This is a genomic window from Micromonospora sp. RHAY321 (genome assembly GCF_023896955.1).
In the GTDB taxonomy this organism is placed as follows: domain Bacteria; phylum Actinomycetota; class Actinomycetes; order Mycobacteriales; family Micromonosporaceae; genus Micromonospora.
On record NZ_JAMHIW010000001.1, the window covers coordinates 512,572 to 567,960 of the forward strand.

The following is a 55,389-nucleotide window of genomic DNA, read 5'->3' on the forward strand; positions in this document are numbered from 1 at the left end:
AGTGCAGGGTCGAGCGGCCGGCTCGGTGGGTGAGGCGGACGTCGAAGTGCGGCCAGCGGCCCAGCGCAAACGCCCTGCCCAGCAGGTCTGCGCGCATCCCTCCTAGCAGGGCTTCGGGGTCGTCGACACCATCGAGGTCGATCACCGGGATGCGCCAGCTCGCCGGCGCGCGGGAGCTGGTGTGAAGCTGCCCGTCGTGGTCAAGCCAGGAACGGGCTGCGTCGCTGGCGCCGATGAGGGCGCGCAGTGCCGACTCCAGCCGATCCTGGTCAGGTACGTCGTCCAGTTCGACGGTCTTGTAGATCTGGCAGCCGTCCCACGCGTCGTGCGGAGCGGCCCGATCAACGAGGTACGACAGTTGCAGCGCGTTGGCCGGCCGACTGCGCGCGACGGCACCGGCCACCGCGAGCGCCCTGATCCCGTTGGTGAACTGGGCCATCAGCGTTGACGCACTGTCGGCGGACAGACGATCCGGCAGGTGGTCCCACCGGATACGGAGGGCGCCGCCTTCCTCCCAGATCTGGTTGTCCAGAACGATGCCGGAAGTGCGAGACACGGCGTGAGCGATGTCAGCGTTGAAGCCGGCGTCGAAGCCGCCTGCGGGTCCGAGGCCCAGCAGGCTGGTGAACACCACCGCCAACTCGTCCGGCCCGGTCTGCCCACCCCGACGCAGTTCACGCAGCACGTCGACGCCGGAGACCGCGGAGTGCTCCAGCGCCGTCCACACCTGCTGGTGCAGATCGGCGGCGAGCTCGCCCAACGGACGCGACGGATCCGGGTCGGCAACGATGACCGCGGAGGAGGTGAACGGTCCCACGACGTGCTCAGCCGAGCGGGGCAACCAGGCCCTGGCACTGGTGGTCGTCACGATCGAGAACGCCCCACCGGCGCCGCCCCGCGCCAGCGTGTCGGCGAAGACCGCCAGGACAAGGGAGGACGGAGAGACGTCACGGGTGGCGGCGTAGGCGCGCACAGCGCTCCAGTCCTCTGCCGCGACCGTGTCGTCCAACGCCGCGCGCGCCCCGGTCAGCATCTGAGGGCCGTCCGGGTGCCGGAGGCTGGGACCGTTCGGCGCCTCACCCAAGCGTTCGACCCAGTACCGCAGATCACGCGATCGCTTCTCATCGCTGACCCCGGAGGTCATGGCCAGCAATCCCGCGCGGGCCGCGAGGCCCGGATCGGGAAGGGGCGCCTGGGGGTTCTGGTAGAGCTGCTCCCACTGCGCAAGTAGCAGAGCGGTGGAGTGGCCGTCGGCGACGAGCCCGTCGATGTCGACGTGCACCACGCCGCTCGCGTCGGGGAGCAGGCTCACCTCGATGGTGAACGGCGGCCACTGCTGGGGATCGCGGTTCCAGGCGGAGATCCGCTCGCGATGCGCGGTGAACGCACCAGGTGGCACGGCATTCAAGTGGTGTACGGGCATGGTCCAGTGCGGCGTGTCGGCCAGAATGCGCTGGTTCCCATCCGGGTCCACCACCGCACGCAGCATCTCGTGATGCTCAATGAGGCGTAACCATGCCGCCTGCAGCCGCTCGACGTCGATGGTGTCGACGGTGAACTCGAGGTACTGGTGGCAGCCCACGGGGTCCGGTGTCAGCTCGGGCACCGTCGCGGTGACGTAGGACTGTTGGATCGACGTCAGCGGGATGGGCGCGTCGGGCACGACGGCGGTCGGCACGGGCGGCTTGGCGGTGTCCACCGGATCGTCGACAGCCGCGGCCAGCAGCCTGGCGCACAGCTCCCGCACGGTGAAGTTGCCACTCAACCAGCTGAACGGGAAGTCGATCCCGCACTCGTCCTGCACCTCCAACCACAGTCGAGCGGCGGCCAGCGAGTCCAAGCCGATGCCGCTCAGGGTCGCCTCCGGCTCAACGACGCGGTCCGTACTTAGCGCCGCCGAGATCAGGCCCATCAGCTTGTGGTCGAGATCATCGATACGCCGGCCGGCGGGGCCTTCTCGCATGTGCCGCCCTCCATCGCGCCTGCCGGAAAGGATCCGTAGGTGACCTCGATCGGCGACATCGCTGGGTGCCGTTGTGCCGTGGAAGTCGCTCAGCAACGTATGGGAGGCGGTATGCCGCCGGCGCACAACTTTGAGCGGACGTCGACACCGTTGCGGATCTTTCATTGCGGGTGCGGCCCGCTGCTGCCGAAGACCCGTATCACCTGCCCGAACCGCCGTGTGGATGGCCCGGCCTTCGAATTGGTGGTGTCGCCCGTTCTGCGTACCTGACAGGAAGGATCCGTCCATGCCGGCGCTGAACAAACTGGTCGCGGTGACCATGGATTGTCCCGACCCCGCGATACTGGCCGACTTCTACAAGGCTGCCATCGGATGGGACCTGATATACAGCGACGAGCACGCCGCATACCTGTCCGACGGTGGGGACGTCCGCGTCGGCTTCCAGCGTGTGGAGGGGTACGCGGCACCGACGTGGCCGGGCCAGGGCGTCCCGCAGCAGATGCATTTCGATATCGCCGTGGACGACATCGAGGAGGCGACGACCCGACTGGTGAACCTCGGCGCCGCACCGGCCGAGGAGCAGCCCGGAGAAACGGCGTGGCGGGTGATGCTCGACCCGGCCGGTCATCCGTTCTGCATCACGACGTCCTACTGACTGGGCAAGCGGCGTGCGGACAGAGCAGAGCGAATCGGCACTGACCGTTGTTCTCGACGGAACTCGCCCCGGCAACGCCCTGACCGCCGAGGGGGTGACGGACCTGCATCGGGTCCTCGACATCGCTGAAGCCGACCGCAGCCTGCGGGTGCTGGTGGTCCGCGCACAGGGCGACGCGTTCTGCACGGGCATGGACCTCGTCCAGGCGGCCGACGACGACGAGGCCGAAGCGGCGCGCGGCGTCGGCAGCTACTTCGATCTGCTGGAGCGCTTCGCCAGCAGTGACCTGCTCGTCGTGTCCGTCGTCGACGGACGGGCGGTCGGCGGCGGAGTCGGTCTGGCCGCCGCGAGCGACGTCGTGCTCGCAACGGCCAGAGCGAACTTCTCCCTGCCGGAGGTGCTGTGGGGACTACTGCCCTGCGCCGTACTACCTTTCCTGGTACGCCGTGTCGGCTTTCAGCGCGCCTACTCGATGACCCTCGGCACGCTGACGGTGCAGGCTGCCAAGGCCGCCGACATTGGTCTGGTCGACGAACTCGTCGATGATCCCGACAGAGTTCTCCGTCGACTACTGGACAGGACCAGCCGGGTTCCGGTCGGCCTGGTCGCCGCCGCCAAACAGTACTGCGGCACCCTTGCCCCATCGCGTGCTGAAACCCGACGGACTGCTGTATCGACCTTTGCCGAACTGTCCGCCGGTGAGGCATTCCGGTCTGCGGTCACTGGCTACACCCACGACGGGCGCTACCCCTGGCAGAAATCGTGACGTTATCGGCTCACGCGCAACATTGACCGTCGCTGCCTTCCATCTGGTCCTACTGTCCACAGGCACTGGCTGACCCTGCAACGAACGGAACGGGAGAGGCATGAGCTTGACAGCAACCGGCGGCAAGGTCCGCTCCGGTTGGCTCACCAGGATCAACGGAGCCGGCCACTACCGCGCCCTCACCATCTACCTCCTGGTCGTGCTGGCCCATTGGATCGAACACTTCGTCCAAGCCGTTCAGATTTACGTGTTCGACGTACCTCGTCCGCAGGCGCGCGGGGTGCTGGGCGAGCCGTTCCCCTTCCTCATCTCCTCGGAACTGCTGCACGTCCTGTACGCCATCTACATGCTGGTGGGGCTGGCCCTGCTGCGTCGGGCCTTCAGTGGCGAGGCGCGAACCTGGTGGACCGCGGCGCTGATCATCCAGGCGTGGCACTTCTTCGAGCATGCCCTGTTGACGGCGCAGGCATGGACAGGGTCCAACCTCGCCGGCAGACCGGTGCCGACGAGCATCCTGCAGCTGGCCATCGCACGGGTCGAGACGCATCTGATCTACAACATCATCGTGCTGATCCCTTTGTTGACCGCGATCAGCCTGCACTGGTTCCGCAGAGACGGGCGAAATGCCGGCACACCACCGTGCACGTGTGCCACGCACTTCGTATCCTCCTGACTCCTACGATCCAGTCAGCAACAAGCCCTCCCGGTCCGCAGGCATCTGGACCGGGAGGGCTCATCGCATTCCGACCACCACTCGTGGCCCGCACATACTGGCGTCCTCGCTGTGACCGCGAATCCTTGCGTCGAGTCGCGAGAAGCACCTACTGCAGGCGGGTGGTTGAGCCGGTGGACCGATCAACAAGCTGCTGATCGGTCCAAGGCCACCCTCTCGCGCAGGTTCTGAGCGCCATCCCGGGCGGACCGACGTCCGGGATGACGTGTCAGTTGGCCAGGAGCCCGCCCTCGATGAGGAGTTCCTGGGCGTTGATACCGCTGTTGCGCAGGAGGAAGTCGGTCGCGTCGACGACCTCGGCCATCGTCACCAGCCGCCCGATCGGGGTCCGGGCGACGTGCGGGTGGTTGGGCATGGCACTCCACTTCGGGCTGTCGCCGACAACGCCGGGGTGCAGGACGTTGACCCGGTGCGGAGCGATCTCGACGGCCAGGGTCTTCACCAGGCCGGTGAGACCCGCGTTGTGCGTCGTCACCATGGTGGACCCGGGGTACGGACGATCCTTGGCCACCCCGCCGAAAAGCACCGCCGACGCGCCGGGGCGGAAGCGGTCGCGCAGCACCCGTACCGTCTCGGCATAGCCGACCAGCTTGATGGTCAGCGCGGTGACCGCCGCATCCACGTCGAAGTCGCCCAGACTGTTGGGCGTTTGGCTCGTGGCGGTGATGACGAGGTGGTCGACCTCCGTGACCTCGCCGAGCGCGGAGGCGATGGTGTTCGGCTGGGATAGGTCGACAGCCAGCCCTCGGGTGGCACCGCCGATTTCCGCGGCCACGGCCTCTGCCCGTGCCTTGTCCCGGCTGGTGATGACGACCGTGTCCCCGCGATCCGCAAGATGCTGAGCGATGACCCGCCCGAGCCCGTTACTGCCTCCAACGACGATCGACGTACTCATTCGGCCTCGTTTCGTCCCACCGGTCATACCTTGATCGGCAACCACCGACAGTAGCGGCGGACCGAACGGCAGTGCTGGAGGGCTGGACAGCCGTTACCTGGCTCTCAGCAGACGTCTGCGCTTATTAGCTTCACTCGCCGTCGGGGTCCTGCCCTTGAGCGATGCGACGAGAGCCTGACCGCCGATACCGCTCGGCGGCCCAGGGCATGAGATGGACCGGATCCGCGCGCCCTGGACCACGCAGCGTCGGACGGTCAGTTTGAAAGGTGCGGAGCATCAGCTAAGGAATTGAGCTGCTGACGCCCTGTGTAGCGTTGCGGCACGGAGTGTCCCGGCTCAGGCCATCAACGTGTCCGGTGTTGGCCGGCGCCCTGGGGCCATGGATCGGCACGCCGACCGCTTCGGTAGCCGCTCAGCGTGCGAACATCGCTCGGTGCCTGAGCTGCCCCCGATCGATACGTTCGAGCGCCTCACCGAGAACATCCGTGACGAGATCGCGGCCATGAACGTCCCGCTGAACCTACAGCTCGACGACCCAACGTTGAGGAACCTCGCGGAGTCCATCGCCATCAACATCACCTACGCATTCGACGTTGAGTGGGCGCCAAAGTGGGTGAAGGCAGGTCAACCGCACAGGTGGCAGAAAGACAACGCGGGCGGCACGACGTATCACGTGGAGTGTCTAGCCTGCGGTGCAGTCTTCCGTGACGCATCGACAGAGGCAGTTGAAGGCTCGTACCGCGGTCTGCAGCAGATCAGGATGGCGGGTTGGACTTGCAGCCAGGATGATCATGGCCATGGGGCACAGGTCTGCCAGGTGGGCATGGTCGAAAGTCGGCACGATTCACGGGGTCCGTGATGGGAACGCCGTCGCGTGTGCCGGCGAGATCTACTCCTACAGATACCGCTTCTATGCGCCCTCCGACAGCCTCTACGAGCGCTGCGTCGGCTTGGCGTGGTGCTCGATCTGCCGCGAGTGCTCCGGCGCCATGGTGTTCGTACCGCGGAACGAACGCCTCCCGGACCTGCTTGCCGATCTGCCGACGCCCGAGCGTGAGAGGCTGGCTCGCAGCGAGGTAAAGCTGCTCGATTACCTTGATCGCCTCGTCGGGCGAGGAATTTGGCCAACACGCCAGCCGTAATCGGCAAGTCGTTAACCAGCCGTGTAGCGACGACCCGCCGAATCCGCCTGCCTGACGGCGGGGCGCGGGAGGTGGGAGCCCGGAGTCGCCGTAGACGGCAACAATGAGCTCGCTCCGATCTGACGCAACGATCGGCACAATTCTCGCTGCACGAAGGCCCGCTATCGGGCTGTCAGGTCCACCGGAGGTCAGGCGCCCGTCTAGTCAGGGAAGACAGCGCAAGTGGTGTGGGCCGGAGTCGGATGCCGAGCCAGATGCCACGAGGCGCCTCCCTTCCGGGGTCTCCGCGACGCGGAAGCGTTTTCCGTGACCGTAGCCTCCCCCACCCGCCACGTCGACCAATTGGTTCGTGAGGCTCCGCTAAGGGACGGCAACTTGTCGTCAGGGACCCGCAGCGCCCATGCACGTGCCTGCGGGCAGCTCCGACGGCTCGGAGCTGCCCGCAAATACCAGCGGCTCTCGCCAGCCTCCTCAGGCGGTGGAAAGCCCGAACCTCTCTCGGGCGCCCTCAGGAGTCGCCGCGAGAACGACTGGCTCGTTCGGCACAGGACCTTCCACCGTGATGGTGCGCATCACCTTGTCCGCGACGGTCTGCCTCTTACGGTCCCACAGCGGCATCAGGAAGCCGATCCCCAGGCTGAACCAGTCGATGAAGTGGCTGTTCTCCCGCACGAAGGCGTTGAACACTCCGATCGGCTTGCCGGTCTTCTCGAACACCAAGTTGGCGTTGATCAGCCGTCGACCGAATGAGTTGCCACGTCGTCCCATCAGGATGCAGCGGTTGTAGAAGCCGACCGCGTACCAGATCACGTAGAGAGCGATGCTGGTCAACAGCGCGACGGTCGAGCTGAACGCGTCGTAGGCGGCATTGCTGCCGACGTAGGCGAGGACCAGGAAGACCATGCTGATGTGCATGTCGATGACCCAGGCGAGAAGTCGCTTCAGCCAACTTGAAGCTACCATTTTTCGTTCCCATCTTCGGTCACGAGACTCCATTTGGTGATGGGAGCATCTGCCGCCCTGGCGTCTGCTGCTGCTCAAAATTGACCCCCGATCGGCCAGCTCGAGGACTACACCGGTAAGTGAGCCGAGGAGGTGCGCATGCCACGGGGTAGGCGGAGCCACTGCGTGATCGTCCGGGTTGCGCTGACCATCGCCGTACTGATGATCGCTACTCTGGGCGCACCGGCGTCGTCCTCGGCGCGAGCGATGACCGTGGACGGTGGTTTGCTGTCCAGCAGCCCGAGCGCCGACGCGGTGCTGACAGCCCCACCGCGGCGCGTCGAGCTGCGATTCCGGGAAGCAGTGCGGACCGACAGCGCTACCGTCACCCTGATCGGACCGACCGGCGATCGCACACCACTGCGGGACATCGGTGGCGCCAGTGCGGTGCTCGACGTGTCCATGCCTGCCGACGCCAGCGGTGACAACGCCGTGGAGTGGCAGGTCACGTCGGTGGCCGGCCAGACCCTGACGGGCCGGTTCGTTTTCACCGTGATCGACGGCGGACTGAAGGGATTCATGGTCGCCCACGCGCTGCACCTGCTCGGTGGCGCGATCATGCTGACGTTTGTCGTCTACTGGATTCGCATGTACCGCAGGCCCGCCTCGTGACGACCGCCTCTCGGCTACGGCCGGGCCGGCGGCCACGGTTACGCGTGGCGTTGCCGCTGGTGGCGCTGGCGTCGCTGGCGATGGCGCTCTTGCTGGGTGGTGGCGCGCCCACGCCGAGTCCTGCCGGGCTCCCCGACCCCGGCCCGGTGACCGGATGGGGTCTACCAGTCGCGCGATTGGTCTTCGACGCCGCCGCGGTGGCGACGACTGGATTGCTGCTGCTGCCGGCTTTGTTTCTCGACCGTAGCTCGCGTGCCACGGGCACATGGAGCGCGGCTCTGAAGGCAGCGAGCACGACAGCCGCCGTCGCGGCGGTCGCGGTTGCCGCGCAGATCATCCTGTGCGCCAGCGACGTCGCCGGGCGACCGATCAGTGGGCTCAGCTCCGCCGACGTGGTGCGGTTCCTGACGACTCTCACCCAAGGGTGGGCGCTGGCGGCGCAGATGGTCATCGCCGTCGGTCTTGCCATGAGCCTGGCGGCGGCGGCTCGACGCGACGGCGCCGGCGAATGGCCGGCCCTGATCACATCACTGGTCCTGGTGAGCCTTCCGGCGCTCGTTGGTCACTCCGCCTCCACGCGCAACCACACGACCGCGGCGATGCTGCTGATGGCACACGTACTCGGGGCTGCCGTCTGGGTCGGCGGCCTGGCAGCGTTGGTCTGGCTTGCCCGACGAGCCCCGGAGCAGCTCGCGTCGGCGGCCACCCGGTTCAGCAGCATGGCCCTGGGCTGCGCCGTCCTGCTCGGTGCCAGCGGGGTGATCGCCGGTCTACTGCACGCCGGGTGGGCGGGGCTCACGTCCTCCGGTTATGGCCTTCTGCTCGGCGCCAAGGCAGTGGCGTTCACCGCCCTGGTCCTGTGCGGCTGGCGGCATCGGCAGGTGACCTTGCCCCAACTGGCCCTCAACGATGCCGAACCCCACCGATGGCGTCGACCGTTCGTCCGCCTGGCATCGACCGAGCTGCTGATCATGAGCCTGGCGCTGGGCACCGCGGTAGCGCTGTCCCGCACGCCGGTGTAGTGCCCGAAAGCCGTTGGGAAACGAGGAGAAGAGCATGCCTCTCGCTGTCGACCAGGCACAGGGATTGGACACGATGCGGATCGGGACCGGCTCGGATGGCCTCACCTACTACCGCGGCGGCGAGCAGGGCTGTCCGCTGGTGCTGGTGAACGCGCTGGGTCAGGACCTGCTGCCGTGGCAACGGTTCGTCGCCACGCTCCTGCCCCGCAGGGTGATCACCTGGGAGCTGCGAGGTCTTGTGCCGCCCGCCGCTCGTCGTCCGTTCGCAGGTCACGTGGACGATCTCGCGCGGGTCCTGCGGGCCGAGGCCGTCACTTCCTGCCATCTGGTCGCCTGGTGCACCGGACCCAAGACCGCATTGCGGTTCAGCCAGCGGTATCCGGGGATGGTGCGTTCGATGGTGTTCCTCAACGCGTCGTTCAAGCACACTGGTCGAGCGCCCGAGCAGGACACCGCCTACGAGCAGAACCTGGAGGTGTTGTGTCGGGCGGTGAACCGCCGGCCGGAGAACGCCAGCCGACTGCGGGAGATGTTTCAGCCCGGGACGGTCACCGCCTCGGGCGCCAACACGGCTGTGCAGGACAACGCGGTACGGCGGGCGTTCGGTTCCGCGGACGCCCTAGTCGCCTACGCTCAGCAGCATCTGGAGTTCTGGGCCGAGGACTTCACGTGGGAGGCGACGGCGGAGGTGCCGGTCCTGTTCGTCTCGGGTGAGCGCGACGAGATCGTCTCGACGGAGGCCACCCGGGCGGCGGCGAAGATGTTTCCCGGCGCGGCGCACGTCGTTCTGCCCGCCGTGGGCCACTTCGCGCTCGTGGACCAAGCCGAGCGGGTCGCTGGCCTCGTCGAGGGTTTCACGCTGGCCGCGGAGCGCTGACACGAGGTTGAAAGACTGGCGTCTTTATCGACAGGTCAGGTGACGGTGCTGCGAGCCGACTGTCGCCCCGGGTCCGGCTGTCGTGCCGGTAGCGGCCGATCGGTCCGGTCAGGAGGGACCCGGCTCCCAGAGCAGGATCTGGCGGTGGTGGCGGAAGCCGTTGCGCAGGTAAAAGTCGACCGCGCGGCGGCCGGAGTGGACGGTTACGTGCAGCAGACCCCGCGTACGGGCCTCGGTCAGAATCGCGGCCATCAGCGCGCCGCCGATACCGCGGTTGCGATACTCCTCGCGGACCTGGACTGACTGGATGTCGCCGTACCACCGGTCCAGCGACTCGTTACTGGGCACCCGTTGTGCGACGAGGAGCCAGGCGGCGCCGACCACGTGCCCGTCCATCTCGGCGATGAACGGGAGGTGTGTGTCCGCGTGGGCGGCCACCCAGTCGCCGTACGCCTTGAGCTTTTCCGCGTCGATGCCGCGTAGTTCCGCAAGCACCGCCACGTCTGCCACGCTGGCCCTCCGCACGATCACCCGGCGGAGTCTAGGCGAGCCGGCCGCCCAGATGCCCACGCTGATCGCCCGGGGCCGGTGGACCTTGGTGCGGTTGCCGGCCAAGGCACCCGACCTCAACCCCGCGGAGGGGCATGATGCAACGTCTGTGGCGCCGGACGGATCGGTCAGGAAGCGCTGGGCTGCCGTTCTGACTCGCCGTCCACGGCCGCCCACAGTGTCGCCACCGTGTCGAAGGTGCCGGCACTGAAGGCACTGTCGGGCAAGGTGACCCCCAGCTCATCCTCCAGGTCGAAGATCAGCGCGACAGCCCCCAGGGAGTCCAGACCCATGTCCGCGAGGACGGTGTCGGGGGTCAGTTCCTGGCCGGCGCCCACAAGTGTCAAGTGCCGCCGGAGGACGGCGACGAAGCTCTCGTTCAGAGTCCTACCCTCTCCGTGAATGCATCGGTTTACCGGTCTAAGCGACCGCGATGCGCTGCAGGGTGAGCCGGCTCGCCGAGATCAGCCGGTCGCCATCGACGACGACCTCCGTGGCGGCCGGATGACCGAGAAAGGCCACCAGGCTGGCTGTCAGTCCGTAGGCACCGACGTTGGGTACCGCGACGAGGTCGCCGCGGCGCAGCGCTGGGAGTGCGACACCGTCGCTCCAGGTATCCAACGGCGTGCACAGCGGCCCGACGAGCACGCAGTCGCGCTCGACGTCACGGATGCCAGCGGTCAGGAGATCGGGTATCACCCGGGGCAGTCGGCGCAGCCCGGACATCCCACCGAGGTGGTGAACGCCGGAGTCCAACACGACGAAGGTGCGGCCCTTGGAAGGCTTGACGTCGAGGACGGTACAGAAAAGGGTGCCGCTCGTGGCGACCAGAAAGCGGCCGGCTTCGAACGACACCAGTGGAGCCGACGACCGCCAGCCTGACAGGTGATCGTCCAACAGCTCAGCCAGCCGATCGGCGAGATCGGGATAGTCCGGCCGGGCGCCCCGGTGCGCGTATGGAGCGGCGAAACCGCCGCCCAGGTCGATCTCCGACACGTCCAGCGCGCCTTTGAGGTCGGCGGCCAGGGCGACGCTCGTACGGAACTGTTCGATCAGGCGGTCGGTATGGGGGATGTTCGTTCCCATGTAGAGGTGAAGTCCGGTCACCTGGGTTCCCGGTGCCCGAAACTCCGCAGGGTTCGCCGCGACCCACGACGCGTCGACGCCGAACTGCGAGGCGCGACCCGTCATCGACAGACCCATCCCGGTGACCACGCGGTCAGCGTTGACGCGTAGGAGACACTGCGCCACCACTCCTGCCCGGGTGGCCGCGAGGCCGATCCGCTGCAGATCGGTCGGTGACTCGGCGGAGAAGCGGTGGACGCCGTGGCGCATGGCGATGTCGAGGGTGCCGTCTGCCTTGCCGGGCCCGGTGACCATGATTCGTTCCGGCTCGAAGCCGGCTTCCAGTGCGGCGGTGAGCTCCCCGCTGGAGCTGACCTCCGCATGGCAGCCGAGTGCCGCGAGCGTGGCGGCGACGTGCGGGTGAGGATTGGCTTTCAGCGAGTAGTAGAGGCGACCTGGCGTCGGTAGCGCCGCGGTCAAGGCGGCGTGGGCTGCCCGGATCTCCGCCTGGTCGTACACGTACAAGGGTGTGCCGAAGCGAGCGGCCAGCGTGGCGTCAGTCATGGCGGTGGCCGTTACGGGTCGTGGCGCCAACAGAGACAGGAGCGTCGAACGTCTCGAGCAGGGCCCTCTTGTCGATCTTCCCGTTGGCACGTACGGGCAGCGTGTCAAGCACCCGGCAATCCTGGGGCAGGCGGGCACGTCCCAGTCGCTCTCGCAGCTCGCTCATGACCGTCTCGGCGTTGAGGCCTCCGGTAACCACGAGCAGGGCGCCTCGGTCGCCGTCGGGTGGCAGCAGGGCAGCGCCGTTGATTCCCGTGATGTCCAGAGCGGCAGCCTCCACCTGCGCGGCGCTTATTCGAATGCCCTGCTGCTTGTACACCTCGTCCTGACGGCCGACGAAGTAGAGATGGCCCTTGGCGTCGATGCGGCACTGGTCGCCGGTGTACAGCGACCGCACACCGAACTCGTCGACGCGGAACCGGCGCGCCGTCTCAGCCGGCGCCCGCCAGTATCCCGACATGACATTGGGCCCGCGAACCACGAGCTGCCCGACTTCCCCCGGCGGCAGCCTGCGGTCATTCTCGTCGACGACGAAGATCTCCGTGTCGGGCAGGGCGGTTCCGGCGGAGCCCGCCGGCACGTCGGCCTCGTCGACCGGTGCGATCGTGACCCGCTTGCACTCGGTGAGGCCAAACATCGGCACCACCTTCGCCTGCGGTAGAAGGGTGCGCAGCTGCTGGGTCAGAGCCGGCGACAGGGCCGCCCCGGTGTTGGTCACCATCCGCAGGTCCGGAGCGGACTTGCCTGAGCGACCCAGCAGCATGACCAGGATGGTGGCCAGGGTGGGAAGGGCAGGCAGGATCGTCGCCCGGTGGTGCAGCAGCGCTGTCAACAGTGGCGGACCTGCGGCGCCCGCGTCGCCGAGCACCAGCGCAGCCCCCGAGACGCATGCGAGATAGGCCTGGTAGAGACCGTAGTCGAAGGACAACGGCAGGCAGCAGAAGACCGTGTCGTCGTTGCGGTATCCGAGGCGGGCCTGGATGGCCCGCACCGAGAAGATGACCTCACGATGGGCGGAGACAACCGCCTTCGGCGCAGCGGTGCTGCCGGAGGTGTAGATGAGGCTCACCGGATCGACGGACAGACACGGTGCAGCGGGAAGCGGCCCATCGTCCGTCAGCGTCCGCCACTCCGGTATCTCGACGCAGTCGCCAAACGCATCCCGTACGCCCGGCGGCGGTGTTCCGTCGACGACGACGAGTCGGGGTTCGCAGTCGTCGGCTATCTGGCGCAGGACAAACGATCCGAGCTTCTCGTCGACGATGACGTACAGCGCGCCGAGTCGCGAGATCGCGTAGACGAGCGCCACCGTATTCGAGGCACGCGATGCTGCGATGACGACCCGATCGCCGCGAGTGACTCCGCGCGACCTCAACCAGTGCGCGTAGACGGTGCTGGCCTGCCTCACCTGCGCATACGTCCAGTTTTCCGGACCGTGGACGACGGCGATGGCATCGGGGGTGAGCGCGGCTCGCTCGTCGAGCAGGTGATGCACCAACGTCGAGCGTGGCGAGTCCATTCCAGCTCCCGTCTGCCGGCGCGGTACGGGCCATCTGCCCGTCATCGACGGTATGCGGGTCCTGTTCGGCACCGTGCTCAACGTTGAGCAGGCCATGATCGCGATGCCCCGAGCGGCCTCGCGCAGGTGTGCCGGCTGACACCGCCTGAACACCTACACCGCCCACTGATGTGGATCTCGGTCTTCGCCGCCGGTGGAAACGGGACGAGCTACTTCCTGCGCGTCCGCTTCGCTCGCCAGAAAAGCCCACCGCCAGCGGCGATCAGAGCCAACAGCGCCAGTCCCACCACACCGGCACCGTCCAGAGCACCCGCAGGCTTGGGCTGATGGGTAGCGCTCGGTGCCGTCGTGGCACCGGTGGCGCTGTCAGTAGGGCCGGGCGTCACGGATTCGGACGTGGCAGGAGACGAGCCGATGACGGCGAACGTGAAGGAACCTGCCACCGGATGCCCGTCGACGGACACCACCCGATAGGCCACCGTGTACGTGCCCACACCCAACCCTGCCCGGAGGGCCTGTTTGGCACGCGTTCCGGTGATGACCGGCGCCCCGCTGACCACCGCCTTCGCCTTGGCGTCGGTCACCCGCACCGACGTGTATCGAGCATCGAGCCGTTCGGCGAAGACCAGCTCGACCTGCGGGGGCGCGGATGTCAGACGGGAGCCCTTCGCGGGGTTGCTCTCCTTCAGCTCGTTGTGCGCCTGCGCTGGGCTCGCGGCCTGAAGGACCACCAGGACCGCGACGATCACGCCTAGACCTGCGGCGCGCATCGAGGCGAGGATCCCGAGCTGACGCCTCATGAAAACCCCCCGGCAACGCGACGAGGCTTCACGGTATCCATCGGAGGCCACGACAAGGACCCCCGCTGGCATCGGTAGCCGAGACCGTTATGCCGATGCGCCTGGCTCTTCGGGGACTCGTGACCGGCGGACGAGGAGGGACAAGAGGGCCGTTCCGACGATAGGCGACACGCAGGGAGTCGACAGCTGCAGTCCCTGTCCCCCGGGCTGCTGCCGGTATGCCCCAGGGCCGCGTGCGTCGCTCGACGTCACATTCCTCATGACCACGCGACGCTCGGGGCCTCGATCATCGAGCCCCGTCGGCAAGTCAAAGGGAATGGTTGACGCTACCGCCGGCTCACCGGGAGCGTGATCAAGACATGTGCGGTCCGCATCCCGTCAACGAACGGGCCTCCACACCGCTCCCCCGTCAGGTTGACGCCCCACGGGACGACTGTCTGTCGAATTCGCCCTCCGAGATCGACTTCAGCCGACGCAGCCCTGCCGGCAGCCCTTTGCGAACTTCACGGCCGAACAGCAGCGCGAACACAGCAGCTAGCTTTCCATCGAACGTGACGCTGTGAGTGACCTCGGTCCTACGCTCGCCGACGGGCTGAAGTTCGTACTTCAGCCGCATCTCACACATCGGCAGTCCGAACTTCGTCGTGAAGGACGCGCCGTCGGTGACCTCGAGCAGCTCCATTTTGGATTTCGGACCATTTTTGGATTTGAGGACGCCACGACCACCGGACTCGAATTTGTCGACGTGCGAGTATTGGATGCTGTGATCCCACTCCCGCCATTTCTCCACCTGAGAGTAGACGTGGAAAATGGTGCTGGGCGCGGATAGAACCTCGATGTGATCGACGAACGTTCGTTGGGCCATGGCTTTCCTTGAGTATCTGTAGGTGGGTCGGGCGCGGTCGGGCGCGAGCCAGCCGCACGGCCGCAGGCAACCCGAGACCGCACGTATCAAACGGAGACTTTCCGGGCGAGGATGCGGGCAGAGGGCATGGAACATCCAGCCATAGCACGCGAACACCACCGGCATCGTCAGAGATCGGGTGAATCCGCATGGTTCCCGGCGTGCGGGCTCAGGGATCCGGTGAGTGCGCCGAGGCGCGGGAACCGCTCGAGAAGCGACGCCGGCCGACAGCTGCGGGACTTGGTGGGCCGAGTCCTTCATCGAGCATGCGTCCAGCCGCGGGCTCCCGCGTTTCATGAGGCGTCAGGACGCGACGCCGCGGCCTGCCATAGCGGCCGTGAGCCAACATCCGCCCTGGCCGGCGAGAGGCGGCCGCACGAACCGGAGGTAGGCCGGTCAGGTTCGACAAATCCATATCCGGCCCGTCAGCTAGCCCTCAATGGGTCGCAAACGGGGCCACAGAAGGTCGACAGGGCCGCGGCGAGCCAGGCCTGGTTTGTGTCACCCTGAGCGGGCGTAGGCGTCCCCTCAGTAGAGGGACTGCCCGGCCGTGTCGACCTTCGTACGAGCCTCGAGGCTCGGCCCTACGTCGAGAGGCGGTCTGGACGACGCCCGTCATGGTGCTGACGCCGCTCATCTATGCCGGTCAAGAGCGAGCACATGCGACGACCCCCCGACCACAAGGTCGGGGGGTCGTCGCGAAGGCTGGCGCTGGGGCGTGTCAGCCCATCGGCAGGGCGATGCAGAACGGGTGACCCGCCGGGTCGAGGAACACCCGCCAGTAGTCGCCACCCGGCTGGTGCTCGGCCTTGGTGGCGCCCAGCTCGACCAACTTCTTCTCCGCCTCGTCGAGGTCGGTTACCTCCAGATCGAGGTGGCTCTGCTGGGGAACCTTGCCGTCCGGCCACACGGGCGCGACGAAGTTCTCCACCTTCTGGAAGCCCAGCCTGGCGCCCGTGCTGCTCGCCAGGTAGGTCGAGCCCTCGTCGCTGTGGACAATGTCCCAGCCCAGAACCTGACCGTAAAAGCCCGCCAGAGCAGTGTGGTCGGCGCAGTCCAGGGTGGTGCCGGTGTACGTGGCGATCATGAAGCGGTGACCTCCTGAGGTCGGTTGTTGAAGGGAGCCGAGAGCAGGATGCGCTCGGAGATCAAGCGCGCTTGGTACGGAGGGCTCTGATCACCTTGCGGTCGCCGTCGGCCTTGAGATAGTCGGTGTACTCAGGCGAGTCCATCGCACAGAGGGCGACGCGCCCATCCTCGTCGAAGACCATCCCCCACCCGTGCGTCCGTGTCAGCGGTGAGGTTCGCAGACAGGGCTGCTCTTTGGAGAAGAACTGCGCGCGCAGGTCAGCCTTCTCCTCCTCACTGACGTCCAACCCCTGGCGGGCGAACCAGGACTCGAACAGCACGTCCTCTTGGGTGTACGTGAAGGGGTGCTCCGACAGCATCTCGTACTGGATCTCGGCCACCGTCTTGGACGACCCGCGGGATGCGGGCACCTTCGCGTGATCGACTTTGCAGTCCTCCGCCACCGCGATGAATGTCTGAATATAATTCACGACGTCTCCTTTGGTGCTGCGTGCATTGCCTGCCTGAACCCCCGCCCCGGGCTCAGTTGCGGCTGACTCTGCCCTTGAGAGCGGTGAGGGCCAGACCGATGCTCAGTATCCCGACGACGCCGATCGCCAGCAAGGCCGGACCGATTGCGGACATGTTCCAGTCCTCGGTGAGCAGGCTGCGCAGGGCTTCCAAAATATAGGTCACGGGGTTGACCGTGGCCACTGCGTCCAAGGTGCCGTTGAGTTGATCCTTCGGAAGGAAGGTGGTGGTGAGGAAGGCGAAGGGGAAGAACAGGATGGTGGCCGAGGCGACCGCAGCCGGGCTTGCGGTCTTGAAGGCGATGGCGTAGGTGAATCCAGGGAACACCATGCCCCACAGTGCGGAGATGCCGACGAAGACCAGGAAGCCGAGCACACCGTTGTGGAACCCGACGCCCACGATGAAGCCGAGGCAGAGAACGGGTAGCGTCATTAGGGCGACCAGGACGAAGTCGGCGGCCATGGTGCCGATCAGCAGCGCCAGGCGCGAAACCGGTGTCATGAGCAACCGGTCGAAGTACCCGGAGTTCAGGTCCGCGACCAATGAAGCGCCGCGACTGATGCCGGTCACCGCGAAAACAATGCCGACGGGCAACTGGAACGCTTTGTAGTCGATGGCGAGAGCCGACTCGGTCAGCTTTTCCAGGGAACCAATGTTCACCGCCATGAAGAAGACCGGAATCAGCAGCGCCGGAAACACGGCCTCGGGTTCGCGGGGCAACTGTCGGATCGAGCGACGGGCGATGATCAGGACGTCTCGGATGAACGACTGGTCGCGCGGCCGCAGCTCCGGGTCCACGCCGAACCGCTCGGCGTCCACGTTGGTCGCGACGCCGGGCGACGCGTCAGCGGACAGGCTCATGCCCAACCTCCTTGTTCATGTGGGCGCCCGTGAGCTCCATGAACACGTCGTCCAAGGTGGGCGTACGCAGCGTGATGTCGTTGAGGGTCAAGCCGGCCTGCTGGATCCCGATCGCTACCGAACCGATGGCCTGGGCGCCGTCGGAGACGCGGGCCTCAATGCGATCGCCGGTGACCGTCAGAGACTTGACACCTCGGATGTCAGCCAAGCGGGATTCCACGGCGACGGCGTCGCCCTGAACGTTCGCTACGACGATGTCGTCGCGGACCAAGCGTTTCAGCTCCCGCGGGCTGCCTTCGGAAACCACACCACCGTCGTTGATGATCCCGATGCGGTGGGCCAGAGAGTCCGCCTCCTCGAGATACTGGGTCGTCAGCAGGATGGTGACGCCCAACTCCTTGTTGAGCCGTCGCACTTCGTCCCACATCTGCTGGCGGCTGCGCGGGTCCAACCCCGTCGTCGGCTCGTCGAGGAACAGCATCGGCGGGCGGTGCAGCATGGCGATGGCAATGTCGAGCCGACGCTTCATACCGCCCGAGTAGGTCGAGACCCGTTTGTCGAAGTCCTTGCCCAGATCTACGAGCGCCTCGAGCTCCGCGATCCGCTTCTGGGCCACCCCCGACGAGATGCCGTACAGCTGTGCCTGCAGCGCCAGCATCTCCCGGCCAGTCTGCAACCCGTCGATGGCGGTCGACTGCAGTGCGGCGCCGATGCGCAGGCGCACGGCCATCGGGTCGGTCGCTACGTCGTAGCCGGCAACGCGCGCACGCCCCTGGGTAGGCATGAGCAGCGTGCACAGGATGCGGACGATGGTCGACTTGCCGGCGCCGTTGGGCCCCAGAAGTCCGTACACCTCTCCGGAAGGGATCTTGAGGTTGACGTTCTTGATGGCGACCTTGTCGCCGAAGGTACGTCCCAGGTTCTCGGCAAGAATGGCCGGAATCGTCATATCGTCCTCGCTGTCGAGGGGAGCCCTGGCTGGCTGGTCGGTCGGGATGTCAGAGCTGGAAGAACAGCCAGTCATTCTGCTTGCCGAGCATCGCCTTGACGGCGGACTCGTAGCGCGTCTGGGAGGCGAAGGCATGCTGGCTGATCGTGTGCGCGTCGCGGAAGTACTTCTCCAACGGGCTGGACTCCTGGAACCCTGTCGACCCGGCGATCTCGTGGACGATCTCGCTGATCTCCCGGGCGGTCTCGATCACGTAGCAGGCAGCGAGCTGCATCGAGATGCCGTGTTCGGTGTTGACGAACTCTCCGGCGAGTTGGTGCTGCCAGAGCTGGTCAACGGTGTCGTAGAGGTAGGCCCGAGACGCCCGGTAGCGCGCCTCGGCCTTGCCGAGCTGGCGCTGGATCGAGGGGCTGTCGCCGAGCACCTCCATCATGAAGTTGCCCTTCTTGGTTCGCACCAGCGACGTGACCTCGTCAAGGCTGGCCCGCGCCACGCCCAGTGCGGTGGCCGCGAACGCCGGGTGTCCTGACCACAGACGCGATCTGTAGAGCGGGCCCGAGAAGTAGCGGTTAGGTTCACCGAGCGTCAGCGGCGCCACCCGGTTATGCGGGACGAATACCTCGTGGTAGGCGTAGTCGTGGCTACCGGTTCCCTTCAGCCCCAACACGTTCCAGTTGTCGACCAGTTCGCAGTCCTCGCGGGCCATTGCGGCGAGCAGCATGACCGGGCCGTGCGGGGTCATCTTCGGCTGGTCGCCCTCGAAGAGCATGGCGTAGGCGGTGACCCAGGTAGCGATGTGCGCGCCGGAGGCGAAGGGAGCGCGCCCGGAGACGAGGTAGCCGCCGGGCGCCTCGACCGCCCGAGCCGGCGGGAAAGCGCCACCGCAGATGACCGCTTTAGGGTCAGCGAACACTTCTTCGACGCCCTCGGCCGACAGAGCCATCATGGCAAACGCCTGGCTGTTCATGTTGCCTACCAGGAACCCGGCGCTGGGGTCGACCTTCGAGATCTCCTCCACGAGCCGTGTCGCCTGGAGGGGATTGAGTTCAAGTCCGCCCAGGGACCTGGGCACTTGAACCTGGAACGCCCCTGCCTCGACGAGGGCCGATGCGGCGTAGTCGGGCAGACGCCGCTGGGCCTCGCCGTCCGCGGTGCGACCGGCCAGCACCGGCACGACGGCCGCGAGCATGTCATCGACGATCTTTTCAGAGGTGTCGACCATGGGGTCGTCGATCGCAGCTGCTGGAGGTCCGAGCATGGTCATGGGTCCTCACTCGCGACTTGTAGGTGTCTGTTGTGGCCGCCACCGTAGAAAGACCTGGCGAGGCTGTGCTGCGCACTATTGAGCCTTTCCGACACAACCGGTCAACACGGGATCCTCTACGGCTGTCGTCTCGGAGGCTTACCGTCCGGATCCGCGCACGGACCCGGCCCACGGCTCACGCCTCGATCGTCCTCGGCGGTGTCGCGGCAGGGTTCTCCTAGTGCCGTTCCACGAACGTTGCCGGTGTTGCAGAGAGGCCCAGCTTGGAGATCCGGGACGTCTCATAGCCGTCAATGGTGGTTTAGGCCAGCGTCGCGAATGCCCCGGCGCCGCATAGGCTTCGGTGCGGCACGGGCGGGCCGATGCCCGATCGGGACGGGGGCCCAGTGCGGGTGGCGAGGTGGACATGCTCCGGCGGTGGGCCGGTGTGCCCGGGTGGGTTCGGGTCGTCGTGACAGGTGCCGTCTGCGTCCTCGCATATGGCGGGATCGTTCACGTTGGCGACCTCCTCGGCGTTCGGCCGGGTGGTCCGAGCCCGTCGACTCCTGCCTGGCTGATGCTGTACTTCACCTCGCTGGTCGTGTTCGACCCGCTCGCGGCGGTGTTGCTCGCGCTGCGACGGATCGAAGGGCTGTTGCTCGGCTGTGCCGTGCTTGCCAGCGATGCGGCGGCGAACGGGTATGCCAACTACGTGTTGGATACCGCACCGGGGATCACGCCCGGCCGAATCGGGCAAGCGGTGATCACGGGGCTCGCGGTCGCCTTGATCGCGGCGGCGCCCAGGGTCGCGCCCTGGATGCACCGGCCGGGATGTGTCGGTTAGTGCGCTTGGGTGAAACGTTCGTCGGGTCTGATCGGTCAGGCGGCCATGATGCGGGGACGGCCCCGGCGGTGTTGACGTTCGCTGCGAACTCGGGCGCGTTCGCGGCGTTGAGGTGCCAGAACGTCGGGGTGACGAGCGTTGGCGTTGCGCCAGCGCAGGTAGTTCTGCAGCTCTCGAGCCAGCACGGTGTGCTTCGGGTGGTTCGAGCCGGCCATGGTGCGTAGCGGCCCGAACCGTGCCTCGATCGGGTTGGCCCAGGACGCGCTGGTCGGGGTGAAACACACTGCGTCGCGGTGCCGAACCCGCACGCGTACCACGCCCGCTTCATGGACGCGGACCTCCTGCTGCCCGGCGCGGGGACCTGTCCGTAAACGCACTCCTGGCGGAACTGGCTCGAGCTGGGAGCCGTCTCCGCTGCGCCTGAGGCTGCCCGCTACCGCAGCCACTGGAGTGCGGCATCAGCCGTGTCCTCCGGGCTGCTGTTGAAGGCGAGAGCCGCGTCGGGGGCGTGCTGCCGGACCAGGTTGACCACCTTCTCGAAGAGCTCGAGCAACGGTTCGTGCTTGCGGATGCCGCCCCCGATGACCACGCACGCGTAGGTCGTGCGGGTCAGTGCCTCAACGATCGCCGCTTCGGGGTTCTCGTCGGGTGCCACCAGGCACAGATCCGCCTCAATGCCATGATCGCCGAAACGGGCCTGACCACGCGCAATCGCGGCCTGGACGGGCTCAGGGTCCCAACCGGGGATCCTGGCAGGATCGAGACCCACCACGAGCACTCGCCCCAGTGCCATGCGTCGTCCTTCCGTAAAGGCGTCTCGGCCCGACGGTCCCGTCGACGTGGCCCCGCATCTCAGCCGCATCTGTGTCACCCGATCCTATGCGGCAGCCGGTCGCGGTAGGTTGCACAGTCATGGCCACGATCGCCGACGTCCGCAGCGAACTCGCCAGCCTCGCCGACCAGCAGCGGGCGGAGGCTGTGAGCCGGTTTCTGCAGATGGTTCCGGGCGGCTACGGCGAGGGCGATCGCGCCATCGGTGTCTCCGTGCCACAGCAGCGCGGGGTGGCCGCCCGGTACTGGCGCGACCTCTCCCTCGCCGAGACCGAGAAGCTGCTGACCAGCAGCGTGCACGAGGAGAGGCTGACCTCGCTGTTCATCCTGGTGCGAAAGTTCGCCAGAGCAGACGAGGCGGAACGGGGCCGGGTCTTCGACGTCATCCTGGCCAATACCGGCCACATCAACAACTGGGACCTGGTGGACTCCTCCGCTCCGTACATCGTCGGCCCCTGGCTGATCGACAAGGACCGCACCGTCCTGGATCGGTTGGCCGGGTCCAGCCTCGTGTGGGACCGGCGCATCGCCATCATGGCCACGTTCGCCTTCATCAAGGCCGGCGACTTCCGTTGGACCTTCCGGCTCAGCGATCGACTCCTGCGTGACCCGCACGACCTGGTACACAAGGCGGTGGGTTGGATGCTGCGCGAGGTCGGCAACCGGGACCGGGCGGCGGAGGAGGAGTTCCTGGCCCGGCGTTACCGGGCCGTGCCGCGAGTGATGCTGCGGTACGCGATCGAGAAGTTCGAACCGCAGCGACGTGGGGAGTACCTGTCCGGCGTGGTCTAGACCGTCGCTGCCCGCGGAGTGGGCTCGTTGGCGGCATGACCAGAGCTCAGTCGGCGGTGGTTTCCGCAGCCTCGACGATCGAGACGGGAGTGCCCAGTTCGACGGTACGGGAGACGGTGCACAACCGTTCGTGCGACTGCTGCAGCGATCGGGGCAGCGCCTCGCGCGCCCTGTCGCCGTCCGCACCCGCCGGGAACGTCACGGTGAACTCGACCGTGAGGTTCTGCATCCGGTTTCCTCCGGCCTCGTCCCGGATCTTGTCGCCGGTGACGGCGACGGAGAACCGGGTCGGCTCGGCTCGGCGGCTGGTGATGTGGTCCACGTCGATCGCGGTGCAGCCGCCGATGGCAGCCAGAAGCAGTTCCACCGGCGTGAAGCTGGCGTCCTCGCCCGTGCCCATCGACATCGACCCGCCGCGGACGTTCCGCGCGACGTAGTTCCCCACGCTGGTGCGCTCGATCTCGACCGAGCGGAAGGTGTCATCACTCATGACAGGGAAACTACCCAGGTCTGCTGGCGCTCGTGGCGCCGGAGCGCCTCCGCAGCCCGACGGGATCAGACGTCGGCTTCGATAGCGAAGGTGTTGCCGTCCGGATCCTGGAACCACGCGATACGTCCACCGCCGGCCCGAGCAGTGATCCCCTTGGCGTCGTGGTCGAACTGGTCGTAGCGGGTGAACTCGACACCGGACGAGGCGAGCTCGTCGACGATCTGGTCGATGTCGTCGACGTACCACGTCGCCAGCGTCGCCGCGGTCTTCCCGGCGGTGACCGACTGGTACACGTTCAGCGCCGGCCCGCCGCCCGAACCGTAGACACGGCTGCCGTCGGCGATGTGGGCGCTCGGGCCGGACCGCAGCACCTGCAGGCCCAGTTTGCCTTCGTAGAAGGCGACCGCCGTCCGAATGTCGGACACGGCGACCGAAGTTCTGAGGTGATACGTACTCAAGGGCATGAACCACTCTGTCACAGGTGACCCACGGGCCGGTTCCGCTCCAGCAGCTCGGCATGGTGGCCGCCGGAACGGGAAGATCAGGGCCGCCAGCGGGACCGACCGAGGAGGATGCGCCATGACGGACACACCGGGCTCCGGGTCTGGTAGCGCCCGGCCGCCGGCCCCCGGCGGCTTCGCAGTCGTGGAGATGTTCACCTCTCAGGGCTGCAACAGCTGCCCTCCCGCCGAGGACGTGTTGTCCGAGATCGACCGCGACGCCCGGGAGCGCGGCCAGCCCGTCTACGCGCTCGGGTTCCATGTCGACTACTGGGACCACCTGGGCTGGGCTGACCCGTTCGGCGCCGAGGCGCACACCCTGCGCCAGGAGGCGTACGCGCGGGCGCTCGGCTCCCGGGGGTTGTACACCCCCCAGATGATCGTCAACGGCGCCGTCGAGTTCGTCGGTTCCGACCGCCGGCTGGCTTCGATGGCGATCAACTCCGCCCTCGCGGAGGCGGTGAACACCACGCCGCTCGCGCTGTCGCTGCGGGAGGCACCCGAGGACGCCGGCGATGGACACCGGGTCGTGGTGGAGTTCGAGGCCGGGCGCCTGCCGCAGCCGGCGGCGTTCAACGTGGCAGTCGTGGAACGTGGCCTGGAGAACGACGTACCCCGGGGCGAGAACGCCGGGCGGCGGCTTCGGCAGGACGGCGTGGTGCGCGCCTTCACGTCGATTCCGATGAATACGGAGCGCGGGCAGGTCGACCTCCAGGTGCCGCCAACTCTCGACCCTCGAAAGGCCTCGGTGGTCGGCTATGTGCAGAACGACGGCGACAAGACCATCGTCGGTGCTGCGTCCGTCGACGTGGCGGCGGGACGACGTACGTGACCGTGCTTTCGAGCACCCGGACGGGAAGGCGGAGCGATGACGGACACGGCTGAGAAGGCGATTCTGGCCGGCGGCTGCTTCTGGGGGATGCAGGACCTCATCCGGAAGCGCCCTGGCGTGCTCACCACCAGAGTGGGCTACACGGGCGGAGACGTGCCGAACGCGACGTACTACAACCACGGGTCCCACGCCGAGGCGATCGAGATCACCTTCGACCCCGCCCAGGTGTCATACCGGGACCTGCTGGAGTTCTTCTTCCAGGTGCACGACCCGACCACCAAGAACCGCCAGGGCAATGACGTGGGAGTCAGCTACCGGTCGGCCATCTTCTACACCGACGACGAGCAGCGGCGGATCGCGGAGGACACGATCGCCGACGTCGACGCGTCGGGCTTGTGGCCGGGCAAGGTGGTCACCGAAGTGAGCCCCGCCGGGCCGTTCTGGGAGGCCGAACCGGAACACCAGGACTACCTGGAGAAGAATCCCGGCGGATACACCTGCCACTTCGTTCGGCCCGACTGGAAGCTCCCCCGCCGAGGCGAAAACGCCGCCTGAGATTCCGCGAGGCCACCCGCCGTCAGAGCGTGCGCTGGTACTCCTCCCAGGTCCGCTTGGGGCTGACCACCGGACCGTCGTCGGCACCCCGGTTGGCCAGGCCGTTGCGACCGAGGTAGTAGTCGCCGGCCTGGTTCTGCGCGCCGGTCGACTGGTCGGTGTCGGAGAGCGCGATAGCGTGGATGTGGTAGCCCCAGTCCCCCTGGGCGGGAGTCCGCAGCCAGGCGGCGAAGCCCACCGTGCGCAGCCGGCGCAACACGTCCGTCCGGGTCGCCGAGGACAGACCGCTGACCGAGAGGTCGAGCGCTCCCCCACCATCATGGGTGCCGGCGGAGGCGCCCACACCGCTGCTGTACGAGCCCTGCGTGATGCTGAGCTGATAGCCCAGCAGGCGTTCGGCCTCGAACAACATCGACCTGGTGCGGGTGTTGACCTGCACCCCGCGCAGGGTCACCACACTGCCCGGCGAGATCGCCTTGACCACGTCGTAACGCCCCTCGCCCAGCGACCGCAGCGACGACGGGCCGGGAAGACCCGTGGCGTCGAGGCCGGAATAGCCGAGCGACCGCTGGTACGCCGCGTACGCGGCGATCGTGCTGGTGCCGAAGTGCCCGTCGACGTACGTCGACGACAGCAAACCCTTGGCCTGGAGGGCGCGCTCCACCAGCAGGACGCTGTCCCTGGCTCCCTCGGTGAGCGCGGTATCCGGCCGGCGCGGGTCGATCTGCGCGGCCTTGATCAGCGCCTCCATGTCCACCTGCGGCAACGCGGCCGTGGCCGGACGGGCCAGCGGCGCGCCGACGACCACCGCCGCGCCGGCAGCGACGAGCAGGCTCCTTCTCGTTAGCACGTGTCCTCCATGAGATTTAGGGAGATCCGGGCCGGCGACGCGTACCGCCATCCCGCCTCCCTGCCCGCACACACAGGTGATCGACTTTCACGAATGCCCCATGGTGCACGACTATCGATGGACGCACAAGCGACCTCAGGACGCTGTCAGTCCCTGTCGTCAGCGGGCGGGATCGACGAGGACGCCGGGGTTGAGGATCCAGGACGGGTCGAGTGCGCTCTTGGCGGCGCGCAGCGCGAGCGCCACCGGCTCCGGACGCTGCCGGTCGTACCACGGTCGGTGGTCGCGGCCGACGGCATGGTGGTGGGTGATCGTGCCGCCGGCGGCGAGCAGCGCGTCGGAGACGGCATGCTTGATCTGGTCCCACTGGGCGAGGGTGGCGCCCCAGCGGCCGGTCGCGTACACACCGAAGTAGGGGGCCGGGCCGTCCGGGTAGACATGCGTGAATCGGCAGGTCACCACGCCGGTCGCGGCGACGGCGCGGAGCGCGTCGTCGGCCGCGTCGAGCACGGCGGCACGCAGGGCGGGGAACCGGTCCCAGGTGCAGGCGGTCTCTAACGTCTCCACGATCATCGAGCGGGCGGCGAGCGCGTCACGCTGGTACGGCATCCGCAGGAACGCTGACCGCCAGGCGTCGGCGGCGGTCCGCTGGTGTGGGCCGGGCGAGTCGTCGCTGCGGGGTGGCTCCGGCAGGGTTCCTCCGTGGTCGCGGCACAGCTCGACGGCGCGGGCCAGCCACGGTGTGACCGGGTGGTCGGCGGACTCGAATCCCAGGACGAGCACGCCGCCGGTGGTGGCGGTCCCGGCGTTGAGGAGCGCCTCCGCCGGGTCGAGCAGTCGGCAGTTGCTCGGGTACAGACCGGACTGGGCGATGGCCCGGGTCGCGGTGACCGCTTGGTCGTAGTCGGTGAAGTGCACGGAAGCGCCCGCCCGCCAGCGGGGCCGGCCCTGCAGCCGCATCCACGCCTCGGTGATGACGCCGAGTGCCCCTTCCGAGCCGAGGAACAGCCGGTCCGGGGACGGGCCGGCGCCGGAGCCGGGCAGCCGGCGTGACTGGCTGGTGCCCGCCGGGGTGACGACCCGCATCGACTCCACCAGGTCGTCGATGTGGGTGAGGACGGTGGCGTAGTGACCGCCGGCGCGGGTGGCCAACCAACCGCCCAGGGTGGAGAACTCGAACGACTGCGGGAAGTGCCGCAGTGTGAGGTCGTACCTCCGGAGTTGGTCCTCCAGCGCCGGGCCGAACACGCCGGCCTGGATGCGGGCCGCCCGGCTGGTCCGGTCCACCTCCACCACCCGATCCAGGCGGCCGAGGTCGAGACTGACCGCCGCGGGATAGGCGTCACCCAGCCTCGGCTCCACGCCGCCGACCACCGACGAGCCGCCGCCATAAGGGATCACCGCGATGTCCCGGCTCGCGCACCAGTCCAGCACGTCGACGACGTCCTGCTCGGTCACCGGCCGGACCACCAGGTCCGGCGGGTCGTGGACGTCCCCGTGCAGATTGCGGACGACGTCCCGGAACGCCTTGCCGTGGGTGTGCGCCGCCCGGTCGGCCAGGTCCGTCGAGCACAGCCGGGCGAGTGATGGTGGCGGATCGACCCGCGATGGGCGCAGGCCGAGTTCGGTCACCGGCGGCGCGACGTGCTCGGTCAGGTCGACGCCGGGAAGCAGGGTACGGACCCGGTCTGTCAACGCCGTGGCCTCCGCGCCGGTCACCGCGTCCTCGACGTGGCCCCAGCCCCACCACGAACGGTGTTTCCCGGCCACACGGCCTCCCGTCCACCATCGCCAGACCGACTCGCCGGTAACCTACTCGGCGGTCGGCACACTGTCGATGTCGTCGTCCCGGGCCTGGGGCTGGCCTGGACGCGATCCGCTCAGGGCTCCCGCCGAGTCGAGCAGCGGTCTGAGACTTACGAGGCCAACCGCGAAGGTGCGTTGCGACCAGAGCCGGTCGGTACGACGACACGTTCGGGTTGGTTGATCTCGGCCCACACCGCGTCGAGGGAGAGGCCGAGGACGTCGGCGATCGCCGCGATGGTCGGGAAGGCGGGGGTCGCCACGCGACCGGACTCGATCTTGCGAAGGGTCTCCGGTGAGACACGGGCGTCGAGCGCGGTCTCGAGCATCGAGCGCTGGCCCCTGGCGCGACGCAGCAGGGCACCGAGGCGCTGCCCGCGCTCGAGCTCCGCGGGTGTGAGCGGCAACCTGACCATGCCCCCGATTCTAGTACCGGGATAGTATGGCCGGGATAGTTATTGGTTACGGAGGAAGGCGCCGCATGATCGAGATCCTGGACCCCACCGACCTGCCCCGAGCGAGGGAGGCCGGTGCCCTGGTCGCCGACATCTTGCAGACGCTGAAGAGCCGCACCGCGGTAGGTACCAACCTCCTGGACATCGACCGGTGGGCCCAAAGCATGATCGCCGAGGCGGGAGCGCTGTCCTGCTACGTCGACTACGAGCCCTCCTTCGGACGCGGGCCGTTCGGCCACTACATCTGCACGTCGGTCAACGACGCCGTGCTCCACGGGCTGCCCCACGACTACACGCTTGTCGACGGCGATCTGCTGTCGCTCGACCTCGCCGTCTCCGCAGGCGGAGTCGTTGCGGACTCGGCCATCAGCTTCATCGTGGGCGACTCGAACCCCCCGGAGAGCGTCGCGCTGATCAGCGCGACGGAACGGGCACTGCGCGCGGGGATCGCTGCTGCCGGGCCCGGGGCTCGCATCGGTGACATCTCCCATGCCATCGGCACGGTCCTGAGCAGTGCGGGTTACTCGATCAACACCGAGTTCGGCGGTCACGGCGTCGGATCGACGATGCACCAGGACCCGCACGTGTCGAACACCGGACGGGCCGGTCGTGGATACAAACTGCGCCCCGGGTTGCTGCTGGCACTGGAGCCGTGGGTCATGGCGGACACCGCTGACCTCGTCACCGATGCCGACGGGTGGACGCTCCGAAGCGCCACCGGCTGCCGGACGGCACACAGTGAGCACACGATCGCCATCACCAGCGACGGAGCTGAGATCCTCACCTTGCCGAAGCAGGCACGCTCGTGAGGTCGGCCTCAGATCAGCGGCGCATACCACTGGGCGCCGGTCACGCGGATCCGCTTGGACTGCTCGCGGTTCCACTCGACCCGCATGCCGTACCTGCGAAGCACCGGAAAGGCGATCTCGTCCAGTAGCCGTTCCAGGTCGGCCTGGTAGCGGGCCTGCTGTTGGGCCTCCGACAGGGCGGCATAGGCGGCCTCGTCGAAGTCCGCGGGCGGATAGGCGCCGTAGCCGAGGTAGACCTCGCCGTCCTCGCTCGCCAGCAGAGACTCGGTGTCCTGCTGGTGGTACCAGAGGTATCCGTGCCAGTGCCGGGAGTCGTCGCGCTCGTCGTGGATCTCAGCGGCCGCGCAGGTGCCACAGCAGCTGAAATTCTCCCGGGCCAACACGCCCATGCCGTTGAGTTCGGCGAAGGCGCGGGTGAGGTTGCTCCGGACCTCACCCCATTCGCGCTGCTGCCCCCGCCGAACAGCCAATGCCTTCTGGTACGCCGCCCTGAGCTCATCGTCGGTGGCGCCATGGCGCTGGTCGTCCTCGTCGAAGTAGTCCACGAACTCGTCGGCGTCGTCCTCGCCACGCACGACCCAGTCCCAGATCTCGTCCTCGATCTCCCCACGGCCCGGCTCCGCGACCCGCTCGGCCAGGAACCTGGCACCCTCAGGCCGATCGTTGTAGATCCATCCACTCACGGCGACGATCTTCACACGAGCCTGTGACAGCCTGAGCCGGGCCATGACCGGCACCGCCCGGCGTGACCAGCGCCGGGCGGTGCCTCAGAGCGCCGACCGACGGGCGCGACCCGGCGGTCCTTCCCACGAAGGCGGGCTACTCCCCTGCGGGGACCTGGTCCTTGATCTCGTCGTACCCGGCCTTGGCCGGCGCCGGACCTGGCGCGTAGATCACCCGGATCACGCCCGTCGGAAACACCTCCGTGGCCGTCACACTCAGGTGGTACGGCGAGTCGCCCTCGTCGAACAGCTTGCGGCCCTTACGTGCCGCCACCGGATGCACCAGCAGGCGCAGCTCGTCGACCAGCCCTGCGGCGAGCAGCTGCTGCACCACGGAGATCGACCCTGGAATGAGGATGCCCCTGATCCCGGCATCGGCCTTCAGCGCGGTGACGGCACCGACAAGGTCGCCCTCGATCAGCTCGGAGTTGCGCCAGGAGAACTCCAACGACTGGCGTGAGACGACCACCTTGCGCACGTCGCCCAGTTGCTTGGCGAACGACGCGTCTTCCCCGCCCGCGGTCTCACGCTCGGGCCAGGCCCCCGCGAAGCTGTCGTAGGTCTCGCGGCCGATGAGCAGCACGTCAGCGGCGTCATAGTCCTCGCCGACGGCCCGACCCATGTTCTCGTCGAAGTACGGGAAGTGCCAGTCGGGGTCGATCTCAGCCACACCGTCGGCCGAGATGAACAGCGTGGAGATGACCTTTGCCATCAGGGTGATCCCTTCGAGTCAGGTGATGTCGGTAGGTAGACCGGCGCATCATCCCAAACTCATCGACCAGCCACCGGTCCCTGACGACGAAGAGTTCGGCATGTCGAGCGAGGACTGTCGCGTCAGCGGCGATCGTCGGCGAAGGCCGCCTGCGGGTCGAGGAGCTGACCTCGCGCGTACTCCTCGCCGAAGGCGGCCGGGCCGAGCACCTGGGTCGCGGCGGCGCGCGCCTTCGCGAGGTCGGCCGCGTCGTCAGGATCCGGGACCTGGCCGAGAGACGCGAACGCCGCGTCCGCGACGCCGATCATCCGTGCTGCTCGGAGGTGGTCCCCTTCGACCGAGGCGAGCGCCGCGCCCGCCACGCAGACGTACGGCACGAAGTCGGCCCAGCCGTTGCGGAACACCCGCTCGCGGCCCTCAGCGAACAACTGCCTCGCCGCGTCGAGGTTGCCCAGACCCAGTTCGCAGAACGCGAGGTTGTGATACTCGGAGTTGACCGTCTCGGGGTGGTCCAGTGCCTGGTTGAGGGCGATGCTCTCCCGGTACAGATCCCGGGCCTTCAGCAGGTCGCCCGACATGCGCGCCACAGCGGCCAGGACGTGCCTCGGCCGTTCCTCGAGGCTCCGCTGGCCCGACCGCACCGCGACCTCGAGAGCCTCCCGGGCACGGGCCTCTCCGCCCGGCAGGTCACCGCCGCGGATGGCGACCCTGGCCAGGCTGTACCGGGCCACCACCTCGCCCGCCGGGTCGCCGGCTGCCCGCGCCCGCTGGATCTCGGCCTCGCTCATGCGCACCACGGCGTCGGTTTCCCCGCGGCGGAAGGCCGAGCGGACGTTTTCACTGAAGTTCAACGGTTCTCCCCCACACGCGCGTCATGATGCCCGGTCAGATGGGTCTGGTGCTCGACGTCAGCGTGCTTGGAACACCGTCCAGTTCTCCACGAGACGGAAGCCCATCGACTCGTACAGCGGGCGGCCCATCGCGCTGGATTGCAGGTAGGCCGCGTCCGCGCCGGCTGCGATGCCGTCCAGCAGCACCGTCTCGGTGATCGTCCGTCCCAGGCCACGACCTCGGGCGGCGGGAACGACGGCGATGTTGAACACGCCGATCACGCTTGCGGTCCGCATCCCGAGCCCGGTGCCGGCGGGCCGACCGGAGTCCTCGGCCAGATAGCCGGTGATGGAGTCGGCGTCGAGTACGCCACCGTCCATCAGGGAGCCGAACGCACCGTCGGGAGCTTCGAAGCTCTCCGTGAGAGTCCTGGTGTAGAGGTCGTTCTCGGCCGCGCCGACCCGGCGCACCGACGTCCGTTGTGCCGCGCCGGACCGGAACACGATGTCATCCGCCGTGCACGCGAGCAACGGCAGATCACTGCGTTCCACCAGCCCGTGCCGGGCGGCGAGATCGGCGACCTCGTCGCCCGCCTCGCCACGAGCCATGATCGACCAGTGCGGGGCCTGCCTGCCGACCTCCGTCGCCATCGCGTCGAGCGCCCCGAGATCCGGTTCCGGCGTCGTGTCGTAGGCCACGTTCAGCCCCGCGATGGCGGCGTGCGTCACCGCTGCCCGGGCCGTGCCCCGCTCGGCGTACCAGCCCTTCGGGGTCACCCCGCAGAGAACCTCGATCGCGTCGAAGTACGCCGCCGCCATCCGATCAGCGGTGTTGCTCATGCCTGTCTCGCTCCTCGCCGCGAACGCGGGCCGCTACGAATGGTCCTGGATCCCCTGAAGAAGAACGGCCGTTCTTTCGCGCTGCACAAGGTAGCCGCGCCTCCTGCCATCCGCCAAATCACCGAACCTCAAAGAGGTGAACGATCGGTTATCAGGATGTGTGCTGGTGGGGACCACGCGATTGCGCCGACACGGAGCATGATGCCCCGGTCCCGCCCGAGTTCACCTGTGTGTCCGAGCGAGCACCTAGCAACGACCGCGGGTGCTGATCGCGGAAGAGGCCGGCCGTCTGAGGAGGCAGTCAAGTCGGCGGGAGTGCAGCGTCAAACTCGAGCACGGCCGGACTGTCGGAGAAATACCAGCTCGGAGTGTTCCGGGAGCCCCACGACGAGCCCAGGGCGACCACCGCCGGACTTGTCGCCGACCAGGCCGTTGACCGCGTTCGGCATGATCGTTCCTCGATCGCCAGTCGTCCATATGGTATGCATGCTTGCTGACCGAGACCTGCCCGTCCAACTCATGCCATCCCACCCATTTGCCGGGTAACGCTGGCCGGATCGGAGTGACGTGGGCTGTTCACACGCTCAGGACTGCCCCCTCTTCCCGCTGCTCAACGCGAGCTTGCGCGTCTGGCGTAACCACTACTGCGACAGTGCGCAGGGCTGGCTGACCTGTGCTCGGTACCAGCTGTACAGGACAGGCCAGCTTGTGCCGATCACGCTCCTGCCGAATGGAGTCGACGCGTTCAGGCCCGCGCCTGCGGCAGTACCCAGGTCCAATCAACCGGTGAACGCAGGCCGCCCGGGCACGTCAGCAACATCGCGAGAGGTATCGGATGGATTACCGGCTGCGGACAGCACAGGTACTGCGGAGCCGACTCCACCGGTCAACCACCCGGATCGCTCAGGTGTGGGAGACATGGTCAGCGATGCATGGGTGCTTGCCGTCGCCGATGATGCGAGATGCCGCGGCGGTGAACGGCTGCACGTGTGGGTGACGAGCCAGGAGAAGCCGTGGGCTGCTCCTTCTCCCATCCCGCAGCGAGGGGAGCCTTCTCACGCCGACGGACCGGCGGTCGTCGCCGTCGCCTGGTTCGAACCAGCCAGCGCCGCGTGGACGGAAACCCTCACTGGCTCGCGGTGCGAGGCGCAGGTGGAGGCGGCGGTCTTGTTGGGCCTGCCGCGCTGGCCATCGGCGACACCTCCGGCGAGGGTGACCACCTGGGGTGTGAGCCTGGGCGCTGCGGGCCTCGCGTTGCATGACCCGACCGGTCATGTTTTCGCCAACGGCGTCGCCGAGATACCGTCCACTTGGACGACCGCCGCAAGGGCGCTGGGCGCCGTCGCCGTCGTCTACGGAGTTGGTCCCCTGCAGCAGGCAGTGCACCCCGAGCCGCCTCCGGCTCAACGGCTCACCGAGGCGCGACGCGACGGGACCGTCGCCGCAGCATGGGTACCACTGCTCGAGTGACAGGCCGAGGCCGCCTCCTTACCCCGGGCTTGCTGGGTGTTCCAGGCCGCGGCCGTACGACCGCGACCAGGCCGTAGTAGGGCGTGACCGGGCCGCTGATCAAAGCGGCGGCCGACATGATCGCTCCTCGATCGCCAGTCGTCCATATGGTGGGTATGCTGGCTGACCGAGACCTGCCCCTCCAACTCATGCCATCCCACCCAATCGCCGGGTGACGCTGGCCGGATCGGAGTGACATGGACTGCTCACACACTCAGGACCGCCCCCTCTTCCCCCTGCTCAACGCGAGCAGGTCGTACCGATCACGCTCCCGCCGAATGGAGCCGACGCGCTGTATCTGGGGCGCCTACCCGCCGGCGCAGCGGTTCGAGCCGGTGCTGGCCCGGGAGCTCAACCCGGTACCGGCACCCGCTCAAGGCTTCAACACCCGGCCACCCGCAGAGGGTCCGCACCCCTCCAGAACCCCATCGACCCCACCGACGCCGCCAGGGGCCCGGTGGTGGACCCGACTCGCAGAGTGGATTGCAGGTCCCGCATGACTGAATACTGGCCCTGGTGGGCGGGGGCTGCCGGGCTCGCCCTCACCACCATCAACTACGCCGTCACGACCGATCGATCCTTCGGCGTGTCCGGTGCGTGGGACCGCGTGCTGCACTGGCGCGCCGAACGCCGTGTCGAACGGGTGAACGCCCGGTTCGCTGACGAACGTGTCCTCACCGCGGCTCTCGCCGCGGCCACCGCCGACCAGTTCGGGGTCGGTTCGGCTGCACCTGCTGCGCATCCCACCCCGCACGGCGACGCGCCGGCACCGCGACAGGACGGGCGACCACCTGCCGCGCCGAACTCCTCACTGGCGAGCCTGCTCCCGGCGCCCTTGGTCAGCCAGGTCGCCCTGCTCCTGTCGATTTTCGTCGGCGGGTGGGTAGCGGCGGTTACCGCCGGCCGATTCCAGCTCCGCCTCGACATGGGCGACGCCTTCGGCCAGATCGTGACCGACAAACCGATCGCAATGATCGGCGCGCTCTTCATCGGCGGTGTACTCGTCGGCTTCGGCACCCGTCTCGCCGGAGGGTGCAGCAGCGGTCACGGACTCAATGGCTGTGGGCGGCTACAGCCGGTCAGCATCGTCGCGACTGCCATCTTCTTCGGCACCGGCGTCCTCGTGTCGTTCCTGCTGTGGAAGGTGATCTGATGCGTACCCGGGACGGGATACTCGTCGCAAACGTCATCGCTGGGCTGGCTCTCGGCTACACCGTCGCGAACATCGGGTTCGGTGACTACGCCGAACTGAACCGTATGTTCACCTTCCAGGAGCTTCGCATGCTCCTGGCCTTCGCCGGCGCCGTAGCGATCATCGTCGTGGTATTCGCCGTATTGCGCGTCCGCCGCACCTCAGGTCGCATCCACGCCGGCGTAATCCCGGGCGCAATCTTGTTTGGCTCGGGCTGGGCGATCTCGGGTGGTTGCCCGGCGATCCCCATCGTGCAGGTCGCCAGCGGGTACCTCCCCGCCTTGGTCACGATCGCCGGCATAGTCGTCGGCGTTCGGCTCTGCCGCTGGGCCAACACGAGGTACTTCCACCTCGACAGCGGATCCTGCGGGCGGTAGCCGAACGCGAGCGACTCGGACGACACGTCTCCGCGATGGCGAACCCCGATTTACCCGACTTGACGCACGGTCCGCTGATGTAGTGGCGCTGCGAGGTCCTTCGCGTGTATCGGGCGTGGCATGATCCTGTGGTGGCCACCTATGAGGTCGCGCTCTTGCTGCATTCGCCGGCTTCTCCGGTGAGACCCTCCACGGAGTGCTGACCGAGCCGCTCGACAAGATCCGTGCCGGGCTACTGACGCCCGAGTCCGTTGCCGTTCGCATCCTGCTGTCGGACACGAGAGAGCCCATGGCCCTGCCGTGCCTGGCCGAGACGCAGGCCGACGATCCCGGCGTACGCGAGCGCGCCGAGCGCATCACCCGCCGGCACACGGACGCCATTGTCGAGGCGGTGCGCGAACTTGGGGACCTTGGCTTTGTCAAAGACGCTGTGGCAGAGGTGCGTGTGCACCGCGCAGCGCCGCTGTTCAAGCTCTACATTCTCAACGGCGAGGAAGCCTTCTTCGGCTTCTACCCGGTCGTAGAGCACACCGTCATGATCCAAGGCCAGCCCACGGGCCATCTACGACCCGATGGGCAAGGACGCGATCCTCTTCCACCGGGCGATGAGCGACGACGAGGCTTCCGACGCGTCCCAGTACGTCGACCAGGCCCGCACCTGGTTCGACTCAATGTGGTCAACCATCGCGCACGACTACACGCCCTGAACCCGCGATACAGCGTCGCTCAGGTCCTCAGCGACAACGGGCCGGTCCTGCTCGACTTCGACGGGCCGGTCTGCGCCGTCTTCGCCACCCTCGCGGACGCCACCGTCGCGGCCGAGCTGCGCCGCGTCATCGAGGAGCACAACGTCGAGGTACCGGCGCACATCCGAGCCAGCGACGACCCGCTCGAAGTGCTCCGCTTCACCGCGACCACCGACACGCCATGGCTGGTCGTACGAGTTGAGAACGCGTTGTGCCGAGCCGAGCTAACCGCGGTCGACGGCGCCACGCCAACGCCCTGCGCGCGGGAAGTCATCGTCGCAGCCCATGAGGCCGGGCGGCCAATCGCCATCGTCAGCAACAACTCAGCCCTCGCCATCGAGCGTTACCTGACCGCTCACCGACTTACCAGGTACATCACGACCACCGTTGGCCGAGCACACGCCGACCCAAGCCTCATGGAGCCGAACCCGGCACCAACCCGACGCGCCGCCCTGGCGGTTGATGCCGACCCGACCAGGTGCGTCCTCGTAGGCGACTCCACCTCTGACATCGAAGGCAGACGCGCTGCCGATGTTCGCACGATCGGGTTCGCCAACAAGCTCGGCAAGCGCGCTCGCCTACTGAGGGCAGGAGCGGACGCCATCACCGAAGGCACAGACGGCATGGGCGAGATGGCAGGGCTCTACACCAGAGTGAGCCCAACAGCTGATGTGCGACGCAACTCTGCCAGGTGATGCGCGACAGGTCCCAGAGGTCTAGGGGCGGCAGGAGCCGCCGACGAAACGTCCTGTCATGCCGATGAGCGGATGGTTCGTCGATACCGGCAGTGACATGATCAACCTATGGGTCTTCCTGGTCCGCCTCGCAAGACCCTGACCGCCTGCCTCGACCCCCAGGGAAGATAGTCGATGGGCTATCTTCCCTAGCTAGCCGCGATCCGCCGGCCCTCCCTCCCGTCGGTAGATGTCCCGAAGGTCGTCCTTGGCTGGGCGTCGAGGCGTGGCCGATCGGCAGTACATAGATCGTCAAGCTGAGCATAGGAGCAAAAGGGTGCACTTGAGGCAGACCATGATCCCCTCCATCGCGGTCGCGGTGGCCATGACAGTGGCGGGATGCGGAGGAGCCACCGAGTCCACCGCGGCGAGCGCTCCGAGCCAAAGCGCCAGCGCGGTCCCATCGACCCCGCCGCCCTCGGCACCCGCAGGGAACAAGCTTGGCGATGCGATTCCCTTTGACGAGAACACCTCGACCATCACGTTCTACGGTTACAAGCACAACGCCACGCAATTCGGAAAGCCATCAGACAGTGCCTATGTCTATGGCGCGATCGACCTCAAATACTGCCTCAAAAAACTACCCAAGGGATACTCCGCTGTCTCGATTGGCACCTCAAACTGGGTATTGAAATTCGGGGACGCTTCAATCAAGAGCACTGGCCACGCTGGCGGCAACGGCATGAAGCCCGAGTATCCCGACCGGAAGGAAATCAAGGTCGGGACCTGCGTTCGTGGTTGGCTTGAGTTCAAGGTACCCAAGGACGGAAAGCCGACTGCGGTGGAATATACGCCAGCAGGGGCTCCCGAACCAATCACTTGGACTCCGTGACCTTACCGTTCCAGCACCTGCGGCTGAGAGCCGGCCGAGGCACCCGGCCCGACACGGGCGCGAATCATCGACCTGACCCGGACGACCCCACCTTGAGATTGTTTACTTGGGGCAGGTGTGTCATCTGCACTTCCCCGGTCGCGTGCACGTGCCGCAGTATGGCACGGCATCGCCGCAAGTCGCGCGTCGCCCAGCGTGACAGCGATGGCCGCCCGAAGCGTCGGGAACCTGCCGGGTGAAGCCCATGGTCCACCACATCAGACAGCTATCCGGCATCTGGGTTGCACCCGCGGAGCGGATAGCCTTCCTGGCCCTACTACGGCGACTCAGTATCCGGATCTGCCGCATTCCGCGCGCCGACTGTGGCGGATCAGTTGGCGGACGCGTGCCGCACGTCAGTCGACGGAGGGACAGGCTCGACCGCGGCTCGACCGCGTCGCGTTGCCGAATTGACCTCTTAAGGATCAAGGCGGCCGAACAGACCTGTCCCCCCGGTGTCAACACAACGATCCACCGTGTTGACACCGGGGGGACAGGCCCGTCCCACGATGTGCGGACTCACGGCGGAGATGGGCTTAAGGCGCTTGTCGGCCACCTGCGCCTAAGCTTTTGCCGTGACAGAGCCAGATCCGCCACTACGGCACCTGAGCGCGAACGAGGCCGGCGTCCTGGAAGCACTTCTCCGCCACAACTTCGCAGGCGTCGAGGAGCTCCGGGTGCAAGCGCGAGACGTCATGGCCCGCCCCGGATGCGGATGTGGATGCGGGACCATCCACCTCTTCCCACAAGGCAGGAGACTTCCCGCCTCACCGGCACAGACTCCGGTTCGCGTGCGAGGACAGTTTCCCGATCAACAAGGGCAGTGGTTCGGAGGCATCTTGCTCTTCCTTGCCAACGGGCAGCTCGCGGAGCTGGAGGTCCACTCGTTCGGTGACCCGCTGCCCATGCCAGCACCCGATCAGGTGCTCTGGTTGCTGAGAACCGGCGAAAGCACCTGCACTCCTCTGCCCGGCCAGCCGGAGCGAGGGCCGGCAGGAGATCAGTGATCCGAGAGGCGCGTACAGCAGGAGAGCCAGCAATGCAGGCGACCACTAGGGAGCGGGGCGTGCCCGCTCCGTGCCCGATGGGACGGGAGCCGAGGGTCAACGGCGGTCAGCTCCTGGACGTGGCCGAGGGTATGGCCGCGCAGGCCAAGCCAGGTCACTGCCGAGCCGCGTCCGCCCGTGGCCACACTTCCTAAACCGTGTGGCTGTACAGCCATTCGTACAGCCAAGCCAGCAGACCAGCCCGGTCATGAGCCGACGCGAGTCGACAGGACGAGCAGGTCAGCGGCAGTAGTCTTGATCTTTGCAAGGCAGGGTTTAGAGCTTTCCGTATGGTCGGACGGTCCGGTGGCCCAGCCGGTAGGACACGGCGGCAACGAAGCCGGGGTCGAGCGTGGGCCAGTTCCAGAACTCGAATCCCAGGTAGCCGAAGCCCCAGGGCGGGCTCCACCCCCACTCGTTGATGCCGACAGGCTTGCCACAGTGCCTGCATGCATGCACGCCGCTCCCACCCATGTACCACTCGTCGATGACCGGTGAGAAGTCGCTCCAAGAGTCTTGGTCCTGATCGTCCACCACAACTGCTTTGCAGTGTGGGCAGGCGACCTGGACGACGCCCATCGAGTAGAACACTGACTGCCCCGTGACCACGCGGAACCCGTTAGTGGCGAATTCGTGTAGGTCATCCCATGGTTCGACGGTCGCGGCGGCGTAGTTCGGCCCGGGGCGGTGCCCTCGGTTGCCGAGGATGCAGTCCGTCGGTTCGGCCATGACGATGCCCTGCTCAACCAGCCATGACAGCACCTCGGCCCCCAGATGGTCAGCCTCTTCGGGGGTTGCCTCGACGTCGGCAATAGTCTCGAACCATTCGCCCACCGCTCGCTCCCTCCGCCTACCGTCCGGCGGACATCCTGGCAGCCACAGGCTCGGACTCGACAGGACGCCGCAGGACGCCAACCGGCGTGAGACGAGGGCGCAGGCCGTCATCCGGACGAATCCGGACCGCCTCGCCGAGGCTACGGATCAGATGATCGTGAGCGTGCCTCGCCTCAGTCCTCATCCAGTCCTCAAGGTTGATCACGCCGCCGCCGACGTGCCGGTCCTTTTTAGTCTCAGCGCCGCCAGAACTGGCGCGGCGCAAAACCTTCACGTGGCAGCCAGTGCTCTGTATAGACAATCCGCTGCGGGAGCAGGACGCCCCGCTCGGCTGCGGGGGTGAGTTGATTACGGCTGGCCCGCTGATCCACCTGAAGGGTGTGGCATGGTGCCAGGGTGTTCGACAGTCGTGGGGCGTTGCAGGCCGTGGTCCGGCATGCCGTGGAGCTCGAAGATGATTACGAGGACATCGCGTCGACCCTCGCCGCCCTGTCGGCCTGCGGGGACGCCACGCTGTTACCGCTGCTACGGGACGCCCTCGACCGGTTTCTCGACGACGAGAACTTTTACGGCCGCGACCTGATCGCCGGCGTTCTGGCCGGCATCGAGGGGGTGGCAGCGCTGCCGGTGCTGTTGATCGCCTCGGCGCGCGATCTCGGAGATGACCAGGACAGCCTGCAGACCGAGATTATCGAGCTGCTGCGCGCAGACCGGGCAGCCAGCCGGCGTGTGGTGCGTGAGTTGGCAACGAACGACGCGCCCGAGTTGCGTCGCGTGGCGCTGTGGGCGTTGGAGTTCGTGGTCGAGGCACACGAGGTCGAGCTGCTGGCTGCGGCCGTGACCGATGCCGACGCGAAGGTCAGGTCCATCGCGGTCGGCTCCATCCCCGACCCGGCCAACGACGACCGGGCCTTTCGTGCGCTCGTCCTGGCGCTGGGTGATGCGGACGAGCAGGTCCGGTCAGCGGCGGCGAGCAGGCTTGGCTCCACCGGTCGAGCTGACGCGCTGTCGCCACTCGTCGCCCTCGCCGCCGACCGGGTGTCGCAGGTGCGGTCCACGGCCGTGTACGCGCTGGGACGACTCGGCAGGCGCGAGGCGACCCCGACGTTGCAGCGACTTCTTCAGGACCCCGACCGGCACGTCCGCGAGCGTGCCGGGGAGGCCCTCGGCTCGGTCGGCGGCCCGGCGGCGGTCACCGCGCTGCTGGCGCTGGCTGGCGACAAGGACCCACAGCTGCGGGTCCACGCCGCCAAAGCGCTCGCGAAGGCAGTCGGGTCGGATCCCCGGGTGCGGCCGCAGCTCATCCTGCTGGCACGGGACGACGAGCCGACGGTCCGGGCGGCGACCATCAGCGGACTCGCCAGCGCCGGTGACGACCCATCGCAGTGGGGGCAGCTCCTGGCCAGCCTGGTGGACGACCCTGTTCCGATGGTCCGTCAGCGGGTCGCGGTTCTGGCGCGCCACCTCGCGCCCGAAGCCGCGCCGGAGATCCTGCACCGATACGCCAGCGACCCCGATCAGACCCTGCGCCGGCTCGCCGCCACCGAACTTGACCGACTGACAGGCCCCACCCGCTGATCCGACAACATCGTCGACAGTCCGGGCCGTCACTGTGGCTGGCCGATCACACACGAGACTCGGGCCGCTCCTCGACCGAGATGTGCGCGGACAGCGCGCGGAGAAAGTCCGGCGCGTCGAAGATCTCACCGGCGGAGGCGACGCCGCTCGTCCTCGTCTGACCGGCGAGGATACGACGGACCGCTTCGACCGCCAGGGGTGCGCTGATGGCGTAGATGTCCTGGCCGCTGGCGACCACGCGTCGTTGCGTGTCGCCGGAGCGCACGATCACGTCGACGGTGAACGTCTGCGCGGAACGGCCGCGCTCGTCGACCGCGCTCGGGGCGGCTGCGTCGGGAGCGGCCAGGTCGTTGGCCGCGTCGGTGGTCATGTAGGTACGCACCTCGGGGATGGACAGGTGGCTGGGGACGGTGACGACGTCGGCCATCGTGAAGTCGCCGAGGACGGTCCGGGTGCCGACCGGGGTGGGAAAGTCCCACGTCAGGGTCGGCAGGTCCCGCTCGTCGACGTAGTAGTCCAACCGGCCATCGGTGTAGCGGACACGGTGCCCGTCGCGCCGGTCCCGTGAGACGGTGCCGGAGGCGAGGGTCCCGGCGGTGGGGTGCCAACTACTGAGCCCGTACGCGATGTGCGCCTCGTCGGCCGCCGCCCAGTCGGCCATCGCCGTCGTGACCAGCAGGTCGCCGAGTCCGCCGAAGAAGGCCATCGCCGGGACGACCGCGACCCCTGCGTTGCGCGCGTGGTCGGTGAAGTGCGTGAACGTGTCGACGTTGGCCTCGATCTCGGCCGCCACATCCACGTACGGGATCCTGGCGCGCACGGCGGCCTCGATCACGGGTGCCGCGGTCGAGGCGAACGGGCCGGCAGAGTTGATGACGGCGGCCGCGCCCTTCAACGCCTGGTCGAGCGAGGCAGGGTCGTCGACCGACGCCACCCGGTGTTCGAGGCCTGGATGCGACGCGGCCAGGGCCTGGAGCCTGCCTGCGTCGCGTCCGATGAGAAGCGGGACGAACCCACGATCGCGCAGCTCCGTCACCACGAACCGCCCGGTGTGCCCGTACGCACCGAACACCGCCACCGTCCGACCTGAACTCATCTGCGGTTTCCCCTGTTCTTGGAAGATCGACTAAGAAGATCCTCTCCGAGGCGGCCGGCGTGAGCCAGTGTCTGGAACGCCACGGCCCATACACTTTCGGACATGGCCACTGTTGCGCTCGCCGCCACCGACGGAATGCTGCACTTCGAGCTCGCCATGGCCTGCGAGGTCTTCGTCCGCGACCCCACCGGCCTGGCAGACCCGTGGTACGACCTCGTGGTTTGCGGTCCGGGCCCGGTCGGGATCGGCAGGTTCCGCATGGAACCCGACGACGGGCTGGACCGGCTCGCCCGCGCCGACACCGTGATCATCCCTGCGGTGGAAGACATCGACGCCGACGTGCCACCCGACCTGCTCGACGCCGTCCGCGCGGCCCACGAGGCGGGCGCTCGGATGGTGTCGCTGTGCACCGGTGCGTTCGTGCTGGCCGCCGCGGGGGTGCTGGACGGGCTGCACGCGACCACGCACTGGGCGCACACCGACGCGCTGGCCGCCCGCTATCCCCGGGTGACGGTCGACCCGGACGTGCTCTACGTCGACAACGGCAGCGTGCTCGCCTCTGCCGGCAAAGCGGCCGCGATCGACCTGTGCCTGCACCTGATCCGCCGCGACCACGGCTCGACGGTCGCCAACGCCGTCGCCCGCCGCCTGGTCGTGCCGCCGCACCGCGCCGGCGGGCAGGCCCAGTTCGTCACCACCCCGGTGCCCGCCCGCGACGACCATCCCCTCGCCAACCTGTTCCCCTGGGCGATGCAACGGCTGGACCGCCCGCTGACCGTGGAGGACCTGGCCCGTCAGGCGAACATGAGCTCCCGCAACCTGGCCCGCCACTTCAGGTCGGTCACCGGCACCACTCCCCTGCAGTGGCTGTCGACGCAGCGGATCCGCCGTGCCCAGGAGCTGCTGGAGAACACCGACAACAGCATCGACGCCATCGCGCAGGCGGCTGGCATGGGAACCGCGACCACGATGCGCCGACACTTCCACCGCACCGTCGGCGTGCCTCCGGACGCCTACCGTCGCACCTTCCGCAGCGCCCGACCCGCATCAGATTCATGACCACCACCCGGTTCACGACGATCATCCGGTCGGGCTCAGCCGAGGCGGGTACGCACCACCAGGTCGTGCAGGGCGTTCACGGCTTCCGGGTCTGCGTGGTCGGGCAGCGTCGACGCGTCCCGCGCAGCCTCCAGCTCGGCGCGCAGGCGCGGCACGTCGGTGGCGAGCCGCTCCGCGGTGCCCGCGGGGAGCGGTCCGTGCTCGGCCTCCCGCTTGGCGGCGATGAGGTCCGGCACGTACGACAACGTCGTCGCGAGCACCCCGAGATTCGTCTCCAGACGGCCGGTGCGCATCAGGTGGATCCCGGTGAGCAGGACCCGCAGCGTGTACAGCGCGGGCTTGAGCTTCCCGGTTGTGGCGTACAGCTTTTCCTGGGTGGCGGCGAATCCGAGGTAGTGGTGCGCGTGGTGACGGGTGATCAGGTGCGGCGCCAGAGACGTGAGTTCGGCGTGCACCTCCGTAGTGACGACCACCAGCGGTGACAGCAGCTGCTCCAGGACGTACCCGTTGCGGCTGGTCAACAGCTTGGCGAACTTCAACAGATCGTGGCTGACCACGTCCAACTCGACGCCGTCGCGTACCCCGGCGTGCTGCAACGTCTGCGGTCCGGTGCGCAACCCGACCACCTCTTCCGCTGACAGCAGGTGCGCGGCCCGCAGGTCCAGGTCGGAGTCGACCGACGCGAACCCGTACAGGTGTGCGCCGCTGACGGTGGCGAACAGCAGCGGACGGGGCAGAGCGCGGGCGGCGTCGGCAGCCCACGGCGGCACCTCGGTGGTCACTGCAGGTTCCTTTCCCGTACGTCGAGGAGCAGCCGATCCACGGCTTCCCGGTCGGGCCGTTCCGGCAGGGCGGTGGTGGCGGCGGCGTCGGCGAGCTCGGCGAGCAGGTCCGCCGCCCACGCGGCGACCGCGTCCCAGGGCAGCTCGCCGCCGCGCACCGCGAGCAGCCGGTCGCGCAGGTGCCGCACGTCGACCAGGACCTCACCGGTACGCAGCACGTGCGCCCCGGCGATCAGCAGCCGGATCATGTGCATCGCCTGTTTGTGGTTCGTCTCGCCGGTGCGCTCGCGGCGGGCCGCCACCCGGTTGAGCTGATCCCGGGCGTAGCTGCCGTAGGTCTCGGCCACCCGCCTCGACAGGAACGCCCGCCGCGCGGCCAGCAACCGTTCTCCGTCCTCGGTGATCGTCTCGATCAGCGGAGACCAGAGCACCTCCAGAACGGTCGGGTTGCCCTGCAGGGCCAGCACGCAGAAGCGTTCGAACTCCCAGGAGAACTGCTCCGCCGTCGGACCGTCGAGGTGGGTCGGCGGCTTGTCCAGGTGCCAGAACGCGCGGGTCGGTGCCACGTACACACCGCGCCGGTCGTAGTCGGAGCCCGGGCCGTACAGACCGTACGCCCGCGACCCGACCACGACGGCGAGGACGGTGCGCTCCTCGACAAGCTTGATCACGACCGGCACGCTACCCAAGCGCCATCCGGCACGCGTGATCTTTTCCAGCGGTCGTCGGCCAACTGTTCACTTCAAGATCGCTTTCTCTCATCCAGGTTCGACCGGTGAGTTCGTGAAGCTGCGGAAAGGTGCTGGCCGGTCACGCCCGCCGGTGTGCCACAGCACCTGTAGACCGGAGCGTTCACCGTGCCCTCATCCGGACGTGCGCCGCGCCGCCGCGCGGCGAGCCTCCTCTCGTTGGTGGCGTCCAGCCTGATCCTGTTCGCCCCCTCCCCCGCGGCAGCGCACCCGTTCGGGGACCCGCAGACCGTGACCGTCTCCGCCGACCCGCAGCGCGACGGGGTGGTGCACGTGCGGTGGAAGGTCGGCGGCACCGACGACCTCACCCTGCTCGGCGTCCACCTCGGAGTGCTGCCGCAGGACCGCGTCATGCTCGACGGCGCGGTCTTCTTCGAGCCCTCGGACGCGGTCGCCCTCGGGCCGTCCGAGCAGTTCGCGCGCTACCTGCGCGAGCAGATCACCGTGACCAGTGACGGGGACGCGTGCGCCGGCACGGTCACCCCGCCGAGCGATCTCGTGGCCGCTGGCGTGACCGTCGACTACGCGTGTCCGGGTCCGATCGGCACGGTCGCCGTCGGGGTACGGATGCTCATCGACCTCAATCCCGCGTACCAGACGTTGGCCAGCGGGCCGAACGGCGAGCGGGCGGTGTACGGGTCCGGCCGGTACGCCCACGACTGGGTGCTCGGCGACGCGCCGGCGAGGAGCGGTACGGACATCGGGCGTAGCGCCGCCGTGCAGATCGCCGCCGTCGTCGGCGGTCTGGTGTTCGTCGCGCTCGCGGTGCTGGTGCTGCGCCGCTGGCGCCGCCGGTCGGCCGCCGTATGACGACGGCGGCGGTCGTTCTCCACGCCGCCTCCCTCCCGGACCGGTTGCAGGGCTACCTGCACGCGCCCGGCGTGGCGCCGCTGGCGTTCGTGTTCGCGTTCCTCGCCGGGGCAGGGCACGCGGTGGCGCCTGGGCACGGCAAGAGCCTGGCCGCGGCGTATCTCGTCGGTTCACGGGGCCGGATCCGCGACGCCGTCTGGCTGGGCGGCTCGGTCGCCGTCATGCACACCCTCTCCGTCCTGGCGATCGGCGTGGCGTGGACCTTCCTGTCCCTCTCGGACGTCATCGCGATGCGCCAGCTCACCGGCGCGCTGCAGGTCGGTGCGGGCCTGCTCGCCGTGGCCACCGGCCTCTGGCTGGCCCGCCGACACCTGCGCGGCCACGGGCGCCCGCACAGCCACTCACACGACCACGGGCACGGGCATGGCGACGGTCAGCGGCCGGGGCTGTTCATGCTCGGTGCCTCCGGCGGCCTCACCCCGTCCCCGGCCGCGTTTCTCGTGCTGGTCACCGGGCTGTTCATCGGGCGTGCCGGCTTCGCCCTGCTGCTGGTCCTGGCCTTCGGCATCGGCATGGCGGTGGTGCTCTTCGGAGTCGGCCTGCTGGCGCTCGCGGGCAGCTCCGTCATCGTCCGCGGCGCGGACTCGCACGCCGTCCTGAGACGGGCCGCCCGGATGGCCCCCCTGCTCGCCGCTGCCGGCATCACGGTGCTCGGCGTCGGCGTCACCGCAGTCGCTGCGGTTCGCCTCGTCACCTAAGGAGAAACCTCGCCATGACGCACGACCCACGTGCGCGTCGAAAGCGAACGCGCGGGCTCTTGTCCGCGGTCGCGCTCGTCCTCGTCGCCGGTCCGGCAACGGCCCTCGCCCCCGCGGTGGCGGTCGCGCAGACCGTCCCGGCCAGCGGCAACACGCCAGTGATCAACCTGGACGCGGGCCAGAACCTGGAGGGCACGGTCCCCGTCACCGTCGAGCCCGTCACAGAGAACGACTCCGTGACCACGCTCGCGGTCGACGGCGACAAGATTGACGCCGCCAAGACGGCCGGCACCGCCCACTTCGCCTTCGAAATGGGCGGCAACGGCACCGAGGCCCGCTACCGCAACCACATCACCGTCAACGGTCACACCCTCGAGGCGGAACGGATCTACCTCCCGAACATCCCGGGCGGGCAGGTCGGCACCCTCGACTTCCCGGGTGACTGGCTGCACTCCGGGGTGAACACGATCACCGTCCACACCGGGGCCAACTGGGTCGACACGACCACCAAGACCGCCGTCGGCTACGAGGAACTGCCGAACGGTGAGGGTGGCCGCTGCCCCAACTACGACGACTACGCGCTGAGCAGCATCAGCCTCAGCCTGCTCGGCGTGGTCGCCGACGGCGAGCAGAACCTGTTCAGCTACAGCTTCGGCGACGGCACCTGCGGCACCTCGACGAAGCTGCTCGACCAGGACCTCACCTTCGTCATCTCCGGCGAGCCGGGCAGCACGTCCGGCCTGCGCACGGACCTGGACACCAGCAAGCTGAGCAACGGTACGCACACCGTCAGCGCGACCACCCAGTCGGGCGCGAAGGCGAGCGTCACGGTCGACGTCAACAACGCCCCCGCCGGCGCGGCGGTGGTCACCCCCGGCGACGGCGCCCGGGTACGCGGTACCCGGCCGGTCATCGCCGCGGTGCCCAACGGCGGCAGGGACCGCGTCGAGTCGCTGGCCATCGACGACAAGCCCGCCGAGAACGCGGAGACCCTCGCCGCTGGCACCGCCACCCTGGGCCTCACGGTCGAGGCCGGCAACTCGGTCGAGGCGCGGTACCAGAACTACGCGCTGGTCAACGGCTACCGGGTCGACCTCGGCGGCGACTACGGCACCACCGGGGCGGAGGCCGTCACCCTGCCGTTTCCGGCCCGGTTCCTGCACCTCGGTAACAACGTCGTCGAGATCCGGACCGGTGACTACAACGGCACCGTGAGCGGGGCGACCTGCGCCAACCACGACGACTTCACGCTCACCCGGGCCACGACCAGCCTCACGCTGAGCACGGCGGGCACGGTCACGGCCGGCACCACGTACATCGTCACCACCAACGGTACGACCGTGACGAAGGCCGAGACGACGGCCCCCTCGCTGACGCTCGGCGACGGCACATGCGCGGCCAACAAGGACGCCGAACTTCACTTCACCATCGCCGGCGCGCCGACGACGCGCACCGTCGACACCGTCGGCAGCGGGGGCGACGCGCACCTGAAGGTGTTCGTTGGCGGCAACGGCAGCGACAACGGCTACGACAACAAGGTGCTGGTCAACGGCATCGCGCTGGACCTCGGCATGTGGGAGAAGGAGGTCGCGGACCTCACCTTCCCGAACGAGTGGCTGGTGCCGGGCGTCAACGCCCTGCAGTTCGTCGCTGGCAACGACCACGGCAGCGCCAAGCCGGGCGGCTGCGACAACTACGACGACTTCACGTTGCGGGACTTCCAGCTGCTGCCGGCGGGTGCGAAGGCGACCCAGCTGACCCGGGAGATCGCGCAGTCGACGGTCACCATCGGCTCGGCGACCTACCCGGCGGGCTCCCAGGTGACCACGTACCTCGGTGACGGCACCTGCGGCAACAGCCACAACGCGGTGCGGGACAAGACGATCCTGTTCGACGTCACCGCGCAGGACGGCTCGGCGTTGCCGGCGCTGGGCATGCGCGCCGACGTCGACACCACCTCGATCGCGGACGGCGCGCACACCATCACGGCCGTCGTCGGCGACAAGACCTCGACGCGGCGCTTCACCATCGACAACACCGCCCCGGAGATCGAGAGCAGCGTCCCGGCCCCCGGGCAGCGGCTGACCTCGACCGTCGCGCTCACCGTCAAGGTCAAGGACGCGACCGGGGTGGCTGGCACGCCGACCATCACGCTGGACGGCGCGCCCGTCAAGCAGGGTGACCAGATCGGCCACGGCCTTCCGGCCGGCGAGCACACCATCGCCGTGGCGGCGACCGACGCGCTGGGCAACACGGCCACCCGCGAGGTGCGCTTCAGCAGTGCGAGCATCCCGGACGTCCCGACCGGGCTCAACGCGACCGTGCGGGACACCGACCCGCTCTCGGCCGAACTCTCCGCCCGGATCCCCGGCGCCAACGGCGTCGGGCTGACCGCCACCTTCACCAAGGCGGACGTGGTCCTGCCCACCAACGCCTACCAGGGCGAGGCGGCCGACGTGCCGACCACGCTCGACGTCCAGCACGACAGGACCGTCGACGTCACCTCCCTGCGTCCACTCGACGGCGCGACGATCGACACCCCGTCCAGCCGCGCGGTGGTCTTCCAGCGGTACGACCTGCCGCTGGGGGCGACCAGACAGCAGCCGACGTTGCGCTGGTCGGGCACGATCGACCCGGCGCGGATCGTGGCGCTGCGGGCGTGGAACCCGGCCACCGGCAAGTGGGTCGTGCTGACCAGCTCGCGCGGCCAGGCCGAGCAGGACACCGTCCTGACCGCGCCGGTGGAGGCCGGCTACCGGGACGGCGGCGTCGTCCACGTGCTGGTCACCGGCGAGGACCCGTTCGCCGACGACCTGTCACCGCACGACGAGTCCGCGCAGAACGACAAGGATCGCTTCGAGGACCCCGACACGTACGACTTCTCGCTGGCACACTTCACCGACACCCAGTACATCACCGAGGGCGCGGCCGGAGGCACGTACGACGACTGGGACGGCAAGGCCGAGCCCTCGGACGTCGAGACGGCCGAGGAGCAGGCGATCTGGTCGGCGGCGTACCGCGACCAGATGCAGTGGATCGCCGACAACTCCGCCAGCCGCAAGATCGCCTACGCCGCGCACACCGGCGACGTCATCGAGAACGACTACTACGACCCGCTTGCCAAGAACCCGGACGGCTCGCTGAAGCGGCCCGGGCTCCACGAGCAGGTCGAGAAGGAACTCGCCGCCGCCTCCGGTTTCCAGAAGATCCTCGACGACAACGGCGTCGTGAACCAGGTCATCGCGGGCAACCACGACGACCAGCTGGGTGCCGAGACGGGCCCGACGTCCCGGTTCAGCCGGACCTTCAGCGCCGACCGCTACTACGCAACGGCGAAGTCCTGGCCAAAGGGCACCGAGTACCACGCATGGGACGAGGTCACCAACGCCGACGGGTCCGTCACGCCGGGCCGGGACAACCAGAACAACTACCTGCTCTTCTCCGCCGGTGGTCTGGACTTCGTCGCGGTCGGCCTGTCGTACGGCGTTACGCCGGCGGAGGCCAGGTGGGCCGACTCGATCTTCAAGCGGTACAAGGACCGCAACGGGATCCTGCTCTCCCACGACTACCTGAAGCCCTCGGCCAACCCGGACGGGCGGGGGACGGACTTCTCCGCACCGGACGGCTCACCGCTGTTCAAGCAGGTCGTCGAGGCCAACGCGAACGTCTTCCTGGTCCTCGCCGGTCACGAGCACGGCGTCGGCACCAACCTGAAGTCGAAGATCGGTGTGACCGTCAGCCACGACGTCGTCGAGCTGCTGGCGGACTACCAGTTCTACACGGTCACCGCCGCGGAACTCTGGCCGAAGCAGGTCGCCGCCGACGGGACCATCGACGTCAACGGCGACGGCAAGCCGGACCACAAGGCCACCGACCGGCTGCAGTTCGGTGCGAGCTTCCTGCGCCTGCTGCAGTTCGACGTCAAGCGCGCCGAGATGCACATCGACACGTACTCGCCGTTCCTGAAGAACTTCGGGGCCACCGAGTACGACATCCGCCAGGACGGCAGCCAGCCCAAGCCGCGCTACAACGGCTCGGAGGACAACCTGACCCTCCCGGTGGATCTCACCACCCGTAAGACGTCGTTCACCACCGACTCGCTGGCCGCGTACGTGCCGTCGGGCACGGTCGGCACGGACGACGTGACCGCGAACGGCACCGCCACGGTCACCTGGGACAAGCTCCTGCCGGGCACCTCGTACGGCTGGATCGTCTCCGCGAAGAGCGCCGACGGCGGCGAGGCGGTGGCCCAGCCGGCCGTGTTCCGTACCGCCAAACGGGTCCCGACGATGACCGTCACCGCCGCCCCGACCACCTGGGGCACCGCCGCGACGGCGACCGTCACGGTCGCGGCCGGCAGCACGCCGGTCGCCGGCACGGTGGAGCTGCGCGAGGGTACGACCATCCGCGGCTCGGCCACGCTGACCAACGGTGCCGCCTCGTTCACCCTCCCGGTGGGCCTCGCGGGCGGCCAGCACACGCTGACCGCGTCCTACGAGGGCAGCGAACAGCTCACCCCGGTACAGGCCACCGCCACCCTGACGGTGAACCTGCCGGCGGCGTGGAACTCCTCGACGGTCTACAACGACGGAGACAGGGCCACTTACCAGGGCAGGGTCTTCCGGGCCTCCTGGTACAGCAGGAACCAGAAACCGGGTGACCCCAACGGCGCATGGCAGGAGATCGCCATGACCGAGGACGGCACCGCGATCTGGACCGCGTCGCGGATCTTCAACTCCGGTGACGTCGCCATGCACGACGGCAGGACGTGGCGGGCCCAGTGGTACACCCGCAACCAGAAGCCGGGTGACCGCAACGGCCCCTGGGAGGAGATCGCCCCCACCCCGCCCGACAGCACTCCGGCGGCCTGGACGTCCACGCGGGTGTACACCACCGGTGACCGGGTGTCCTTCCACGGCCACGTCTACGAGGCGAAGTGGTGGACTCGCGGCCAGGAGCCGGGCGACCAGAACGGCCCCTGGAAGTTGATCAGCTAGCTGAGGCTCACGACACACCGGCCCGGGACCGCTACGGCCCGGGCCGGTGTGCCGTCCGCTCGACGGCGACCCAGCGGCTCGTCAGCTCCGCTGGTTCGCCTCCCGGTAGTGCTCGTCGGTGACGGGTTCGAGCCAGCTGGTCGGGTCTCCGCCGTCGGGCAGGGCTTCGAGCATGGCCAGGTGACTCATGAACGTGTCGGCGGCGGCGCCGTGCCAGTGCTCCTCGCCCGGTGGGCAGACGATGGTGTCCCCGGCGCGTACGCGCAGCACCGATCCGTCACGGATGCCGACCAGGCCGACGCCCTCGGTGACGTGGAGGGTCTGACCGACGGCGTGGGAGTGCCAGTTGGTGTGGGCGCCGGGCGTGAAGCGTACGAGTGCGACGGTCATCCGCGACGGCGGCGTTCCTGTGTGGATGGGCGTCAGGTAGACGTCACCGGTGAACGCCTCCGCGGGCGTCTTCACGGTGGGACTGACGGGCTTGAGGTCCATGCGGTCTGTTGCTCCTGTGGCTTCGTTCGTGTGAACAGGGCCCAGATGTGCGTGACTTCTGGGCCCGAGTCGGGCGGTTTCCCTTGATCAATGTCGCTGGCCTTGGTAGTTGACGGTTGGACGGCCGCCAGCGGATGATCCAGCGATGTGTCGCTCGGATTAGCGAGCCGGGACGCTGGTCCTCATGGGCAACGTGATCGCCGTTCTGCGGTGGCTTCAGGAGAGCGGGATTTCATGAAGTTCCTTCTCACCTCGTCGGGCATCTGTAACCCGAGCATCTCCGACGCGCTCGTCGACCTGCTGGGCAAACCGATCGCCGAGTCCACGGCCCTGTTCATCCCCACCGCTGTCTACCCCTTCTCCGGCGGAGGCGAGAGGGCGTGGAAGGCGATCCACGGCCAGCCTCACATCCCGCTGTCCCAGCTGGGTTGGAAATCCCTGGGAATGTTGGAGCTCACCGCGCTGCCGACCATTCGAGAAGAGAACTGGGTCCCTGCGGTCCGGGAGGCCGATGCCCTCCTCGTCTGGGGCGGCGACGTGCTGTACCTGACCTACTGGCTGCGCCAGTCGGGCCTGGCCGACCTCCTGCCGTCGCTGAGTGACACGGTGTATGTGGGGGTCAGCGCCGGGAGCATCGCGGTCACCCCGTACAACTGCGACGCCGAATTCGACCTTGAATTCGTCCCTGACGGCAGCGACATGGCGCAGGGCGCCGACCGGGCGCTGGGGCTGGTGGATTTCACGCTGTACCCCCACCTCAATCATCCGGACATGGAGGACACCGACCTGTCCACCATCCAGAAGTGGGCGTCCGGAATCCCGGTCCCGACTTACGCCATCGACGACAACACCGCCATCAAGGTGGTCGATGGCACCGTTGACGTCATCTCCGAAGGCGACTGGAGACTGATCAACCCCTGACCCAGACGTCCCCTCAGCCGAGCCAGCCCTGTCACGGACGCAGCAGCGCCTTGATCGCGCGGCGCTCGTCCATCGCCCGGTAGCCCTCGGCGGCCTGCTCCAGTGGCAGGGTGAGGTCGAAGACCCTGCCCGGGTCGATGACTCGATTCTGGATGAGGTCGATCAGGTCGGGCAGGAAACGGCGAACCGGGGCGGGGCCGCCGTGCAGGTGCACGCCGGAGAAGAACAGCTCCTGCCCGGGCAGGTCGACGCCATGGGCGACGCCGACGTAGCCCACGTGCCCGCCGGCCCGGGTCGACCGGATGGCCTGCATCATGGATTCCTGGGTGCCGACGGCCTCGATGACCGAGTGCGCACCGAGCCCGCCGGTGAGGTCCTTGACCCGGGCGACGCCGTCGTCGCCGCGCTCGGTGACGATGTCGGTGGCCCCGAAGTCGAGGGCGAGCTTCTGCCGGGTCTCGTGGCGGCTCATCGCGATGATCCGCTCGGCGCCCAGCCGCTTGGCGGCGAGGACACCGAGCAGGCCGACCGCGCCGTCACCGACGACCGCGACCGTCTTGCCGGGCCCGACCTGGGCGGCGACGGCACCGAACCAGCCGGTACCCAGCACGTCAGAGGCCGCCAGCAGGCCGGGGACCAGGTCGTCGGCGGGCATGTCCGGGGTGGCGACGAGGGTGCCGTCGGCCAGCGTGATCCGGGCGTACTGGGCCTGCGCGCCGCCCGGACTGGCGGACTCACGGTGCACACAGTGCGTCTGGTAACCGGCTCGGCAGATCTCGCAGGTGTTGTCGGAGGCGAAGAACGAACCGACCACGAACTGCCCGGGCCGCACGGTGCGGACCTCGCTGCCGACCTCCTCCACGATGCCGACGTACTCGTGGCCCATCGGCCGCGGGCCGTCGAGCGCCTCGATGCCGCGGTAGGGCCAGAGGTCCGAGCCGCAGACACAGGTGGCCGCCAGGCGGATGACGGCGTCGGTCGGCTGCTCGATCCTCGGGTCGGGACGGTCCTCCACGCGGACGTCGCCCGCGGCGTATAGCACTGCTCCGCGCATGGCGGTGGTTCCTTTCGACTGGTGTGGCATGGGCCGCGCCCGGACCGGTTCCGTTGTCGCGGGCACGGCTGTCACAGTCCAGGGAACTCCCCAACTCCGGCGGGTGGGAGGGCTTGTCGAAGCAGGTAATGACAGAACCTCCTTCGTCGGCGGCCGGGGTCGTAGCGTTGCGGGCATGGACACCCGGGACGCCGTTCGCGAGTTCCTGGCCTCCCGGCGCGCCAGGATCACCCCCGAGCAGGCCGGCCTGCCCTCCTTCGGCGGCATCCGCCGCGTCGCCGGGCTACGCCGCGCCGAAGTCGCGATGCTGGCCGGGGTCAGCCCCGACTACTACACCCGCCTCGAACGCGGCAACCTGTCCGGAGTGTCCGACAACGTCCTGGACGCCATCGCCCGCGCCCTGCACCTCGACGAGGCCGAGCGCTCCCACCTGCACGACCTGGCCCGCGCCGCCAACACCAGCCCCCGTACCCGGCGACGGCCGGTCAAGCAGCAGATCAGGCCCGGCGTGCGGAGTCTCCTCGACGCGATGACCGAGGCCCCCGCCTTCGTCCGCAACGGTCGCCTGGACATCCTCGCCGCCAACCAGCTCGGTCAGGCCCTCTACGCACCAGCGTTCGACAGCCCCGACCGGCCGGTCAACCTGGCCCGGTTCTGCTTTCTCGACCGCCGGGCCGAGGACCTCTACGCCGACTGGGACGACGCCGCCAACACCACCGTCGCGCTGCTGCGTACGGAGGCTGGTCGCGACCCCTACGACAGATCGCTCACCGATCTGGTCGGCGAACTCGCCACCCGCAGCGACGACTTCCGCACCCGCTGGGCCGCGCACAACGTCCGCCTGCACCACACCGGCGTGAAGCAGTTCCACCACCCGGCCGTCGGCCGCCTCGACCTCGCCTTCGAAGCCATGCCGCTACCCGCCGATCCCGGCCTCACCATGACCGCCTACAGCGCCCAGGTCAGCACCCCGGCGCACGACGCTCTGCGCGTCCTGGCGAGCTGGGCGGCGACCACCGCCGACACCAGCAGCGCGTCCGGCAACTCCTGAGCGCGAGCCCAATGGCGTTCAGGAGGAGTTCTCGGCGTAGCGGAGCACGTCCCCGATGAGCCGCCTGGTGGCCTCCCCTTGCAGCATGTAGGTGACCTGTCGGCCGCGGCGCTTCCGCCGGATGAGCCGTGCGTCCTTGAGAAACCGCAGATGGTGGGCGATGGCCGTCGAATCCGCGGACAGCGCCTCCGCCAGCGATGCCGGTGTCTGCTCGCCTCCCTGCAGCAGCACCAGGATGTGTAACCGGTGCTCGTACGCCATGCCACGCAGCACGACGATCGCCCGATCCAGGGTGGCCCTCATGTCGTCGAGGTGGGCGGTGCTCATGCCGGGACCGCACGTGAGCTGCCGACCGTCCGAAGGCGGGCATTGGTCAGCCGGGACAGGACCGTCGACAACGCCAGGACCGCGGTGGCGGTCAGGGTGATGCTCGCGCCGGCGGCGACGTTCCAACGGCTCGACGCGTACAGGCCGCCGAGGCCGCTGAGGGCACCGAACGTGACGGCCAGGGCGGTGATGGTGCGGAGCCGGTGGGACCACTGGCGCGCCGCGGCGGCGGGCGCCACGATGAGGGCGAGGGCGAGGATCGTGCCGACTGCCGGGACGATCGTCACGACCACCACCTGGATGGTGAGCAGCAGCACGACGTCCCAGACAACGGTGGTGAAGCCGGCCGCCCGCGCGCCGACGCGGTCGAAGCCGGTGTACCGCAGTGGGCGGGCGCAGGCCAGCAGGACGGCCGCGACGACGACGAGCGCCACCGCGGTCGTCACCAGATCCTGCGGGCTGACCGTGAGGATCGATCCGACGAGGAACGATGTCAGGTCCCGGCTGAAGCCGTTCTGGGTGGCGACGAGCCCGGCGCCGAGCGCGAAGCCACCGGAGAGCATCACGCCGGTCGCCGCGGCCGCGTTCTGGCTGCGGCTGCGGCTGAGCGCGGCGACGCCCAGCGCGACGATCGCACCCGCGATCACCCCGCCGAGGACGATGTTGACGCCGATGATGGAGGCGGCCACCACCCCGGGGAACGTGGCGTGGGTCAGTGCCATGGTGAAGAAGGACAGCCGACGGAGCACGACGTGGACGCCGATGAGTCCGGCGAGCGCGCCGACGAGCAGCACCTCGGCCGCGGCCCGGTGCAGCGCGTT

General features: G+C 68.3%; 58 protein-coding genes and 3 pseudogenes (3 of these 61 running past the window's edge). 26 read left to right on the plus strand and 35 right to left on the minus strand.

The window, feature by feature from the left end:
- Positions 1-1,963, minus strand: the 5' portion of a protein-coding gene (locus tag M8C17_RS02280; RefSeq protein WP_252414506.1) for a non-ribosomal peptide synthetase. It extends 10,778 nt beyond the left edge of the window; only the first 1,963 of its 12,741 coding nucleotides appear in the window; the start codon lies at positions 1,961-1,963; the stop codon falls past the left edge of the window.
- 39 nt (positions 1,964-2,002) lie between these two features.
- Between M8C17_RS02280 and M8C17_RS02285 the strand changes: the two genes are divergently transcribed.
- The 4 genes from M8C17_RS02285 to M8C17_RS02300 all read left to right on the plus strand — a co-directional run bounded on the left by M8C17_RS02285 (position 2,003) and on the right by M8C17_RS02300 (position 4,057).
- Positions 2,003-2,233: a hypothetical protein gene (locus M8C17_RS02285; protein ID WP_252414507.1), complete on the plus strand. Its 231-nt coding sequence runs from the start codon at positions 2,003-2,005 to the stop codon at positions 2,231-2,233.
- A 16-nt stretch (positions 2,234-2,249) separates the two neighbouring features.
- The gene (locus tag M8C17_RS02290) at positions 2,250-2,618 is read left to right on the plus strand and encodes a VOC family protein (protein ID WP_252414509.1); all 369 of its coding nucleotides are present in this window, start codon (positions 2,250-2,252) and stop codon (positions 2,616-2,618) included.
- A 13-nt stretch (positions 2,619-2,631) separates the two neighbouring features.
- Positions 2,632-3,384, plus strand: coding sequence for an enoyl-CoA hydratase-related protein (locus M8C17_RS02295; protein ID WP_252414511.1), 753 nt, complete (start codon positions 2,632-2,634; stop codon positions 3,382-3,384).
- A 106-nt stretch (positions 3,385-3,490) separates the two neighbouring features.
- Positions 3,491-4,057, plus strand: a complete 567-nt coding sequence (locus M8C17_RS02300; RefSeq protein ID WP_252414512.1) for a hypothetical protein — start codon at positions 3,491-3,493, stop codon at positions 4,055-4,057.
- A gap of 268 nt (positions 4,058-4,325) precedes the next feature.
- On the opposite strand, the gene M8C17_RS02305 is transcribed toward M8C17_RS02300, so the two are convergent.
- Positions 4,326-5,012 (minus strand): SDR family NAD(P)-dependent oxidoreductase, encoded by a 687-nt coding sequence (locus M8C17_RS02305; protein ID WP_252414514.1) that lies wholly within the window; start codon positions 5,010-5,012, stop codon positions 4,326-4,328.
- Positions 5,013-5,445: 433 nt separating this feature from the next.
- Between M8C17_RS02305 and M8C17_RS02310 the strand changes: the two genes are divergently transcribed.
- A complete protein-coding gene (locus M8C17_RS02310; protein ID WP_252414515.1) occupies positions 5,446-5,871 on the plus strand; it encodes a hypothetical protein in 426 nt (141 codons plus the stop codon).
- 754 nt (positions 5,872-6,625) lie between these two features.
- On the opposite strand, the gene M8C17_RS02315 is transcribed toward M8C17_RS02310, so the two are convergent.
- Positions 6,626-7,150: an RDD family protein gene (locus M8C17_RS02315; protein WP_308209343.1), complete on the minus strand. Its 525-nt coding sequence runs from the start codon at positions 7,148-7,150 to the stop codon at positions 6,626-6,628.
- Positions 7,151-7,363: 213 nt separating this feature from the next.
- Here M8C17_RS02315 and M8C17_RS02320 point away from each other — a divergent pair, with 213 nt between their 5' ends.
- From M8C17_RS02320 to M8C17_RS02330, 3 genes are read left to right on the plus strand one after another with little or no spacing between them, the layout of a single operon-like run.
- Positions 7,364-7,768, plus strand: coding sequence for a copper resistance CopC family protein (locus M8C17_RS02320; RefSeq protein ID WP_252414518.1), 405 nt, complete (start codon positions 7,364-7,366; stop codon positions 7,766-7,768).
- Positions 7,769-7,812: 44 nt separating this feature from the next.
- Positions 7,813-8,790 carry a copper resistance D family protein gene (locus tag M8C17_RS02325; protein WP_252414519.1) on the plus strand — a complete coding sequence of 326 codons (978 nt, stop codon included), beginning with the start codon at positions 7,813-7,815 and terminating at the stop codon, positions 8,788-8,790.
- A gap of 34 nt (positions 8,791-8,824) precedes the next feature.
- Positions 8,825-9,667 (plus strand): alpha/beta fold hydrolase, encoded by an 843-nt coding sequence (locus M8C17_RS02330; protein ID WP_252414520.1) that lies wholly within the window; start codon positions 8,825-8,827, stop codon positions 9,665-9,667.
- A 108-nt stretch (positions 9,668-9,775) separates the two neighbouring features.
- On the opposite strand, the gene M8C17_RS02335 is transcribed toward M8C17_RS02330, so the two are convergent.
- The 11 genes from M8C17_RS02335 to M8C17_RS02385 all read right to left on the minus strand — a co-directional run bounded on the left by M8C17_RS02335 (position 9,776) and on the right by M8C17_RS02385 (position 19,741).
- Positions 9,776-10,198: a GNAT family N-acetyltransferase gene (locus M8C17_RS02335; RefSeq protein ID WP_252414521.1), complete on the minus strand. Its 423-nt coding sequence runs from the start codon at positions 10,196-10,198 to the stop codon at positions 9,776-9,778.
- A gap of 146 nt (positions 10,199-10,344) precedes the next feature.
- Complete coding sequence (locus M8C17_RS02340) at positions 10,345-10,554, minus strand: acyl carrier protein (protein ID WP_308209360.1); 210 nt, start codon at positions 10,552-10,554, stop codon at positions 10,345-10,347.
- 82 nt (positions 10,555-10,636) lie between these two features.
- Positions 10,637-11,845: a type III PLP-dependent enzyme gene (locus tag M8C17_RS02345; protein WP_252414524.1), complete on the minus strand. Its 1,209-nt coding sequence runs from the start codon at positions 11,843-11,845 to the stop codon at positions 10,637-10,639.
- Positions 11,838-13,340 (minus strand): class I adenylate-forming enzyme family protein, encoded by a 1,503-nt coding sequence (locus tag M8C17_RS02350; RefSeq protein WP_252414526.1) that lies wholly within the window; start codon positions 13,338-13,340, stop codon positions 11,838-11,840. Before M8C17_RS02350 ends, M8C17_RS02345 begins: the two co-directional genes overlap by 8 nt.
- A 233-nt stretch (positions 13,341-13,573) precedes the next feature.
- Positions 13,574-14,164 carry a copper resistance CopC family protein gene (locus M8C17_RS02355; RefSeq protein ID WP_252414527.1) on the minus strand — a complete coding sequence of 197 codons (591 nt, stop codon included), beginning with the start codon at positions 14,162-14,164 and terminating at the stop codon, positions 13,574-13,576.
- A 409-nt stretch (positions 14,165-14,573) separates the two neighbouring features.
- Entirely contained in the window at positions 14,574-15,029 is a 456-nt protein-coding gene (locus M8C17_RS02360) for an SRPBCC family protein (RefSeq protein ID WP_252414529.1), read from the minus strand.
- Positions 15,030-15,789: 760 nt separating this feature from the next.
- Positions 15,790-16,155: a VOC family protein gene (locus tag M8C17_RS02365; protein ID WP_252414530.1), complete on the minus strand. Its 366-nt coding sequence runs from the start codon at positions 16,153-16,155 to the stop codon at positions 15,790-15,792.
- A gap of 61 nt (positions 16,156-16,216) precedes the next feature.
- Entirely contained in the window at positions 16,217-16,627 is a 411-nt protein-coding gene (locus tag M8C17_RS02370; RefSeq protein WP_252414532.1) for a DUF6157 family protein, read from the minus strand.
- Positions 16,628-16,679: 52 nt separating this feature from the next.
- Complete coding sequence (locus M8C17_RS02375) at positions 16,680-17,528, minus strand: ABC transporter permease (RefSeq protein WP_252414534.1); 849 nt, start codon at positions 17,526-17,528, stop codon at positions 16,680-16,682.
- Positions 17,512-18,477, minus strand: a complete 966-nt coding sequence (locus M8C17_RS02380) for an ATP-binding cassette domain-containing protein (protein WP_252414536.1) — start codon at positions 18,475-18,477, stop codon at positions 17,512-17,514. The genes M8C17_RS02375 and M8C17_RS02380 overlap by 17 nt, the downstream gene beginning before the upstream one ends.
- 49 nt (positions 18,478-18,526) lie before the next feature.
- Positions 18,527-19,741 (minus strand): acyl-CoA dehydrogenase family protein, encoded by a 1,215-nt coding sequence (locus M8C17_RS02385; RefSeq protein WP_252414538.1) that lies wholly within the window; start codon positions 19,739-19,741, stop codon positions 18,527-18,529.
- Between the two features lie 556 nt (positions 19,742-20,297).
- Between M8C17_RS02385 and M8C17_RS02390 the strand changes: the two genes are divergently transcribed.
- Positions 20,298-20,564 carry a hypothetical protein gene (locus M8C17_RS02390; protein WP_252414540.1) on the plus strand — a complete coding sequence of 89 codons (267 nt, stop codon included), beginning with the start codon at positions 20,298-20,300 and terminating at the stop codon, positions 20,562-20,564.
- 35 nt (positions 20,565-20,599) lie between these two features.
- On the opposite strand, the pseudogene M8C17_RS02395 reads toward M8C17_RS02390, so the two are convergent.
- Positions 20,600-20,845 (minus strand): annotated as a pseudogene (locus tag M8C17_RS02395) (IS630 family transposase); the annotation flags it as partial.
- A 152-nt stretch (positions 20,846-20,997) separates the two neighbouring features.
- Complete coding sequence (locus M8C17_RS02400) at positions 20,998-21,357, minus strand: hypothetical protein (protein ID WP_252414542.1); 360 nt, start codon at positions 21,355-21,357, stop codon at positions 20,998-21,000.
- A 119-nt stretch (positions 21,358-21,476) separates the two neighbouring features.
- On the opposite strand from M8C17_RS02400, the gene M8C17_RS02405 reads away from it, so the two are divergent.
- The gene (locus M8C17_RS02405) at positions 21,477-22,187 is read left to right on the plus strand and encodes a DNA alkylation repair protein (RefSeq protein WP_252414543.1); all 711 of its coding nucleotides are present in this window, start codon (positions 21,477-21,479) and stop codon (positions 22,185-22,187) included.
- Positions 22,188-22,233: 46 nt separating this feature from the next.
- Here the strand turns inward: M8C17_RS02405 and M8C17_RS02410 are convergent, their stop codons facing one another.
- Complete coding sequence (locus tag M8C17_RS02410; RefSeq protein ID WP_252414545.1) at positions 22,234-22,677, minus strand: OsmC family protein; 444 nt, start codon at positions 22,675-22,677, stop codon at positions 22,234-22,236.
- Positions 22,678-22,742: 65 nt separating this feature from the next.
- Positions 22,743-23,156, minus strand: coding sequence for a VOC family protein (locus M8C17_RS02415; RefSeq protein ID WP_252414546.1), 414 nt, complete (start codon positions 23,154-23,156; stop codon positions 22,743-22,745).
- 100 nt (positions 23,157-23,256) lie between these two features.
- Between M8C17_RS02415 and M8C17_RS02420 the strand changes: the two genes are divergently transcribed.
- Together M8C17_RS02420 and msrA are read left to right on the plus strand one after the other, a co-directional pair.
- On the plus strand, positions 23,257-24,009 hold the full coding sequence (locus M8C17_RS02420) for a thioredoxin family protein (RefSeq protein WP_252414548.1): 753 nt from the start codon (positions 23,257-23,259) through the stop codon (positions 24,007-24,009).
- Positions 24,010-24,045: 36 nt separating this feature from the next.
- Positions 24,046-24,564: a peptide-methionine (S)-S-oxide reductase MsrA gene (msrA, locus tag M8C17_RS02425; protein ID WP_252414550.1), complete on the plus strand. Its 519-nt coding sequence runs from the start codon at positions 24,046-24,048 to the stop codon at positions 24,562-24,564.
- A 22-nt stretch (positions 24,565-24,586) separates the two neighbouring features.
- On the opposite strand, the gene M8C17_RS02430 is transcribed toward msrA, so the two are convergent.
- From M8C17_RS02430 to M8C17_RS02440, 3 genes are all read right to left on the minus strand, one after another.
- Positions 24,587-25,414, minus strand: a complete 828-nt coding sequence (locus tag M8C17_RS02430) for a peptidoglycan-binding protein (RefSeq protein ID WP_252414551.1) — start codon at positions 25,412-25,414, stop codon at positions 24,587-24,589.
- Between the two features lie 159 nt (positions 25,415-25,573).
- Positions 25,574-27,184, minus strand: coding sequence for an FAD-binding oxidoreductase (locus tag M8C17_RS02435; protein WP_252414553.1), 1,611 nt, complete (start codon positions 27,182-27,184; stop codon positions 25,574-25,576).
- A 146-nt stretch (positions 27,185-27,330) separates the two neighbouring features.
- The gene (locus M8C17_RS02440; protein ID WP_252414555.1) at positions 27,331-27,633 is read right to left on the minus strand and encodes a helix-turn-helix domain-containing protein; all 303 of its coding nucleotides are present in this window, start codon (positions 27,631-27,633) and stop codon (positions 27,331-27,333) included.
- A 65-nt stretch (positions 27,634-27,698) separates the two neighbouring features.
- Here M8C17_RS02440 and map point away from each other — a divergent pair, with 65 nt between their 5' ends.
- Positions 27,699-28,481, plus strand: a complete 783-nt coding sequence (gene map, locus M8C17_RS02445) for a type I methionyl aminopeptidase (protein ID WP_252414557.1) — start codon at positions 27,699-27,701, stop codon at positions 28,479-28,481.
- A gap of 8 nt (positions 28,482-28,489) precedes the next feature.
- Here the strand turns inward: map and M8C17_RS02450 are convergent, their stop codons facing one another.
- From M8C17_RS02450 to M8C17_RS02465, 4 genes are all read right to left on the minus strand, one after another.
- A complete protein-coding gene (locus tag M8C17_RS02450) occupies positions 28,490-29,164 on the minus strand; it encodes a hypothetical protein (RefSeq protein ID WP_252414559.1) in 675 nt (224 codons plus the stop codon).
- Positions 29,165-29,300: 136 nt separating this feature from the next.
- A complete protein-coding gene (locus M8C17_RS02455) occupies positions 29,301-29,915 on the minus strand; it encodes a dihydrofolate reductase family protein (RefSeq protein ID WP_252414560.1) in 615 nt (204 codons plus the stop codon).
- Between the two features lie 122 nt (positions 29,916-30,037).
- On the minus strand, positions 30,038-30,766 hold the full coding sequence (locus tag M8C17_RS02460) for a tetratricopeptide repeat protein (RefSeq protein WP_252414562.1): 729 nt from the start codon (positions 30,764-30,766) through the stop codon (positions 30,038-30,040).
- Between the two features lie 57 nt (positions 30,767-30,823).
- Positions 30,824-31,585 (minus strand): GNAT family N-acetyltransferase, encoded by a 762-nt coding sequence (locus M8C17_RS02465; protein ID WP_252414564.1) that lies wholly within the window; start codon positions 31,583-31,585, stop codon positions 30,824-30,826.
- 918 nt (positions 31,586-32,503) lie between these two features.
- Between M8C17_RS02465 and M8C17_RS02470 the strand changes: the two genes are divergently transcribed.
- From M8C17_RS02470 to M8C17_RS02495, 6 genes and pseudogenes are all read left to right on the plus strand, one after another.
- Complete coding sequence (locus tag M8C17_RS02470; RefSeq protein WP_252414565.1) at positions 32,504-33,055, plus strand: hypothetical protein; 552 nt, start codon at positions 32,504-32,506, stop codon at positions 33,053-33,055.
- A gap of 535 nt (positions 33,056-33,590) precedes the next feature.
- Positions 33,591-34,247 carry a YeeE/YedE family protein gene (locus tag M8C17_RS02475; protein ID WP_252414567.1) on the plus strand — a complete coding sequence of 219 codons (657 nt, stop codon included), beginning with the start codon at positions 33,591-33,593 and terminating at the stop codon, positions 34,245-34,247.
- Positions 34,247-34,663 carry a YeeE/YedE thiosulfate transporter family protein gene (locus M8C17_RS02480; protein ID WP_252414569.1) on the plus strand — a complete coding sequence of 139 codons (417 nt, stop codon included), beginning with the start codon at positions 34,247-34,249 and terminating at the stop codon, positions 34,661-34,663. Before M8C17_RS02475 ends, M8C17_RS02480 begins: the two co-directional genes overlap by 1 nt.
- Positions 34,664-34,826: 163 nt before the next feature.
- A pseudogene (locus M8C17_RS02485) lies at positions 34,827-35,370 on the plus strand (GntR family transcriptional regulator); the annotation flags it as partial.
- Between the two features lie 188 nt (positions 35,371-35,558).
- Positions 35,559-36,104 (plus strand): HAD family hydrolase, encoded by a 546-nt coding sequence (locus M8C17_RS02490; RefSeq protein WP_252415062.1) that lies wholly within the window; start codon positions 35,559-35,561, stop codon positions 36,102-36,104.
- Between the two features lie 316 nt (positions 36,105-36,420).
- Complete coding sequence (locus tag M8C17_RS02495) at positions 36,421-36,975, plus strand: hypothetical protein (protein ID WP_210918633.1); 555 nt, start codon at positions 36,421-36,423, stop codon at positions 36,973-36,975.
- A gap of 1,361 nt (positions 36,976-38,336) precedes the next feature.
- On the opposite strand, the gene M8C17_RS02500 is transcribed toward M8C17_RS02495, so the two are convergent.
- Positions 38,337-38,894, minus strand: a complete 558-nt coding sequence (locus M8C17_RS02500; protein ID WP_252414571.1) for a hypothetical protein — start codon at positions 38,892-38,894, stop codon at positions 38,337-38,339.
- 236 nt (positions 38,895-39,130) lie between these two features.
- Positions 39,131-39,214: pseudogene (locus tag M8C17_RS02505) on the minus strand (pyridoxamine 5'-phosphate oxidase family protein); the annotation flags it as partial.
- 106 nt (positions 39,215-39,320) lie between these two features.
- Between M8C17_RS02505 and M8C17_RS02510 the strand changes: the two are divergent.
- A complete protein-coding gene (locus M8C17_RS02510) occupies positions 39,321-40,472 on the plus strand; it encodes a HEAT repeat domain-containing protein (RefSeq protein ID WP_252415063.1) in 1,152 nt (383 codons plus the stop codon).
- A gap of 46 nt (positions 40,473-40,518) precedes the next feature.
- Here the strand turns inward: M8C17_RS02510 and M8C17_RS02515 are convergent, their stop codons facing one another.
- Complete coding sequence (locus M8C17_RS02515; RefSeq protein WP_252414572.1) at positions 40,519-41,568, minus strand: trans-acting enoyl reductase family protein; 1,050 nt, start codon at positions 41,566-41,568, stop codon at positions 40,519-40,521.
- 102 nt (positions 41,569-41,670) lie between these two features.
- Between M8C17_RS02515 and M8C17_RS02520 the strand changes: the two genes are divergently transcribed.
- Positions 41,671-42,627: a helix-turn-helix domain-containing protein gene (locus tag M8C17_RS02520; protein ID WP_252414574.1), complete on the plus strand. Its 957-nt coding sequence runs from the start codon at positions 41,671-41,673 to the stop codon at positions 42,625-42,627.
- Positions 42,628-42,662: 35 nt separating this feature from the next.
- On the opposite strand, the gene M8C17_RS02525 is transcribed toward M8C17_RS02520, so the two are convergent.
- Entirely contained in the window at positions 42,663-43,409 is a 747-nt protein-coding gene (locus M8C17_RS02525; protein WP_252414576.1) for a DNA polymerase beta superfamily protein, read from the minus strand.
- Complete coding sequence (locus tag M8C17_RS02530; RefSeq protein ID WP_252414577.1) at positions 43,406-44,080, minus strand: DNA polymerase beta superfamily protein; 675 nt, start codon at positions 44,078-44,080, stop codon at positions 43,406-43,408. The genes M8C17_RS02525 and M8C17_RS02530 overlap by 4 nt, the downstream gene beginning before the upstream one ends.
- A 240-nt stretch (positions 44,081-44,320) precedes the next feature.
- Between M8C17_RS02530 and M8C17_RS02535 the strand changes: the two genes are divergently transcribed.
- From M8C17_RS02535 to M8C17_RS02545, 3 genes are read left to right on the plus strand one after another with little or no spacing between them, the layout of a single operon-like run.
- Entirely contained in the window at positions 44,321-44,968 is a 648-nt protein-coding gene (locus tag M8C17_RS02535; RefSeq protein ID WP_252414579.1) for a hypothetical protein, read from the plus strand.
- A complete protein-coding gene (locus M8C17_RS02540) occupies positions 44,965-45,726 on the plus strand; it encodes a cobalt transporter (RefSeq protein ID WP_252414581.1) in 762 nt (253 codons plus the stop codon). The genes M8C17_RS02535 and M8C17_RS02540 overlap by 4 nt, the downstream gene beginning before the upstream one ends.
- Before the next feature lie 59 nt (positions 45,727-45,785).
- Complete coding sequence (locus M8C17_RS02545; RefSeq protein ID WP_252414583.1) at positions 45,786-50,723, plus strand: carbohydrate-binding protein; 4,938 nt, start codon at positions 45,786-45,788, stop codon at positions 50,721-50,723.
- An 81-nt stretch (positions 50,724-50,804) separates the two neighbouring features.
- Here the strand turns inward: M8C17_RS02545 and M8C17_RS02550 are convergent, their stop codons facing one another.
- On the minus strand, positions 50,805-51,215 hold the full coding sequence (locus M8C17_RS02550) for a cupin domain-containing protein (protein WP_252414585.1): 411 nt from the start codon (positions 51,213-51,215) through the stop codon (positions 50,805-50,807).
- Positions 51,216-51,449: 234 nt separating this feature from the next.
- Here M8C17_RS02550 and M8C17_RS02555 point away from each other — a divergent pair, with 234 nt between their 5' ends.
- Entirely contained in the window at positions 51,450-52,136 is a 687-nt protein-coding gene (locus tag M8C17_RS02555; protein ID WP_252414587.1) for a Type 1 glutamine amidotransferase-like domain-containing protein, read from the plus strand.
- Positions 52,137-52,167: 31 nt separating this feature from the next.
- Here M8C17_RS02555 and M8C17_RS02560 read toward each other — a convergent pair whose 3' ends face one another.
- Complete coding sequence (locus M8C17_RS02560; protein WP_252414589.1) at positions 52,168-53,190, minus strand: zinc-dependent alcohol dehydrogenase family protein; 1,023 nt, start codon at positions 53,188-53,190, stop codon at positions 52,168-52,170.
- Positions 53,191-53,365: 175 nt separating this feature from the next.
- Between M8C17_RS02560 and M8C17_RS02565 the strand changes: the two genes are divergently transcribed.
- Positions 53,366-54,241: a helix-turn-helix transcriptional regulator gene (locus tag M8C17_RS02565; RefSeq protein WP_252414591.1), complete on the plus strand. Its 876-nt coding sequence runs from the start codon at positions 53,366-53,368 to the stop codon at positions 54,239-54,241.
- A gap of 18 nt (positions 54,242-54,259) precedes the next feature.
- On the opposite strand, the gene M8C17_RS02570 is transcribed toward M8C17_RS02565, so the two are convergent.
- Positions 54,260-54,568 (minus strand): metalloregulator ArsR/SmtB family transcription factor, encoded by a 309-nt coding sequence (locus M8C17_RS02570; RefSeq protein ID WP_252414592.1) that lies wholly within the window; start codon positions 54,566-54,568, stop codon positions 54,260-54,262.
- A protein-coding gene (locus tag M8C17_RS02575) for a metal ABC transporter permease (protein WP_252414594.1) crosses the window boundary here: on the minus strand, positions 54,565-55,389 show its 3' portion. Its footprint extends 15 nt past the window's final position; the window shows 825 of its 840 coding nt (coding positions 16-840); its start codon lies off the right edge, out of view; the stop codon is at positions 54,565-54,567. Before M8C17_RS02575 ends, M8C17_RS02570 begins: the two co-directional genes overlap by 4 nt.
- Positions 55,388-55,389 carry a 2-nt sliver of a metal ABC transporter permease gene (locus M8C17_RS02580; protein ID WP_252414596.1) on the minus strand. The gene runs 859 nt beyond the window's last position, so a 2-nt sliver of its 861-nt coding sequence is all that appears in the window; the start codon falls outside the window, past its right edge; only part of the stop codon is in view: it crosses the right edge, with 2 bases visible at positions 55,388-55,389. The genes M8C17_RS02575 and M8C17_RS02580 overlap by 17 nt, the downstream gene beginning before the upstream one ends.

What these genes read in the sequence shown, in the direction of transcription:
- msrA (WP_252414550.1), top strand. Translation starts at nt 24,046, where the DNA reads ATGACGGACACGGCTGAGAAGGCGATTCTGGCCGGCGGCTGCTTCTGG.
- M8C17_RS02320 (WP_252414518.1), top strand. Translation starts at nt 7,364, where the DNA reads ATGACCGTGGACGGTGGTTTGCTGTCCAGCAGCCCGAGCGCCGACGCG.
- M8C17_RS02390 (WP_252414540.1), top strand. Translation starts at nt 20,298, where the DNA reads ATGCTGTACTTCACCTCGCTGGTCGTGTTCGACCCGCTCGCGGCGGTG.
- M8C17_RS02385 (WP_252414538.1), bottom strand. Translation starts at nt 19,741, where the DNA reads ATGACCATGCTCGGACCTCCAGCAGCTGCGATCGACGACCCCATGGTC.
- M8C17_RS02465 (WP_252414564.1), bottom strand. Translation starts at nt 31,585, where the DNA reads ATGAGCAACACCGCTGATCGGATGGCGGCGGCGTACTTCGACGCGATC.
- M8C17_RS02515 (WP_252414572.1), bottom strand. Translation starts at nt 41,568, where the DNA reads ATGAGTTCAGGTCGGACGGTGGCGGTGTTCGGTGCGTACGGGCACACC.
- M8C17_RS02355 (WP_252414527.1), bottom strand. Translation starts at nt 14,164, where the DNA reads ATGAGGCGTCAGCTCGGGATCCTCGCCTCGATGCGCGCCGCAGGTCTA.
- M8C17_RS02290 (WP_252414509.1), top strand. Translation starts at nt 2,250, where the DNA reads ATGCCGGCGCTGAACAAACTGGTCGCGGTGACCATGGATTGTCCCGAC.
- M8C17_RS02550 (WP_252414585.1), bottom strand. Translation starts at nt 51,215, where the DNA reads ATGGACCTCAAGCCCGTCAGTCCCACCGTGAAGACGCCCGCGGAGGCG.
- M8C17_RS02555 (WP_252414587.1), top strand. Translation starts at nt 51,450, where the DNA reads ATGAAGTTCCTTCTCACCTCGTCGGGCATCTGTAACCCGAGCATCTCC.
- M8C17_RS02410 (WP_252414545.1), bottom strand. Translation starts at nt 22,677, where the DNA reads ATGAGTGATGACACCTTCCGCTCGGTCGAGATCGAGCGCACCAGCGTG.
- M8C17_RS02360 (WP_252414529.1), bottom strand. Translation starts at nt 15,029, where the DNA reads ATGGCCCAACGAACGTTCGTCGATCACATCGAGGTTCTATCCGCGCCC.
- M8C17_RS02455 (WP_252414560.1), bottom strand. Translation starts at nt 29,915, where the DNA reads ATGGCAAAGGTCATCTCCACGCTGTTCATCTCGGCCGACGGTGTGGCT.
- M8C17_RS02405 (WP_252414543.1), top strand. Translation starts at nt 21,477, where the DNA reads ATGGCCACGATCGCCGACGTCCGCAGCGAACTCGCCAGCCTCGCCGAC.
- M8C17_RS02400 (WP_252414542.1), bottom strand. Translation starts at nt 21,357, where the DNA reads ATGGCACTGGGGCGAGTGCTCGTGGTGGGTCTCGATCCTGCCAGGATC.
- M8C17_RS02475 (WP_252414567.1), top strand. Translation starts at nt 33,591, where the DNA reads ATGACTGAATACTGGCCCTGGTGGGCGGGGGCTGCCGGGCTCGCCCTC.
- M8C17_RS02470 (WP_252414565.1), top strand. Translation starts at nt 32,504, where the DNA reads ATGGTCAGCGATGCATGGGTGCTTGCCGTCGCCGATGATGCGAGATGC.
- map (WP_252414557.1), top strand. Translation starts at nt 27,699, where the DNA reads ATGATCGAGATCCTGGACCCCACCGACCTGCCCCGAGCGAGGGAGGCC.
- M8C17_RS02520 (WP_252414574.1), top strand. Translation starts at nt 41,671, where the DNA reads ATGGCCACTGTTGCGCTCGCCGCCACCGACGGAATGCTGCACTTCGAG.
- M8C17_RS02345 (WP_252414524.1), bottom strand. Translation starts at nt 11,845, where the DNA reads ATGACTGACGCCACGCTGGCCGCTCGCTTCGGCACACCCTTGTACGTG.
- M8C17_RS02315 (WP_308209343.1), bottom strand. Translation starts at nt 7,150, where the DNA reads ATGGAGTCTCGTGACCGAAGATGGGAACGAAAAATGGTAGCTTCAAGT.
- M8C17_RS02305 (WP_252414514.1), bottom strand. Translation starts at nt 5,012, where the DNA reads ATGAGTACGTCGATCGTCGTTGGAGGCAGTAACGGGCTCGGGCGGGTC.
- M8C17_RS02570 (WP_252414592.1), bottom strand. Translation starts at nt 54,568, where the DNA reads ATGAGCACCGCCCACCTCGACGACATGAGGGCCACCCTGGATCGGGCG.
- M8C17_RS02375 (WP_252414534.1), bottom strand. Translation starts at nt 17,528, where the DNA reads ATGAGCCTGTCCGCTGACGCGTCGCCCGGCGTCGCGACCAACGTGGAC.
- M8C17_RS02565 (WP_252414591.1), top strand. Translation starts at nt 53,366, where the DNA reads ATGGACACCCGGGACGCCGTTCGCGAGTTCCTGGCCTCCCGGCGCGCC.
- M8C17_RS02540 (WP_252414581.1), top strand. Translation starts at nt 44,965, where the DNA reads ATGACGACGGCGGCGGTCGTTCTCCACGCCGCCTCCCTCCCGGACCGG.
- M8C17_RS02420 (WP_252414548.1), top strand. Translation starts at nt 23,257, where the DNA reads ATGACGGACACACCGGGCTCCGGGTCTGGTAGCGCCCGGCCGCCGGCC.
- M8C17_RS02440 (WP_252414555.1), bottom strand. Translation starts at nt 27,633, where the DNA reads ATGGTCAGGTTGCCGCTCACACCCGCGGAGCTCGAGCGCGGGCAGCGC.
- M8C17_RS02480 (WP_252414569.1), top strand. Translation starts at nt 34,247, where the DNA reads ATGCGTACCCGGGACGGGATACTCGTCGCAAACGTCATCGCTGGGCTG.
- M8C17_RS02365 (WP_252414530.1), bottom strand. Translation starts at nt 16,155, where the DNA reads ATGATCGCCACGTACACCGGCACCACCCTGGACTGCGCCGACCACACT.
- M8C17_RS02330 (WP_252414520.1), top strand. Translation starts at nt 8,825, where the DNA reads ATGCCTCTCGCTGTCGACCAGGCACAGGGATTGGACACGATGCGGATC.
- M8C17_RS02380 (WP_252414536.1), bottom strand. Translation starts at nt 18,477, where the DNA reads ATGACGATTCCGGCCATTCTTGCCGAGAACCTGGGACGTACCTTCGGC.
- M8C17_RS02560 (WP_252414589.1), bottom strand. Translation starts at nt 53,190, where the DNA reads ATGCGCGGAGCAGTGCTATACGCCGCGGGCGACGTCCGCGTGGAGGAC.